Genomic DNA, 54791 nt, shown 5'->3' with positions numbered 1-54791 from the left:
GCAGATCATCCGCCTGCGCCCCGCGCCGCACAGCCGCACGCGGGTGGTGTCGCATGCGCTGAAGGTGACGCCTGCCAATCATTTCGTGAATTATCAGCAGGATCTCTACGGCAACTGGCTGGCCCGCTATGTCTTCCCCGATCCGGTTACGGAATTGAAGATCGAGGTCGATCTGACCGCCGACATGACCGTCTACAACCCGTTCGATTTCTTTGTTGATCCCAGTGCCGAGACCTGGCCCTTCGAATACCCAGCCGAGATTGCCGACGATCTGGTGATCTACCGCAAATGCGACGCCCCCGGCCCCCTGCTGCAGGCCCTCTTGGATCGTGTGCCGCGCGAACCCAAGCGCACCATTGATTTCATCGTCGGCCTGAACGCTCAGCTTGCGCAGGAAATCGGCTATGTCATCCGCATGGAACCCGGCGTGCAGACGCCCGAGGAAACTTTGGGTCTGGCCTTGGGCTCGTGCCGCGATACCTCGTGGCTGCTGGTCAACGTCCTGCGGCATCTGGGGTTTGCGGCGCGGTTTGTGTCGGGCTATCTGATCCAGTTGAAGCCCGATCTGGTGGCGGTGGATGGCCCGCAAGGCACCGACAAGGATTTCACCGACCTGCACGCTTGGTGCGAGGTCTATCTGCCCGGTGCTGGCTGGATCGGGCTTGACCCAACGTCAGGCCTGCTGACCGGCGAAAGCCATATCCCGCTGTCAGCCACGCCGCATTATTCCAACGCCGCACCGATTTCCGGCATGGCCAGCTATGCCGAGGTCAATTTCGACTTTGACATGACGGTGACGCGCACCGCCGAACATCCCCGCATCACCATGCCGTTCTCGGATACGGCTTGGAATGAACTGAACCAGCTTGGTCACAAGGTTGATGCCGCGCTGGCAGCGGGCGACGTGCGGCTGACCATGGGCGGCGAGCCGACATTTGTGTCGATCGACGATTTTGAGGCCGAGGAATGGAACACAGGCGCGGTTGGCCCCACCAAACGGGTGTTTGCCGATGCGCTGATCCGCCGCCTGCAAGCCAAATTCGCGCCCGGTGGTTTCCTGCATTACGGTCAGGGCAAGTGGTATCCGGGCGAAACCCTGCCGCGCTGGACGTTCAGCCTGTATTGGCGCCGCGATGGCAAGCCGATCTGGCACAACCCCGACCTGATCGCCTCGGAAGTGGCGGAAGGGGCGACGCCACAGCAGGCCAGCACCCTGCTGCAAAATATCGCAGAAACGCTTGGTCTGCCCGCCGAAAACGTTACCCCTGCGTTCGAAGACCCCGCCGAATGGATCGTCAAGGAAGGCAATCTGCCGGAAAACGTCACCCCCGAAAACTCGCATCTGAAAGACCCCGAGGAACGCAACCGTATCGCCCGTGTGTTCTCGCGTGGCCTCACCGAACCATCCGGCTTCGTGCTGCCCGTGCAGCGCTGGCAGAGCCGTGCCGCGCAAACCTGGGTGTCGGAAAAATGGGCGCTGCGGCGCGGCCATCTGTTCCTTGTGCCGGGCGACAGCCCGGTCGGCTACCGCCTGCCGCTGGGGTCGCTTCCTTATGTCAAACCCGCCGACTATCCGCACGTGAACCCCGGTGATCCGTTTGACACCCGCGGCCCGTTGCCCGATTTCACCCCCGAACCTATCACCGAACCGGCCCAACCCGTCGCCAGCTTCACCGCCGCCGAACCGGGGCAGGATCGGCGCGAGCAGGTGATTTCCGATCTTGCAGGTTCCGTCCGCACCGCGATTTCGGTCGAGCCGCGCGATGGTCGCCTCTGCGTGTTCATGCCCCCGGTGGAAAAGGTCGAAGACTACCTTGAACTCGTCGCCGCCGCCGAAACCGCTGCCGCCAAGCTGGGCGTGCCGGTGCATATCGAAGGCTACGGCCCGCCGAATGACCCCCGCCTGAACGTGATCCGCGTCGCCCCCGATCCCGGCGTGATCGAGGTGAATATCCACCCGTCGCACAACTGGGCCGAAACCGTGGCCACCACCGAAGCGGTGTATGAAGAGGCCCGGCAACTCCGCCTTGGTGCCGACAAATTCATGATCGACGGCAAGCATACCGGCACCGGAGGCGGCAACCATGTCGTCGTGGGCGGCGTCACCCCAGCCGACAGCCCGTTCCTGCGCCGCCCCGATCTGCTCGCCAGCCTGATCCTGCATTGGCAGCGCCATCCATCGCTGTCCTATATGTTCTCGGGCCTGTTCATCGGCCCAACCTCTCAGGCCCCCCGCATCGACGAGGCGCGGATGGACGCGCTCTATGAGTTGGAAATTGCGCTGGCCCAAATCCCCGTGCCGGGGCAGGGAGCCGCGCCGCCGCCTTGGCTGGTAGATCGTCTGCTGCGCAACCTGCTGGTGGACGTCACCGGCAACACCCACCGCGCCGAGATTTGCATCGACAAGCTCTATTCCCCAGATGGCCCCACAGGCCGCTTGGGTCTGGTGGAGTTTCGCGGGTTTGAGATGCCGCCAAACCCGCGCATGAGCCTTGCGCAACAACTGCTGATCCGCGCCCTGATCGCGCGGATGTGGGCCAACCCGATCAAAGGCAACCTCACCCGCTGGGGCACCAACCTCGCCGACCGCTTCATGCTGCCGCATTTCGTCTGGGCCGATTTTCTGGATGTGCTGGCCGACCTGCGACAGCACGGCTTTGATTTCAACCCAGACTGGTTCAAGGCCCAAGCCGAGTTCCGCTTTCCATTCTGCGGCGAAGCCACCTTTGAAGGCGTCACCTTGGAAATCCGTCAGGCGTTGGAGCCTTGGCACGTCATGGGCGAAACTGGGGCCATCGGTGGCACCGTGCGTTATACCGACAGTTCCGTGGAACGACTGCAAGCCAAACTGACCGGCGGCGATCCGGGCCGCTACACCGTCACCTGCAACCAGCGCCAGATGCCGATGCAAATCGTGGGGGCTGGGGTCTCGGTTGCCGCCGTCCGCTTCAAGGCGTGGCAGCCACCGCTTGCGCTGCACCCGGTCTTGCCCGTCAACGCGCCGCTGACCTTTGATGTCTATGACACTTGGACGGGCCGCGCTTTGGGCGGTTGCACCTATCACGTCGCCCATCCCGGCGGGCGCAATTATGATACGTTCCCGGTCAACAGCAACGAGGCCGAGGCCCGCAGGCTTGCCCGGTTTGAACCGCATGGGCATACTGGGGGCTTGTATGAACCAGTATCCGAAACCCCGCACCCCGAGTTTCCCATGACCCTCGACCTGCGCCGCGCCCCCCGTCACTGATGGCACGCAAGGCGAAAACCAAGCCGGTCGATACCCAGCTTTTCGCCCGGTATCGCCCGCTGCCCGGCGTGCCGGATGAACTCGTCGATGTGCAAGGCGCGATGCGTCCGGTCTGGGCTGGGCTTTTGGCGCATATGTCCAGCCTGTCGGATGCCGAGGTGAAAGACGCCTTCGCGCGCGGTGAACAGCATCTAGCCGACACCGGCGTGTTTTTCCGCAAGTATGGCGACAAATCGGCCGTGGGCCGGGACTGGCCATTTTCCGCCGTGCCGATCCTGCTGCCGGAATCCGAATGGCACGGCATCGCCGAAGGCCTGATCCAACGCGCCGACCTGATGGAGCAGCTCGCCGCCGACCTTTACGGCGAAAACCGTCTGGTGGCCGACGGCCATCTGCCCGCCAGCTTGATCGCCGAAAACCCCGAATGGCTGCGGCCCATGGTGGGGGTCAAACCGCGCTCGGGGCATTTTCTGCATTTCATGGCGTTCGAGATTGGTCGTGGCCCGGATGGCCGCTGGTGGGTGCTGTCGGATCGCACCGATGCACCCTCGGGGGCAGGTTTCGCGCTTGAAAACCGTGTCGCCGCCAGCCGGGTTTTCCCCGAGCTTTACCGCACCACCAACGTCCACCGCCTTGCCGGCTTCTTCCGCGCCTTTCGCGATGCGCTGGAAAAGCTGCGCAGCGATCCATCGTCGCGCATCGGTATCCTCACCCCCGGCCCCTTGACCGACACCTACTACGAACAGGCCTACATCGCCCGCTATCTCGGCATGGCCCTGCTGGAAGGCGAGGATCTGACCGTCGAAAACGGCCATCTGCACGTCCGCACCGTCGAAGGTCTCGCCCCGGTTGATGTGCTATGGCGGCGGATGGATGGCATCTGGGCCGATCCCCTGGAATTGCGCGGCGACAGCCAGTTGGGCACCCCCGGCCTGATGTCGGCGGTCCGTCAGGGCTATGTCACCATGGTCAACGCTTTGGGCGTTGGTGTGCTGGAAACCCAAGCGCTGATGGCCTTCTTGCCGAAAATCGCGCAAGTGTTGACCGGGCAAAAGCTGCAAATCCCCAATGTGGCGACGTGGTGGTGTGGCCAGCCCGCCGAACTGGCGCATGTGCGCGCCCATGCCGACCGCATGTTGATCGGCCCCGCGATGGCGACGCGCATTGCGTTTGAAACATCTGCGCCCCATGCAATAGGCGGCCAGATGCGGGGGGCCGCTGATGATGCCGACCTGCACGATTGGCTGACCGACAATGCAGGCGGGCTGGTCGGCAAGGAACTGGTGACGCTGTCCACCACACCCTTCTATGAAAACGGCGCGCTTGTCCCTCGCCCGATGTCGCTGCGGGTGTTTCTGGCCCGCACGCCGGCAGGCTGGCAGGTGATGCCCGGCGGCTTTGCCCGCATTGGCGCAGGCACCGATACGACTGCGATTTCCATGCGCAACGGCGGCTCGGTCGCCGATGTCTGGGTGGTCAGCGATACCCCGGTTGAACCCGTCACCCTGCGCGCCCCGCAATCTGCGCCGTTCGTGCGCGCGCAACCCGGCCCCTTGCCCAGCCGTGCAGCCGACAACCTGTTCTGGCTTGGCCGCTATGTTGAACGCACCGAGGGCCTGCTGCGTCTGGTGCGCGCCTATAACGGTCGGGTCAACGAATCCGGCAATGCTGCCTTGCTGACCACCATCCGCGCCCGTCTGAAAACCTACGGCGTCGATGCGACCGAGGCTTTTCCGGCAGGCGTTCTCAGCACCCTCAGCTCGGCCGTTTACAGCGCCGCCCAAATCCGCGACCGCTTCAGCGTCGATGGCTGGTCTGCCCTGCAGGATATGGAGAAATCCATGACCCGCATCGCCAAAACCACCGAAACCGGCAGCGACGCCGCACAGGTGATGAGCGTGATGCTGCGCAAGATCGCGGGCTTTTCCGGGCTTGTGCATGAAAACATGTATCGCGCAGCGGGGTGGCAGTTTCTGTCGATTGGCCGCTCGCTGGAACGCGCCGCGATGATGACCGATCTGCTGGCGGCGGTGGCAGGCCCCACCGCGCTGCCCGGTGGTCTGGATATGGCGATAGAGGTCGGCGACAGCATCATGGTCCACCGCCAGCGTTATGCCGTGTTCACCAGCCGCGAAAGTGTCATCGATCTGCTGGCGCTCGATGAATGCAACCCCCGATCAGTGCGCTTCCATCTCGACGTGATCGCCAAATGCGTGGACGAACTCTCTCGCACCGGCCCGCATGGCCAGATGACCGAGTTTGAGCGTAAGGTGCGCCTGCTGCAAACCTCTGTCATCGTACACACCGTGCAGACGCTGAATGCCGAGGCGCTGCTGACGGCGCGCGGCCAGATTTACGATCTATCCAACGCCCTTGGCGCTGCGTTCATGCACTAAGGGGCGGCGATGATCTACGACATCAAACTGCAAATTACCTATCAATATGCCAACCCGGCGGTGGGCGGGCGGCATGTGGTGTGTGTGATGCCGCTGGATATGCCGGGCCAGCGCGTGCAGGCCAGCCTGCTCGACATCACGCCGCGCCCCGAAGAGCGGCTGGATCGGATCGACTTTTTCGGCAACCGCATCACAGAGTTCAGCTTTCGCGGCCCGCACGACTCGGTCGCCTTTACCATGAAGGCGCGGATTGAGCGGCTGATCACCCCCAGCCTGCCCGGCAACGCCATCGCCTTGCCGGACCTCCCCGCAACCTTGGCAGCCGAGCGTAATCTGCGCGCGGATTCGCCGCTGCATTTCCTCTCTACCTCCGTCCGCGTTCCACGTGACCGCGCGATGACCGCCTTTGCGCTGGGCGCCTTGCACCCCGGTATGACCGTCGCCGAAGCTGTCGTGGCGGTTGGCAGCGCCCTGTATCGCCACATGAAGTTCGACCCCAAAGCCACCACCGTCGATACCCCCGCAACCGAGGCTTTCGCCAAACGCCAAGGCGTGTGTCAGGATTTCAGCCATATCATGATCGCCTGCCTGCGCGGCATCGGCATCCCGGCGGGCTATGTCAGCGGCTTTCTGCGCACACTGCCGCCGCCCGGAAAACCCCGGCTGGAAGGTGCCGATGCCATGCACGCCTGGGTGCGGGCGTGGTGTGGGCCAGAGGCCGGTTGGCTCGAGTTTGATCCGACGAATGACAAGCTGGCGGGCGAGGATCATATCGTCGTCGCCTACGGGCGCGATTACAGCGATGTGTCGCCGATCAAAGGCACCATGCGGATTTCCGGCGGCCAGAAAAGCAAACAGGCCGTCGATGTGATCCCACTCGCCGGATAGACCTCAGGCGCTTTGTGCCTGTGGGGCAGCCGTCATCTGCGCCTCGATGAACCGTGCTGTGCGCAGGTAATGCTCGGCCAACAGATCGCAGGCCAGATCGGCATCGCGCGCCAGCGTGGCCTTCGCCAGCGCCGCATGCTCGGCCTGAATATCGCGGTGATTTTCGACATTGCGCTGTTGCAGCATCGGATAGCGATAGCGTTCGGCTTCCGCATAAAGCCGCTGAAAAAACTCCAGCAGCCAGCTTGATCCGCAGCCCGCGATCAGCGCCAGATGAAAGCCGTGGTGGCGGTCTTCCAGCAGTTTCTGCTCATCCGCCCCGCCCTCTGCCGCCCGTGTCGATTGCAGCGTCAGACTGTGCAGCGCACTGACAATGCCGGTTTCCCAATCATCCCCGCCCTGTGCCATCGCCAGCCGCAACGCGCGTTGTTCGATCAGCACGCGGGTGTTGATCGTATCCCACATTTCCGCCATCGACAGTGGCGCCACCGAAAACCCGCGCAGGGCGATGGATGTCACCAACCGCTCGGCCTGCAAGCGGTTCAGCGCCTCTCGCAGCGGCGAGAATCCCATGCCGTAGCGTTCAGACAATTGCGCCATCCGCAGCGGCTTTCCCGGAGCCAGCACCCCACGCACAATATCGCGCCGCAAGGCATCATAGGCGGTTTCTGCCAAAGTCATTCGGGGGCCTCTTTCTGCTTATGCCAGTATGGCGCAGGGCAGATCGGATGGCAATTTCATTATTTTCGAAAATATTACTTGCTTGCGTAAATAATTCTGGCATCTTGCATCCAGAGACTCGGCATCAGGGGGCAGGGATATGAGCAATCAACGCGAAAATCACCGCGAGGATGTGGTGGGCCGTGCCAATGTCGAAGACACGCCCGAACTGCTGGCCTACTACGACCAGCTTGATAAATTCAAAGCGGGCGCCCTGTGGACGGTGGCCAACAAGATCGAGCCGTGGCAGCCGAAAAGCCAATCCGTCCCTGTGGTCTGGCACTACCGCGATTTGCGCGAACACGTGCTGCGCTCGGTGCAACTCGTCACGCCAGAAAAGGCGGGGCGGCGGGTGATCTACCTCAACAACCCCGGCCGCACCGATGTGGCCGCAGCGGTCGGCTGGATTTACGCGGGCCTGCAAGTGATGAACCCTGGCGAGGTCGCCTCGGCCCACCGCCATTCCGCCAGCGCCATCCGCTTCATCATGGAAGGCAGCGGCGCTTACACCGTGGTCGATGGCCACAAGATGACGCTGGGCGCGAATGATTTCGTCCTCACCCCAAACGGCACATGGCACGAACATGGTGTGGCCGCCGAAGGCAGCCCCTGCATCTGGCAAGACGGCCTCGACATCCCCTTCGTCAACGCGATGGAGGCGAACTTTTACGAGGTGCATCCCGATCTTGGCCAAGCCGTCGGTTATCCGGTGGACGATATGACCAAAACCTGGGGCAACGCCGGCCTGACCCCCGGTGGCGGCGCGTGGAACAAAGGCTACAGCCCGATGTTCAAATACGAATGGGCCCCCACCTATAACGCGCTGGTGAAATACGCCGGTGCCACCGCTGGCTCGCCCTTCGACGGTGTGCTGATGGAATATGTGAACCCGGTGACAAACGGCCCGGTGATGCAGACGCTGGGCGCTTCGATGCAACTCTTGCGCGCGGGCGAACACACACGCGCCCACCGCCACACCGGCAGCTACCTCTATCACGTCGCCAAGGGCCGCGGCCATTCGATCATCAACGGCCAACGCTATGATTGGCAGGAGCGGGACATCTTCTGCGTGCCATCCTGGGCTTGGCATGAACATGTCAACGATCAACCGGGCGAGGATGCCTGCCTGTTCTGCCTCTCGGATCTTCCGGTGATGCGGGCGCTCGGCCTCTACCGCGAGGAAGCCTTTGGCGACAACAACGGCCACCAGCCGCTTCTGTAAGGACAAGATATGAAACTGGTAACGTATCGCGCTTCGGTCGAGGCCGCAGCAAAGCTTGGCGTCATGGACGGCGATCTGGTGGTGGATGTCGCCCATCTGGGCACGATGATGGGTGAAGATCTGCCCGACAGCATGCTGGCCCTGATTGACGCAGGCCGCCCCGGTCTTGCCATGCTAAAGGCCTGCCTTGAAGGTGCTGAGGGCGATTATGCCACCGGCGTTGCCACCGATCTGGCCAATGTCACCCTGCTTGCGCCGATCCCCCGCCCGCGCAAGAACATCTTCGGCATCGGTCTGAACTATGTCGAACACGTCGCCGAAAGTGCTGCATCTCTCGATACCTCAAAAGACCTGCCGAAACAGCCGGTGATCTTCTCGAAACCCCCCACCACGGTGATCGGCCCCGGTGACGCCATCGAACACAACGCCAAGATCACGCAACAGCTTGATTGGGAGGTCGAACTCGCCGTGATCATCGGCACCACCGCCCGCCGCGTCAGCCGCGAAGCTGCGCTGAACCATGTGTTCGGCTATTCGGTGATGATCGACATTTCCGCCCGCGACAACCGCCGCGCGGGGCAATGGATTTTCTCAAAAGGCCAAGACACCTACGCCCCCTTCGGCCCCTGCATCATCACCGCCGACGACATGCCCGATCCCCAAATCCTCGACCTCTGGCTTACCGTCAATGGTGTGGAAAAACAACGTTCCAACACCCGCCACATGCTGTTCAACGTCGCCACGCTGATCGCCGACATCTCCTCGGGCATCACGCTGGAACCTGGCGACATCATCGCCTCGGGCACGCCAGAAGGCGTCGGCGCGGGTCGCACCCCGCAAGAATGGCTCTGGCCGGGTGACGTGGTTATCGCCACAGTCGAAGGCATCGGCACCATCCGCCATCCCGTTATCAACACCACGCCAGACTGACGCTTTGGTCATCCTCTGCGCTCAAATATCCCGGGGGTCCGGGGGCTGGCCCCCGGCGGCCTGCCACACAAGGAACCAGCCATGAGCTTCACCGTCGCCGTCGCCCAAATCGCCTCTCTGCCCAACGACCCCCTCGCCACCGCCAAAAAGGCCGCCGCGAGCCTGCGCGAGGCCGCTGCGAAAGGCGCGAAACTGGTGGTCTTTCCCGAGGCGCTGCTGGGCGGCTATCCGAAAGGCGCCAGCTTTGGCGCGCCCATTGGGATGCGCAAGCCCGAAGGCCGCGCCGCTTTCGCCCGCTACCACGCGGCTGCGATTGATCTGGACGGCCCCGAAGTGGCACTGCTGGCCGATGCCACCGCCGAAACCAACACCTTCGCCGTCATCGGCGCAATCGAACGCGATGGCGCAACCCTCTACTGCACAGCGCTTTACTTCGATGGCGCAAAGGGCCTTGTCGGCAAGCACCGCAAACTGATGCCCACCGCAGCCGAACGGCTGATCTGGGGCTTTGGCGATGGCTCTACCCTGCCCACGTTCAAGACCGATCTTGGCACCATCGGCGCTGTGATCTGCTGGGAAAACTACATGCCCGCGCTGCGGATGCACATGTATCATCAAGGCGTTAGCCTCTACTGCGCCCCCACCGCCGATGATCGTGACACCTGGCTGCCCACCATGCAGCACATTGCGATGGAAGGCCGCACCTTCGTGCTCACCGCCTGTCAATACATCACCCGCGCCGCCTACGGCCCCGAGCATGAAAGTGCGCTGGGCGACGCACCCGACACCGTGATGATGCGCGGCGGATCAGCAATCATCGGCCCGCTGGGCAAAGTTCTGGCGGGCCCGGATTTCAGCGGCGAGACCATCCTTTATGCCGAAATCGACCCCACCGAGGTGATGCGCGCGAAATATGATTTCGACGTCACGGGCCACTATGCCCGCCCCGATGTGTTTGAACTGACCGTCGATACCCGCGCCAAACGCGCCGTGAAGGAAATCTGATGCACTGGGATCTGGATAAGGTGGTCGAGCCCATTGCTTACAAACTGCTCGCCGCCACCGTGATGCCACGCCCGATTGCCTGGGTGGTCACGCAAAGCGCAAAGGGCGCGCTGAACGCCGCCCCCTACAGCTTTTTCAACGTCATGGGTTCCGCCCCGCCCACCATCACCCTGGGCCTGATGGCCGACCCCAAACGCGGCTTCAAGGACACGGCGGCGAACATCCTCGCCACCGGCGAATTTGTCGTCAATCTGGTGCCCGAGGCCTTGGTGCAGCAGATGAACACCACCTCGGTCGATGCCCCCACCGGGGTGAACGAGCTTGACCTTGCAGACCTTGCCACCACGCCGTCGCTGCATATCCGCCCGCCGCGCATCGCCGCCAGTCCGGTGGCGTTTGAATGTGCGATGCTGTCCTCGGTCATCACCGGCCCACATCAGACCATCGTCATCGGCCGCGTATTGGCCGTGCATATCGACGACCGCTTCATCCTGAACGCCGAACGCGCCCATATCGACACCCCGGCCTTGGGGCTTGTGGCGCGCGGCTATGGCTCGACCTACGTGCGCAGCCACGAAACCTTCGAACTTGATCGCCCGAAATGGGCGGATTGGCCCAAGCAAACCCCCCGATGAAACAACTGCCATTAAGACGCCAAATATTTTCTCTATTCCATTGTTTTATAAGGATTCCGATGTAGAGATGGTGGATTTTCTCGCCGAGTAACAAGGCAATGCAAAGCGACCTATTCTTGGCGATAAGATAAAAACTGCCCATTGGATGGCTTTTTTCAATTTGGCTCTAAAGGTTAGGCCGGTCCACAGACCGACCCGCAAAAACAGGCTGCTTTCAAATCGCCTTACACGCCCGCCTGCGCTGCACAGAGGGGCCTTCTTCTCTGAAAATCCGGTAGAGCTGCTTTTCGTTCATGATCATGCCCTTGCGCTCCAGCATGATGCCCACACGCAGATAACCGAAGCGACGGCGCTTCTCGGCGATCTTGTGCATCTCTTCACCGATTTCCGGGTTGTCGGGTGTCCGAGGGCCGAGTGCGGGCGTTCGGTGTTGTAGTCGGTCACCCAAGCCGTGATCAGATCACGGGCATGGGCGAGGTTGCGGAACAATGTCTCGTTCAGAAATTCGTCCCGCATCCTGCCGTTGAAACTTTCGACGAAACCGTTCTGCATGGGCTTGCCCTGCGCGATGTAGTGCCATTCGATCTTGTGCTCGGCGCACCATTTGAGGATCGCGTTCGAGGTCAGTTCCGTCCCGTTGTCACTGACGATCATGCCGGGTTTACCACGCCGTTCGATCAGCGCTGTCAGCTCGCGGGCCACGCGGCGTCCCGAGATCGAGGTGTCCTGGATCGCGGCAAGGCATTCTCGAGTGACGTCGTCCACCACGTTCAGCATCCTCGGCGGGCACATCGTCAGTTTCGCCCACATCATCCGCTTCTGTGACACAGCCTATATGCTCAAAGCGCAAGAGATCATTGCCCGCAGGCCTCTGACACTGAGTGACGCCCCGGTGTCAATCACCGCACCCGACACGGCGCAGGTCGGCAGCGATGTGACAATCACCTGGGTTGGGCCGGGTGCCCATCTCGACAACATCCAGTTCTATCGGCAGGCAGATAACGAACGCTTTGACTATGGCTATGTCGCAGGTCAGTCCGAGATGACATTCAGAATGCCCGATGAGCCGGGCGTTTTTGAGTTCCGCTATGTGTTTCTGGACAACGAAACGGTTCATAGTCGCCCGATTACCGTGACACTCGAAAAGGTCGACGCCGCGCCAGCCATTGGGCCAAGCTTTTTGCCAGTGGTGCTGTCGGTTCCCGCCGCCTTCTCAGGGGATCCGATCCTGTGGTCAGCCGAGCCGCTGGACCCCCAAGCCGGCGCCCCAGAGGCGCTGGCCATGCCCGACCCCATAACGGGGTCTTGGACCGCAGAGCTTTACCCCGGTCGCTGGCGTATCCACGCCGAGGTGATCGCCGGGCGAAGCTTTGGTGCAGAAATCACCGTGACAAATGCAAAGGGTCAAACATTTGAAATCCCGCTGACACCCATCGAAACCATCGGCATGGTCGAAAATGTCCCCGCCGCTTCTGGTCCGGTGCCGATCTGGATCAAGGGCCAGTATGACGGCATTTTCACCCGCTGGCAGGCCACCCCGGTCAGCGGCCAATCCTCAGAGGTGCTGGGCACGGACTATCAGCCGCACGGTTGGAAAACCGCGCTGGATCCGGGACGCTGGGTGATTGAGGGGTTTGCTGAGGGGGGCACTGGCCATCTCTATGCTGCGGCGTTGAATGTTACTCCCGATGCCTCGGTCGATGTGACCCTGCTGCGCACCGCCAGCGCAGCGCAAACTGCACTGACTTTGCCAAACGGCGAACCCGCCGCAGCACATTGTCTGGGCGATGTGCCTTGCTCTGTCACTGATAGCACCGGCGGTTTGCGCTATATTCTGTTGCCGGGTTGGGCGGCCAGTGCGGCGCTGGTTTATGAAACCGCAGGCGGAGCCACCGCCAAGGCCGCGTCGGTAGAGTTCTATTCTGGCACGCCCTTGCAGGTGATGGCCGCGCTGAACCCGCGACAATGGGATGTCGCCATAGGGCCCTGCACCGATTCCGCCCTTGGCCCGCTCTGCTCCGCCAAAGACACCGATAAAGCCGCAGTTGTGTTGCTGAAATCCTCTCTGCGCGCGGTCGCGTCTGCATCGGGCATCCCCGGCACCAAACTGAATCTGAAACCAGAGGTCGCCGGCGCTTTGCGCGCAAAATTGAACGGAGAAAAGTGATGCGAACCCACCTCATCATTGCCGGACTTCTGACGCTTGTTAGCTTGACACAGCCTGCACACGCCGAAGCGCGCATCCTCTTCGCCAATTGTGGCGATGCGGGCTGCGCCTGCAAGCTGTCCATAACAATGAGCGAGTATGAAGCGCTTGTCGGCAGCCCGGCACCGCCCGGCGCAGAGAACATGGTGCTGGTCGAGAAAGACAATGACTATATCTGGAGCAGCGCAAGCGTCGAAGAAGTCGACGCGTCCTATGGCGGCGATGGCGTTTGCCCGATTGAGGTGTTCACCATCATCCCAGAAGACGGCGCATGGCGCGGATCGGTGCGCGTACAAGAGATAAAGGGCTGCTTGCCGCAGGTTGCGGACATGGTGCCGCCGCTGGTGGATGCGATGGGCAGTGTCAAACAGATCACATGGGGCGGCAAGTTTCACCCTGGCAAATTCGCCCTCAGCACCGCGCCAGATGGCATTCGCTGGACCGAACGCAGTCCTACTCAGTTTGACGGGGTTTTCCCTGTTCCGGCCAATGGCACGCTGGATGTCAAGGTCACCGCAACCGCCACACTCACCGCCCCCGATCGCGCCGAGGCAACAATGGCACTGCGCCTTGCAGCTGCATCGAAAAAAGATGCTGCGGCGCTTGCTCTGCTTGGCATGGCTGACTGCAAGGTGGACGCGGTCTATGACTTTGAAAGAGTGGCACCTTAGAGATTTGCAATTTATGCGCTTGGCATTTCGCACTTATCGCGCGGCTTCGCGCAAAGTTCTGACCCTCATCTGAACACTTGAATGGCTGTTCAGGGCCAAGGCTGTGAAGCATTCAGATTCCTGGCTGTTGATTTCCACCCCGTAGTGACCCGGGTATGCGTCCGCCACCGCAGAAACGCATGCGTTCTCGAAATTGGGGGTCTGAGCTATTCCTAACCGGCGGTCGAACGCGGTAGTTTGCCTGTGCCGAGATGCCCGTTGCCCTCAAACAGGTCAATTTCACGCCGATGGCAATTCTTCGGCGACGGTGGCGAAGGGGTCATTTTGGGAAGTCTCTCAACGCATTGATATATATATATTAAAAAAATTCAAGATTAACCAAGCTGTGGGCGCTGATTGCCTCGTCCCTCACCACCAAGATAGCTGTTTCCAGCGGCTTTATGGCTGCCGTTTCATCCCCAGATATTCGCCACCGCGCAAGATTTTCGAAAATCTTGTTGACACAAACATGAGTCTGATAATTACTAAACCGATCAGTAAAAGATTTCGACTCAAATCCAAACGCCAAAGGAGAAACCGCGATGATGCAAGAACGGATCGAGGGCAAATGGCTCGCCGCCTTCCGTCGCGTGTTGGCGCTGAACGGCATCGGTCGCGGCACCCCCATCGCCATCCTGTGCGAAACCCAATCGCGCCCGGTGCTGGTGCATCTGTGCGAACTCGCGGCCTATGATCTGGGTGCCGAGTTTTGCATCATCACCATGCCGACCCCGCCACAGAACGCGCCGGTCCCGGTCAAATCCACCGGCACAAGCTGGGCGATCCAGCAGAACCGCGCTGTGATCGAGGCTTTGAAACTGGTCGAAGTCATCGTCGATTGCACCGTCGAAGGCCTGATCCACGCCCCCGAATGGCCCGAGATCGAGGCAGCAGGCCGCACCCGCCTGCTGGTGATCACCAACGAACACCCCGAGATTCTGGAGCGCACCGAACCCCGCGCCGAACATGGCCCCAAGGTCGCCCTTGGCACCCAGATGCTGCGCGAGGCATCCGAGATGCACGTCACCTCTGCCGCGGGCACCGATCTGATCATTGATCTGCGCGGCGCGCCCTGTGGCGGCACCGCAGGCTTCGGCACCAAGCCGGGTGACGTGGCGCATTGGCCCGGCGGCCTCTGCCTTGCTTTCCCCGGCAAGAATGCGGTGAACGGGCGCATCGTGATGGACGTGGGCGATATGAACCTCACGTTCAAAACCTACCTGACCAGCCGCATCGACTGCACCGTCGAGAATGATTTCGTCACTGCCATCAAAGGCGACGGCATCGACGCCTTGCACTTCCGCGAATACATGGCCGCCTGGGATGATCCCAACGCTTACGGCCTTAGCCACGTCGGCTGGGGGATGAACCCGCACGCCCATTGGATCAGCGCCGCGATGTATGACAAGCGCGACATGCAGGCCGTCGAATTCCGCGCTTTGCCCGGCAGTTTCCTGTGGTCCACCGGGGCCAACCAATACGCAGGCCGCTACACGCTCGGCCATTTTGATCTGCCGATGCGCAACTGCACCATCGCCCTTGACGGACGCATCGTCGTCAAAGCGGGCGTCCTTCAAGGCGAACTCGCGCTGTAAGCGCAACGGAGAAAACCCATGAGCACGATTGCCGACTACTACGACCTCACCCGCATCCGCCCCGAAGTGCAAGCGGTGCTGAACCGCCTCAATGAGATGGGCCCCACCTTCGCCGCCCGCGCCAAGGCCATAGACGTGGAAGCCAGCTTTCCGGTGGAAAACTACAAAGACCTCGCTGCTGAAGGTTTCCTGACCCTGACCGTTCCCACCGAATTTGGCGGCCACGGTTTTTCCTTGGGCGAATACGCGATGTGCGGCGCCGAGATCGGCAAATACTGCGGTGCCACCGCGCTGACCTTCAACATGCACAACTCGTCGATGATGTGGTCGCGCTTCATGTATGAACTGCCGAACCTCACCGACGAAGACCGCGCCGCCTTCGCGCCCCTGCGCGAACGCCAATTCCGCCGCGCCGTGGCCGAGCAGGGCATCTACTCGCAACCCATTTCCGAAGCAGGCCAGAACTGGACCTCCAAACCCGCCCAAACCAACTGCCGCAAGGTGGATGGCGGCTGGGTGATCAACGGCTTCAAGAAATTCGCCAGCCTTGCAGGCTATTGCGACTATTATTCCATCGTCTGCACCGAACATTTTGAAGGGCAGGAACCCCGCCACGAAGACACCATGATCTTCGTCGTCCCGAAAGAGGCCAAGGGTCTGACCGTGCAAGGCTCGTGGGATCCGCTGGGGATGCGCGGCACCAACTCCCGCGATCTGGTGCTGAAAGATGTGTTCGTCTCGGAAGACGATCTGATGATGCCGCGCGGCCTGTTCATCAAGACCCTGCCGCATTGGCCGCATATGATGGCGACCCTCAGCCCCACCTACATGGGCCTCGCCCAAGGGGCCTATGACTTCACCGTCGCCTATCTGCGTGGCGAGGTCGAAGGCCAGCCCGCCGCCGACCGCCGCATGTTCGGCACCAAACGGATCACCGTGGGCAAGATGTATGCCCGTCTGGCCAACATGCGCGCGCTGTGGTGGCAGGCGTTTATGGAGGCGCAGGGGATGCCATCGAAAGCGCAAGTGCTGCGGATGTATGCAGCACAGTATAACGTCATGGAAGGCGTGCAGGAAATCGCAGCTTTGGCCATCCGCACCTGTGGCGGCCAGTCGATGCTGAAATCCATGCCGCTAGAGCGGATGTATCGCGACAGCCGCTGCGGCGCGTTGATGCTGCCCTATACCTCGGAAATCATGGAGGATTATCTGTCTGTCCTCACGCTTTACGACATGGACGAACTCGACAAAGCCCCCGGCGATGAAGGCGGCGCACGCTCGTCGCTGTGGCGTGGCGAGTCCGGCTCGCTCAAGGGCTTGCGCTAAGATGTCCCGCGAAACCGTTCATGTGATGGGCCGGACCCCTGCCGCCCCCGACGCCGTCTGGGCAGTGGCGCGCGATTTCTGCGGCGCATGGCACCCCGGCCTTGCCACCATTGCGGCAGAGCGCAGCGCCACCGGCGCTGAAATCCGCCGCTTCACCGCCCATGGCGAGGACACAGTGTATCGCGAGCAACTGATCTACCGCTCCGACAGCGACCGCACCCTCGCCTACACCCATCTCGAAGGCATCCGGGGTGCCGACCGCTACACCGCGCGTCTCACGATTTCCCCCTCTGCCGCAGGCTCGGTGATCAACTGGAGCGCGGAAATCGTCGCCCCCCCGACCCGCGCCGCCGAAATCGCCAATGGCACCAAACCAATTTTCGAGGCAGGCATCGACGCGCTTTCCACCGCGACCACCGCCCTGACCACACCTGAACCGACCCTCCCCGATGCGCCGCTTGAAACCCGCATCCTGCCCGGCACCCCGCAACTCGCCCTGACCCACACCCCCGCGAAACCCGGCCCGCTGATCCTGTTCCTGCACGGCATCGGCGGCGCGCGCGGCAACTGGAATGCCCAACTGCGCGCCGCAGGCAACCTTGCCCAAGCCGCAGCGCTTGATTTGCGCGGCTATGGCGACAGCACCCTCGGTTTCCGGCAATCCACCATCGACGACTATTGCGAAGATATCCTGCGCGTCATGGCCGCTTTCAACGCCGAGAAACTCATCCTCTGCGGCCTCTCCTATGGCTCGTGGATCGCCACCAGCTTTGCCATGCGCCACCCCGACAAACTCGCGGGTCTGGTCCTCTCCGGCGGCTGCACCGGAATGTCCGAGGCTGGCCCCGAAGAACGCGAAGCCTTCCGCGTCAGCCGCGAAGTCCCCCTCGATGCAGGCCAGACCCCCGCCGATTTCGCCCCCGCCGTGGTCAACGTCATCGCAGGCCCCAATGCCTCCGACACCATCCGCGCCGAACTTCTGGCCTCGATGTCCGCCATCCCCGCCGCCACCTACCGCGATGCCCTGCGCTGCTTCACCAACCCGCTGGAGCGTTTCGATTTCGCGCGCCTCGCCATGCCCACCCTGCTGATGACCGGCGAACACGACCGCCTCGCGCCCCCAACCGAAATCCGCGCCGTCGCAGGCCGCATCACCGACGCCGCGCCCTTGCCCGATGTTCGGTTTGAGGTGATTGCGGACGCAGGCCATGTCTGCAACGTCGCCCAGCCCGCCGCCTACAACCGCCCCCTGCTGCAATTCCTCCGCCGGGTGCTGGCATGAGCGCGCTGCCGCAACGCGAACTCAACCGTCTCGCCAAACAGCGCCGCATCCTCGACGCGGCCCTGTCGGTCTTTGCCGCCGAAGGTTATTCCGGCACCTCGATGGATGCCATTGCCGCCAAGGCCGCCGTCTCGAAACCCACGCTTTACCAATACTTTGGCACCAAGGAACAACTGTTCACCGAGATCATGCTGGCCGAGCGTAACACCATGCTCTTGGCCTTCGATCACCCCGGCACCGACATGGTCGCCGAACTGCATCACTTCGCTTGGCACTACGCCGATACCGTCATGCGCCCCGAATTCCTCTCGCTTGCCCGCCTGATCATCGGCGAGGCGCAACGCTTCCCCGAGATTGGCCGCGCCTACCAAGCCGCCGGGCCAGACCGCGTTCTGGCCGGGATGATCACCTACCTGACCCGCCAGCGCGATGCCGGAAAGCTGACCTTCGACGATGCCGAACTCGCCGCCGAAGACCTCTGGGGCCTGATCCTGTCGGCCCCCAGAAACCAGGCCCTGCACCTGCCAGATCGGATCCCGACAAAGCCCGAACTCGCCCGCTACATCCACAACGGCCTGCGGGTGTTCCTGAAAGCCTATGCCACCGACCCGGCCAAAGATCTGGCCCAACTTCAAACCATCACGGGGACAAAATGAGCCTGCAAGCCTTCCTTGACGACGAGTCCAGCCGCTTTGCCACCGTCGCTCTGGTCGATACCAACGGCCTGCTGCGCGGTCAGATGGTGTCCCGCCGCAGCCTGAACGGCATCCTGAAATCCGGCATGGGCATGGCCCCGGCGCAGCTTGCCCTCGACCCCACCGATGAAATGCTGGTCATGCCCGGCGTCACCGACGGCACCAGCGATTTCCATGATGATCCCCTGATCGTCGACCCCACTTCGGCCCGCCGCATCCCGTGGGCGCGCCCCGGTCATGACCTGCTTTTGCTCACCCAATACTCCGGCGACACAGCAGCCCTCTGCCCGCGCTCGATCCTGAAATCCGTGCTCGACCGCGCGAGCGCCCATGGTTTCACCCCGAAATACGGCATGGAACTGGAATACACCCTGTTCGATGAGACCCCCGAATCCGCCCGCGACAAAGGCTATCGCAACCTGAAAACCGCCACCATGCACGCCAGTCACGATCTGATCCTGTATCAAACCGTGCAGCAGGAATGGTATGAGGCGGTGTCGGATATGTGCGGCCCGCTGCGCATTGACCTTGCCAAGATGCACGAAGAAATCGGCGGCGGCTTTATGGAGGCCTGCATCGGCGCGGGTGAAGGGTTAGAGCCTGCCGACCAGTTGGTGCTCTTGAAAAACTTCATCCGCGCGCTGGCGATGCGGCAAGGCCGCTGCGTCACCTTCATGCCGCGCTGGACAGAGGATGCCGACAGCCAGTCGATCCACGTCCATATCTCGCTGAAAGACGCCGCAGGTAAGCCGATCTTCTACCAAGACGGCGCAAAGAACGGCATTTCCCAAACCTTCCGCCATTTCATTGGCGGCCTACAGCGCTACATCGGCGACATGACCTTGATCTGCCAGCCCACGGTAAATTCTTACCGCCGCTTCGCCCCCGGCACCTTCGCGCCGCCGGGGCTGACCTGGGGCTATGAAAACCGCACCACCTGCTTCCGCGTGGTCGGCCATGATGCAGGCAGCCTGCGGGTCGAAAACCGCCTGCCGGGGGCCGATACCAACCCCTACCTCACCGCCGCTGCAACCATCGCCGCAGGCGTTGCAGGCATCATCGAGAAGATCGAGCCCGAACCCGAAGTCATCGGCAACGGCCATAACCTTGAAGGCGACCGCCCAGATTTCGCCCGCTCCATGCCCGAGGCGATCGACCGCCTGCGCAATTCCGCCTTCGCGCGCGATTGGCTTGGCCCCCGCTTTGTCGAGGCCTTTGCCGCCACCCGCCAAAGCCAATACGACCAATTCCGCAAGAAAGTGCCCGACGTCGAACTGCAACGCTTCTTTGATCTGGGGTAATTTATGACCGACCTGCGCCACCACTTCATCGAAGCCATGAGCCGCGCTTCCACCTTCGTCTCGGTGATCACCACCGATGGCGAGGCCGGTCGCTTCGGCGTCACGGTGTCGTCGATGACTTCGGTTTCCGCCGATGGCGCAGGCCCGTCGCTTCTGGTCTGCGTGCATCACCTCTCACCCGCCGCCACTGCGATTCTGCGCAACCGCGCCTTCTGCGCCAACCTGCTGAGTGCGGCGCAACAGGCCACCTCAGACCTGTTCTCGGGCCGCCAGCGCCCGGAAGGCGACCGCTTTGATGCGGTGAACTGGCATCCGGGGCAGGGCGGCCAGCCCGTGCTGACCGAGGCGTCCGCCAGCTTTGAATGCAGCCTGAAAACCGCGCTGCTCTGGGAAACCCATTACATCATGGTCGGTGAAGTCAGCGCCGTTGCGCTGACCGATAACCACGATGCCCTGCTCTACGGCCAACGCGCCTACAAACGCGCGGTGCATATCCCTTAATCTTAGGGCGGATCGACATTCATCCTACGCAATCTGGCGAAGGCCATCGCCTTCGCCACGCGAGGCAGGTGCCGCTGAAACCGCCGGGCCTCCAAGGCCCGGCCAGCGCCCGACCCGCCCATGGCGGGCGCTTCTCGCCCGCCGGGTCGGGCACCGGCCTCAAGTGGTTTATCGTTGATGTGATTACAGGGTGAAACCGCGCGCACGGGCGGGGAAACGCAATGCGTTTCCTGTCTCCGCCCGCACTTTCGCTGCACGCCAGCGGGTGCCTGTTAATCAGCCTTAGACGAGAAAGGCCGATCCACTGGATCGGCCTTCCCCCTTAATGCTCGGCCACCTTGCCGCGCGTCTTATACAGGCTGAACCCCACACCAGCGGCCAGGATCGCAAAGGTCACACCCAGCGACCAGCTCGGCGGGAACTTTTCCAGCCCCATCCAATCGGCCACGAACACTTTCGACCCGATGAACACCAACAGCAGCGACAGCGCGTATTTCAGGTAAGCAAAGCGGTGCAAGATCGCCGACAACGCGAAGTACAAAGCCCGCAGACCCAGAATAGCGAAGATGTTAGAGGTATAGACGATGAACGGGTTGGTGGTGATCGCGAACACCGCAGGCACCGAATCCACCGCGAACACCAGATCCGCAATCTCGATCAACACCAGCGCCAGAAACAGCGGCGTGATATAGCGCAAACCGTCACGCTTCACGAAAAACGCGTTGCCCTCCAGCCCTTCCGTCACCCGCAGATGCCGCTTCAGAAACCGCAGCACCGGGCCATCGACCGAGTGGTTGCTTTCATCCGTGAACAGCATCTTGATGCCGGTAAAGATCAGGAAAGCGGCGAACACATACAAAAGCCACGCATATTCAGCCACCAGCGTCGCACCCAGACCAATCATGATGCCGCGCAACACGATCACGCCCAGAATACCCCAAAACAGCACCCGGTGCTGATACATCCGCGGAATGGCAAAACTGCTGAAAATCAACGCGATAACAAACACGTTGTCCATCGCGAGGGTCTTTTCCACCACAAACGCCGTCAGATACTGCGCGGTGGCTTCCGATCCCATCTGCCAATAGACAAAGCCCGAAAACGCCACACCCAGCGCGATATACACCGCCGACAAGCGCAGGCTTTTCGCCACACCGATCTCTTGGTCGCCGTTGTTGACCAACCCAAGGTCAGCCGCCAGCAGCACCAACACGATGGTGATAAAGGTCAGCCACATCCAGATCGGAGTGCCCAAAAATAGTGAAGTGATAATGTCCATACTGTCCTCTGTTTTGCACAAACGCCAGAAGTCAGCCAAAGCACACGGGCATGACATCGAGCGCACTCGATGCGATCCGACATCACGATGAAACATCGTCAGAGGGGCCCGTCTCGCCCTCCACAGTTAGGGTGGCATGACCGGGGTTCAACCCCTTGCGCCGAAAAATCTCACGCCCGCGTGAAGGCTTTCGGGAAAAACGCCGCCGCCACGTCCAGCAAAGTCTCCAGCGCCTCATCGACGCTGTAAGGCTCGGCCTGCGTCACCAGATCCATCCACAAACCCTCGCTCGCCACCCGGATCGCCCGCGCCACCCGCACAGGCTTGCCCGCGGGCCCCAGCAGCGCCGCGCACAATCCCTCCAGCCGGGTGACATATTCGGCATTATTCGCGCCGCATTTCTCTTGATAGAGCGGCCGGCTCTGCGCCTCGCCCCAAAACGCACACCACGCCGCCAGCCGCTGTGGCGTGCACAACTCTGCCGTGAAATCGGCGCGGATCAGCGCATCCAGTTGCGCGGCAGGATCGGGCGGAGCCGCCGCCAGTGCCGCCTGCCAGTTCTGCACATATTCATCGGCCAGATACGTCAGCGTTTCGGCCAGCAACAACTCTTTCGACTGGAAATGAAAGTTCACCAACCCATGCGACAGCCCGGCCTGCACCGCCACATCGCTCATCGTCACCCGCGCGTAACCCTTGATCGCCAACACCTCGATGGTGGCCTCGATCAGTTGCACGCGCCGGGCCTCACGCGACAGTTTCCGCGGCGGTTTGGTCATTCAGTAGGCTTCCGTCGAAACAGGCACACCCAGCGCCACCGCCTCAAACACCACCCTCAGCCCCGCACGAGAGGGCGAGCAGCACATCACCCCGGCATCCACAGTCAGTTCCGGTGGGAAATACGCCAGCCGCAGCATCTTCCACGCATCCGCTTCCAGATACTGCACCCAGACCGCATCGCGCACCCGCGTCAGCCGCAGCCGCAATCGGCCATCAAACCGCGGCAGCGGCATCTGCGACCAATCCGACATGCCATTGGTCACGACAACCGCCAGATAGGCCACGCCGCCGACAAACTCGATCCCGCATTTCACCCAATGCGTCGCATCGGCCCTTATCATCAATCCGGCCTGATCATACTGCTGCGAGAAATCCGCCCGCAGCGTGGTCTCAACACTGAACTCCGCAGGCGCGGGCTGGTGCAGAAAGTGCCCATTGTGGTGCTGAAAGCCGTAATAGGTGCCGTGCCAGAAATCGGTCTGATCACCCGTTGTCACATGCAACGCGCCACCCTTCAGCGCCACCGCTGCCGGAGGGTTCAGCCACTGCAACCTATCCCAGTCCATCGCAAACTCCGCCAAAAGGGGTAAGACGTCACGCGCGCGCAAGGCCTAGTCCAACAGCCCGCGCAAGCCATCCTGATAGGTCGGAAAATTCAGCTTCACGCCCAGATCGCGTTTGATCTTGTCATTCCGAACCCGCTTGGATTCCGAATAGAAACTGATCTGCATCGGCGACATTTCGGCCTCCTCGAACAGCACCGTGGGCGGCTCGGGGTATCCCAGCAATGCCGCCGCATAAGACAGCACATCCTCGGGCGGGGCAGGGTTGTCATCGCAGACGTTATAGATCGCACCGGGGTCAGGGTGCCGGATCGACGCCAGCAAAGTCTCGGCAATATCCGCCACATGAATCCGGCTGAACACTTGGTTCGCCTTGATCACCCGCCGCGCCGACCCGTCGCGCACTTTCTCAAACGGGCCACGACCGGGGCCATAAATGCCCGCCAGCCGGAACACCTGCACCGGCAAGCCCGTGGCCAGCCATTGCCGCTCTGCCAGCACGCGCGCCACCGCCCGCCCCGATTGCGGTTTGACCGGGGTTTCCTCGTCCACCCAGCCGCCCTGATGATCACCATAGACGGCGGTGGTCGAAAGATAGCCCACCCATTCCGCCCGCGCCGCCATGATCAGATCACGCACTGCATGCAGGAAAGGGTCGCCCGACCCATCCGGCGCGGCCGAGGCCAGAATATGCGTCGCCTCTCCCAGCGCAGGCCCAATATCGCAGGGCCACAGCAGCGGCTCCACCCCTTGTGCGCGCAAATCCGCAATCCGGTCCGGGGTTTGCGTGGTGCCGATCACCCGCCACCCCAGCGGGATCAGCAACGCCGCCAGCGCCGCCGCCGAATAGCCATGTCCAAGGGAAAGCAAGGTTTTCATCCCGCCTTTATTCCTGCCCGCCCACCGCTTCGCAAGACCCCAGTTCGCCGCAAGCCCGTGTCATCAAGACTTCACTTGCGAAATTGCCCGCTTCGGCCTTAGATGCCCGATCAAAATGAAGAAGATGATATGATGCACGATGAACCCGCTCTGACGCCCACCACCACCAACCACGACTCCTTCACCGATGCCGCCGCCGCCGTTGACCGGCTCGAGGCGCTTTACGCCGACGCGATCGGTTTTCTGTCCCACCATTTCAGCGCCGCAGTAACCGGGTCAAAACCCGCCACCCGCCTGCGCGCCTTCTACCCCGAAATCCGCCTGACGGTCAGCAGCCACATCAAGACCGACAGCCGTTTGGCCTTTGGCCATGTCGCAAGCCCCGGCACCTATGCCACCTCTGTCACCCGCCCCGATCTGTTCCGCAACTATCTGATCCAGCAGATCGGCCTGCTTATGCACAACCACAATGTCGCCGTGCAGATCGGCTATTCCGACACGCCAATCCCGGTGCATTTCGCCGTCGCAGGCAACCCGCTGGTCTCTGTCCCGCAGGAAGGCGTGCTGGAGTTTTCCTTGCGCGATGTGTTCGACGTGCCCGATCTGGCCACCACCAACGACGATATCGTCAACGGCACCCGCACTCACAACGTCGACGGCTCGCAACCGCTTGCGCCGTTCACCGCACAGCGCGTTGATTACAGCCTTGCGCGGCTGTCGCATTACACCGCCACCGATGCGACGCATTTCCAGAACCACGTGCTGTTCACCAACTATCAGTTCTACGTGGACGAGTTCGAAGCCTACGCCCGTACCGCCCTCGCCGACGAAGACACCGGCTACACCAGCTTTGTCGCCACCGGAAATCAGGAAATCACCACGCCCGATGGCGTGATCCTGCCCTCGACCAAAACGCCGCAGATGCCGACCTATCACCTGAAGCGCGCAGATGGGAATGGCATCACCTTGGTCAATATTGGCGTCGGCCCCTCCAACGCCAAAACCGCCACCGACCACATCGCCGTGCTGCGCCCGCATGCCTGGCTGATGGTCGGCCATTGCGCGGGCCTGCGCAACAGCCAGTCCTTGGGCGATTTCTGCCTCGCCCACGCTTACCTGCGCGAGGATCACGTGCTGGATGACGATCTGCCCGTCTGGGTGCCGATCCCGGCGCTGGCCGAGATTCAGATCGCCCTGCAAGAGGCGGTGGCCGAAGTCACCCAACTGGAAGGCTACGAGCTGAAACGCATCATGCGCACCGGCACCGTCGCCACCATCGACAACCGCAATTGGGAACTGCGCGACAAATCCGGCCCTGTCCAGCGCCTGTCGCAATCCCGCGCCATCGCACTGGATATGGAATCCGCCACCATCGCCGCCAACGGCTTCCGCTTCCGGGTGCCCTACGGCACGCTGCTTTGTGTGTCCGACAAACCCCTGCACGGCGAGTTGAAGCTGCCCGGCATGGCCAGCGAGTTCTACAAGACCCAAGTCAGCCGCCATCTGCAAATCGGCATCCGCGCGATGGAGCGCCTGCGCGATATGCCAATCGAGCGGATCCACAGCCGCAAGTTGCGCAGCTTTGAAGAGACTGCGTTCCTTTGACCCAAGGAAATCCCTTATTTTAAGCCAAAAAGGGCTTGCCATCGGGCGCGAAAGCATGAGAAGCCCCTGCCATCACTCTATCAGGGCCCTGAAGAACGAGGGCCGAAAACAAGGACAAGACCATGAACAAAGCCATGACCAAAACCCAACTGGTGGCTGCCATCGCCGACGCAATGGGCGCCGACAAGAAAACCGCAACCGCTGCGCTGGATGCCGTTGCGACCGTTGTGGCGCGTGAAGTTGCGGCTGGCGGCTCGGTGATGCTGCCGGGTCTGGGCAAGATGGCTTGCCGCGAGCGTCCCGAGCGTCAGGTGCGCAACCCCGCCACCGGCGAGACGGTGACGAAAGCTGCCGACAAGCAGGTGAAATTCGCCATCGCCAAAGCCCTGAAAGACAGCGTCAACGCCTGATCCCAGACGGCACCGCCTTTGAAAAGGGTCGCCCACCGGGCGGCCCTTTTTTCGTGCGCCTCAGGCCGCCATCTGGCTTGCATCCGCCGCCAGCACCTTCAGCCGCGCCGGCCGCGCCATGCAGCGCGCCACCCAATCCTTGATCAGCGGATCATCCGGCACATTGTCGAACCACGCATAGGGCGAATGCACCAGCAGATCGGCAGCGGTGAAATGATCACCCAGCAGCCACGGCCCATGCTCCAGCGCCGCCCTGATCCGCGCCGTCACCTCATCCACACCGCGAAACGTCGCCGTCAGCGACGGATGCGCCACCTTGCCAAAATCCAGCACCAGCACCGGCTCCATCACGCCCTGATACCAGTTCATCCAAGTCAGGAACGATCCCCAGGCCGGAGTGCCGACCGCAGGTGCCATATCCGAAGGGAACAGCGTGGTCAGATGGGTCATGATCGCCCCGCGCTCGGTGATGATATGGCCGTCATGCACAAGGCAGGGCGCCTTCTTTTCCGGGTGCGGATTCGCCGCATCAGCAGCCCCCGTGCCAAATCTGGCGCGCACAATGTCAACCAGCCGGATCTCTACCTTGTCGGCGATCCCCATTTCTTCGATCAGCGTGACGATGGCGGTGGACCGCGACTGCGGCGCGTGGAACAGGGTCAGCATTTTCATCTCCGTTGCTTATTTCCATACCGTCACTATGCTCCATCCCTACTGCCAGAAACCGTCAGGATGTCATGGCCAAATCCGACCGATTGTTCCGCCTGTTGACCGCGCTGCGCCTGTTGCCGCAGCCCGTGACAGCGGCCCGCTTGGCCGAGGAAATGGCGGTATCCGAGCGCACGATCTACCGCGACATCGACAGCTTGCGCGCAGGCGGTGCCTTGATCGACGGCGAGGCGGGCGTGGGCTACACGTTGACAGAAGACCCCGCCTTGCCGCCGCAAATGTTCACCCGTATCGAAGTTGAATCGCTGGTGCTGGGTCTGGCAGAAGTGCGCCAGATGGGCGATCCTGCCTTGGCCAAAGCTGCCGAAATGGCAATGGCCAAGATCACCGCGACCCTGCCGGAACGCGTGCAGCGCCAAGCCATCCATGCGGTGTCACGCTCAATCCGGTTTCAGACGCGCACACCACCGCCCGCACATGTCGCCCTGCTGCGCGAAGCCTCTTGGGCGGAACAAGAAGTCAGCCTGACCTATCTGGATCAGAACGGCAGCCAGACGCAGCGCTGCATCTGGCCACTGTCGATTGTGTATTTTGATCAGGCGCTGATGTGTCTGGCATGGTGTTGCCTGCGGCAGGATTTCCGGCGTTTTCATCTGGGCCAGATGCAGGATGTGGCGCTGTCGGGTGCAAGTTTTCGCCCGCGCCGGGTGCCGATGCTGCGCGATTACATTGCCCAAGTGCGCGCTGTGGCGCCACGCTTGGCAGAAACCATTCGGTAAGATAACCGCAGGTTTTTTGGGGTAAACCACCATATATGGTAGAAAACCCCCAAAAAACCTAGCCTATACACAAGTCATTCCCAGCGGGGAAAGATCAAAGCGCCGCAAACCCCGCCTCAAGGCTCGACAAGATCACCTGCACATCCGCCGAGGTCAGAACCAAGGGCGGCGACATGATGATGTTGTTGCCAGACACCCGCACCATCGCGCCCGACTGATACGCCACCGCCTGCACCTTGCCGGGGATGGCCTTGTCAGCGGGCTTTTTCGACGCCCGATCCGCCACCAGTTCCAGCGCGCACATCAAGCCATGCCCGCCACGCACATCGCCAATCAGCGCGTGCTTGGCCTGCAACGCCAGCAGGCCCTGATACAGCTCTGTCCCCCGCGCGGCGGCGTTCACCTTCACGTCCAGCTTCTGCGTTTCCGCCAGACACGCCAGCGCCGCCGCCGCCCCAACCGGATGGCCGGAATAGGTATAGCCGTGGCCGATGGCGGCCTTGCCGGTCTCGTCGGCCTCAAACACCTCGGCCACCCGTTCCGAGATCATCGCAGCCCCAAACGGGAAGTAGCCATTGGTGATCGCCTTGGCGGTGCAGGCGAAATCGGGCTTCACGCCCCAAAGCCTGCTACCCGTCCAAGCCCCAGTGCGCCCGAATGCCGTGATCACCTCATCCGCGATCAGCAAGATGCCATTCTTCCGGCAGATCGCCTCAACCCCCGGCATGAAACTTTCATGCGGCGGGATTACCCCACCCGCGCCCAAAATCGGCTCCATGATAAAGGCCGCAATCGTGCTGGCCCCTTGGAAGGCAATCTCATCCTCCAGCGCCTGCAAGCACAATTGCGCCAGCTTGGCCGGATCGCTTTCGTTGAACGGGTTGCGATAGGTATAGGGGGCCGGAATGTGATGGCAGCCGGGCAACAAGGGTTCATACATGGTGCGGAAATTGGCGTTGCCGTTCACCGAAGCCCCGCCCATATGCGTGCCGTGATAGCCCTTCTTCAGCGACAGGAATTTGACGCGCCCCTGATCGCCCCGGATCTTGTGATACTGCCGCGATAGCCGCAGCGCGGTCTCAACCGAGTCCGACCCGCCCGAGGTGAAGAACGCCCGCACAAGCCCATCCGGCGCGAAGAACTTGCGCAACTCCTCGGCCAGTTCGATGACACAATCGTTCGAGGTGCCGCGGAAGGTCGAATAATACGGCAACCGCTCCATCTGCGCGGTAATCGCGTCTTTCACCGGCTGGCAGGAATAGCCAAGGTTGACATTCCACAGCCCACCCACGCCATCGACCACTTCGTGCCCGTCAATATCAGTAATGCGCACACCCTTGCCGCCGGTGATGATCGCGGGCGGGTTTTTCAGGCTGTCAGAAGGGGCGGTCATCGGATGCCACATGCTGCGGGCATTGTGGGCCTTCAGATAGTTTTCGTCTTTCATCGTCTTTCCTTCCGTCAGGCGGCCAAGCGCCACAATGTCGCGATATCAGCCGGCAAACTGCCGCCCCAAAGCGTGGTGATCTCGGTTCCGGCTTGCAGCAGCGCATGGCGGATTTTCCGCCGCTGCGCCTCACCCATGCGGCTGCCCAAAGCGGCAACGGCGAGTGCCCCGCTGCAACGCCCCAAGGCATCAAACAGCGGCACCGCCATGGAATGCACGTCAGATTCGTACCCGCCCCGGCTTTCGGCATAGCCCAATGCGCGCACATCATTGATGCAGGCGCGCAAGGCAGCCGGAACCGTCTCGGTCGAGCTGGTCAACCGCGGTAAGGGCTGCGCCAGAATCCGGTTGCGAAAGGCTTCCGGCTGAAACGCCAGCACCGCAAGACCTGAGGACGTCGCATGAAACGGCAGGGCCTCGGTATCCTCCAGCATCACTTTGGTGGCATGGGCCGCGCTGTAGGCATGGGCCAAAGGCCGCAGGATGTCGGAGATCAGCAAAGACAAATGCGCCGTCTCTCCAGTCTGCTGCGCCAACCCCTGCAACACCGGCATCGCCGCCTCCCGCGTCGGCACCTGCGCCTCCCGCAAAGCCGCCAACCGCAAAACGCTGGGCCCCAGACGATATTCACGGCCGGTCCCGATCTGCTCGACAAAGCCATTCTCACCAAGCTCAGTGAGCAGGCGAAAACAGGTGGCTTTGTTCAAATCGGCCAGACGCGCCATCTCTGACAGACCGATCAGCGGCCGGGCCTTGGTAAAGTGATCCAGCAGTTCCAGTGCTTTCGAGATCGTTCCCATACTGCGCCCAATGCCCTTTGCGGCCCCAAAGGCCACCCCGTTCATTTCAGTTGACAGAATGTCGCGGGTGCTGTCAAATAAAATCGAACCATTGGTTCAAATAACAAACCGATAGCCGCCGATGAACGGAGGCAGTCAACCGACAGGAAGGGAACGCGCATGACAAATTCCGCATATCCGGGGGTGCCGCATGGCTGAGGCTGGTATTCCATCAAATCAACTCAAGAAAAATTCGCTGGGCGTGGCGGCTGTGACGTTCATGGTGGTGTCTGCGGCAGCGCCGCTGACCGGGGCTGCGGGGGGGATTCCGCTGTCGATGCTCTTGGGCAACGGCATCGGCATTCCCGGCACCTTCCTGATTGTGACGGCGATTCTGCTGATGTTCGCGGCCGGTTACGTCGCAATGTCGCGCCATGTGAAAAACGCGGGCGCCTTCTATGCCTTTGCGGCGCAGGGTTTGGGCGGTCATATCGGCGGCGCGGCGGCGCTGATCGCGATGCTGTCCTATAACGCCATGCAGATCGGCCTGATGGGGCTGTTCGGCTACGCCGCTGCGGGTACCTTCGCGCAGTTTGGTCTGGATCTGCCGTGGTATTACTGGTCCTATGCGGCCATCGCGGTGATCGCGGTGCTGGGATATCGGCAAGTGGATCTTTCCGCCAAAGTGCTGATGGTGCTGGTGTTTTTTGAGTTCGCCATCGTTCTGTTGCTGGATGTCGTCATCCTCGGCAAGGGCGGCGCGAATGGGCTCAATCTGGCGCCCTTCATGCCGGAAAACATCTTTTCGGGCACTTGGTCGATCGGCATCCTGTATTCCTTTGCTGGTTTCATCGGCTTTGAGGCCACCACGATCTATTCCGAAGAAGCGCGCGATCCGCATGTCACCGTGCCGCGTGCCACGTTCCTTTCGGTGCTGGCCATCGGGATTTTTTACTCGATCACCTCTTGGTTGATGGTGATGGGGATTGGCAATGAGCAGTTGATGCCAACCTTGGGCGGCATGGACCCGACGATGTTCCTGTTCCAACTGGGCAGCACCTATCTGGGCGATACCATGTCGATGATCATGGGCATCTTGTTTGTCACTTCGGTGTTCGCGGCTCTGCTGGCCTTCCACAACGCCATCGCCCGCTACATCTTTGTCACCGGGCGCGAGGGCATTCTGCCCGCAGCGGTTGGCTTCACCCACGCGCAGCATCTGTCGCCGCATATCGGTTCGGTGATCCAAACAGTGTTGGCGTTGATCTTTGTGACCGTGTTCGTGGTAAACGGCCTTGATCCGGTGCTGAACTTGTTCTCGTGGCTGTCGCAGCTTGGTACCTTGGGCGTGCTGGGGCTGATGTCGCTGACGTCTTTCGCGGTGATTGCGTTTTTCGCCAAGGATGCGATGGGCGAAAATGCGCTTTCGACCAAGATCCTGCCGGTGGTGTCTGGCGTGATCATGGCGGTGCTGTTCGTCAAGATTTTCATGGATTTCGGCGCGCTGACCGGGGCCGAGGGGCATCTGTCGTGGATGTTGCCGTCCTTGGTGATCGTCGCGGGCGTGGTGGGCATCTTGCTTGCTGCCAAACTGAAAGCGTCTGATCCGGCGAAGTTTGCTGATCTGGGCAAAACCAAAGTCTGATGGAAACCACGAAAGGGCGGCCAGAATCGGTCGCCCTTTTCTATTGTTGCAGGAGCATGTGATGGCCGCCCCCACCCAAAGTGAGATTGATCTTCTGGCCGCAGCGCCTGTGCCTGCGGGTAAGCTGCTGATCAATGGCCAGTGGTTGGAGGGTGAGGCTGGTGAGACGCAAGTGCTTTCGCCGATCAACGGGCAGGTCTTGACCACGACCGCGACGGCATCACAGGCGGATGTGGCACGCGCGGTGGCAGCGGCGCGGGCTAGTTTTGAAAGCGGTCTGTGGTCGCGGATGGCTCCGGCAGGGCGCAAGGCGGTGCTGCATCGGTTGGCCGATTTGATCGAGAAGAACAGCCTTGAACTGGCGGTTCTGGGCGTGCGCGACAATGGCACCGACATCGGCATGGCCCTGAAGGCCGAGCCGGGCAGTGCCGCGGGCACGTTCCGCTATTATGCCGAGGCGATCGACAAGGTTTATGGCGAGATTGCCCCGACAGCCGATAGCATTCTGGCGCTGATCCACCGCGAACCCGTGGGGGTGGTTGCGGCGATTGTGCCGTGGAATTTCCCCCTGATGATCGGCGCGTGGAAGATCGCGCCTGCGCTGGCCGCGGGAAATTCCGTGGTGTTGAAGCCTGCGGAGACCGCCTCACTGACTCTGCTGAAGCTGGCCGAACTGGCGCTGGAGGCGGGTGTGCCGCCGGGGGTGTTCAACGTTGTGACCGGGCCGGGGCGCGTGACGGGCGAGGCGTTGGCGCTGTCGATGGACGTTGATGTGATGGTGTTCACCGGGTCGGGCCCGACCGGGCGGCGGCTGTTGGAATATGCGGCGCGCTCGAACCTGAAGCGGTGCTATCTGGAGCTTGGCGGCAAAAGCCCCAACGTGGTGTTTGCCGACGCGCCCGATCTGGCGGCTGCGGCCAAGGCTGCCGCAACCGCGATCTTCCGCAATGCCGGGCAGGTCTGCGTCGCGGGGTCTCGGTTGTTGGTAGAGGCTTCGGTGCATGATGAATTTGTGTCGCTGCTGGCCGCGAGTGCCGCAAAGATGCCGGTCGGCAATCCGCTGAGCTTGGCCACCCAGATCGGCGCGGTGAACTCTGAAACGCAGTTGCTGGGCAATCTGGGCTTTGTAGCCGATGCGGTGAAAGACGGCGGCAAGATCGTGCTGGGTGGCCGTCGCGCGCTGGTGGAAACGGGCGGCTATTATATGGAGCCGACGGTGGTAACGGGGGTGCGCCCCGAGCATCGGCTGTATCGCGAGGAAGTTTTCGGCCCGGTTCTGGCCGTGACCCCGTTTGCGGATGAGGCCGAGGCGGTAAGGCTGGCCAATGCCAGCGATTTTGGTCTGGCCGCGGGTGTCTGGACGGCCAATCTGGGCCGTGCGCATCGCATGGTTCGCGGCATCCGCGCCGGGGTGGTGCATGTGAACACCTACGGTGGGGCGGATAACTCGGTGCCGCTGGGCGGGGTCAAGCAATCGGGCAACGGCCACGACAAAAGCCTGCATGCGCTGGACAAATACACCGATCTGAAAACCGCCTGGATTCAACTGTAAAGCAAGGCTGAGGCACCTATGGGCAATCGCATCCTGATCATCGGGACCTATGACACCAAGGACGACGAGCTGACCTATCTGGCCGCGGTGATCCGCAAGCAGGGCGGCGAGGTTCTGACGATGGATGTGTCGGTCTTAGGCGATCCCAAGGCTGCGACGGATTTTTCCAAGCATGACGTGGTGGCGGCTGGGGGCACCTCGATTGCGGCGATCATCGCGGCTGAGGATGAGAATATCGCGATGCAAGCGATGGCGCAGGGGGCGGCGGCGCTGGCGGCAGGGTTGCATCGCGCTGGGCGGTTTGACGGGGTGCTGGTGCTGGGCGGGTCGATGGGGACCGATCTCGCACTGGATGTTTGTGCCGCCCTGCCGCTGGGTGTGCCGAAATATGTGGTCTCGACCATCAGCTTCAGCCCGATGATCCCGCCTGCGCGGCTGGCTGCGGATATTCAGATGATCCTGTGGGCGGGGGGGCTTTACGGGTTGAACGCTGTCTGCAAGGCCGCGCTGTCGCAGGCTGCCGGGGCGGTGTTGGGGGCGGCGAGGGCGGTGGAGGTTCCGGCGGTGAAGAAGCCGCTGATCGGGATGACCGGGTTTGGCAAGACCGTGCTGCGCTATATGGTGGCATTGAAACCGGCGCTGGAGGCGCGGGGGTTTGAGGTGGCGGTGTTTCATGCCACGGGCATGGGCGGGCGGGCGTTTGAAAGTCTGGCCGCGGATGGGGCCTTTGCGGCGGTGATGGACTTCGCGCCGCAAGAGGTGGCCAACCATATGTTCGGCTCGGCGATCTCGGCGGGGGAGGATCGGCTGACCGCGGCGGGGCGGGCGGGGGTGCCGCAGATGGTGTCGATGGGTTGCTATGATCTGATTGATTTCGTGGCTTGGCATCCGCTGCCAGAGGCGTTCAAGGACACCCCGGCGCATGCCCATAATCGGCTGCTGACCTCTGTGGTGCAGACCCCGGATCAGCGGCGTTTGGTGGCGCGAGAAATCTGTCGCAAGCTGGCGGGTTCGACCGGGCCTGTGGTGTTTTTCCTGCCCAACCGGGGCGGGCATGAATGGGATCGGCCCGGCGCGCCCTTGGAGGATGCGGCGGGGTTGGCGGCGTTTTGTGAGGAGATGCGGGCGGCCTGCCCTGAACAGGTCGAGCTGGTGGAACTGGACGCCCATATCAATGATGCGGCGTTTTCAGAGGCGGTTCTGGCGCGGTTTGATGACTGGGTGGCCGCAGGTATTGTGAAGCGCTGATGTATGGTCCCGAGTTGGGACCATAAGCCATACCCATAAAAATAAAATACTTAGGTTGATCAATTTAAGGTTCTGTTAAGGTTTGAACGCCCTGCAGGCACAGGCAAAGGTGGGCTGACGTTGGCCACCACAAAGCGAGGGCTTGGCCGATGCCTTGCTGACAACGGTCTTTTTACGCAAATTTGAAGGATTGGCGGCAGTGGGGATTGGCGCTAGGCAAGCGTGAGATTTTGCGAGGTGTGCGGATGCTGACGGCCTATCATTTTGACAACAAACGGCTGGAAATCCTGCCGGAAGGCGCGCCGCTGGAGCATGCCGAATGGATTGATCTGCTGCGCGCAACGCCCGAGGAAGTGGAGGCGGTGCGTGCTTTGGGTGTCGATGTGCCGACGCTGGCGGATATGGAAGAAATCGAAGTCTCGAACCGGCTCTATCACGAAGAAGATATGGATTATCTGACCGTGGTCTTGCCGGGGCAGGATGTAGCGGGTGAGCAGGTGATGAGCCCGGTGTGCTTTGCGGTGGCGCAGGCGCGGCTGGTGACGGTGCGGCATCATTCGCCGCGCCCGTTTGAGACCTATCCGACGCGGGCAGGCAAAAGCAGTTTGGGCTGTTCCACGCCGGACCGGATTTTTCTAGGGCTGATCGAGGAAGTGATCGGGCGGCTGGCGGACCATCTGGAAATCGCCGGGGTTGGTTTGGACAAGGTATCGCGGCAGACCTACCATCCGGGGCCGAAGGGCTATCAGCAAAGCGATCTGGAGAACGCGCTGAGCAATCTGGGCGCAGAGGGCGAGCGGCTGGGCCGGGTGCGGCTGGCGCTGTTGACGCTGGGGCGGGCACTGAACTATGTCGACCAGCTTTTGGGCCATCGTCTGAGTTCCGAGGGCTTGGGGCTGGTGCTGAAGGGCGAGTTGCGCGACATCGAGGCGCTGGAGGTTCACGCGGATTTCCTGTCGTCACGCCTTGGGCTGATGTCGGATGCGACGATGGGGCGGATCAATCTGGCGCAGAATACCACGGTGCGGATTGTGTCGGTGGTGGCGGTGCTGTTCAGCCCGCCGACGCTGATCGCCAGCATCTACGGGATGAACTTTGTGCATATGCCGGAACTGCCGTTGGTGCTGGGTTATCCACTGGCGCTGTTGGGCATGCTGGGTTCGGCGGTGCTGACCTATGCGGTGTTTCGCTGGAAGGGCTGGCTTTGAGAATGTTTCAAAGCGATGCGCCGCCCCGGACTTGATCCGGGGCCACGTGATGTGATCAGAGGCCCCGGATCAAGTCCAGGGCGGCGTAGGATATGTGTTAGCGGTCGGTGAAGTGGGCTGCGCGCTTTTCGATGAAGGCCGCCATGCCCTCTTTCTGATCATCGGTGGCGAACATCGCGTGGAACAGGCGGCGTTCGTGCAGCAGACCTTCGCGCAGGGTGGTTTCCTCGGCGCGGTTTACAGCTTCTTTCGCAGCGCAGACCGAGACGGCCGATTTCGCGGCGATTTTCCCGGCGGTTTTCAGGGTCTCGTCGATCAGATCGGCGGCGGGGATGATGCGGCTGACAAGGCCTGCGCGCTCGGCTTCGGCGGCGTCCATCATGCGTCCTGTCAGGTTCATCTCCATGGCTTTGGCTTTACCGACGGCGCGGGTCAGGCGCTGGGTGCCGCCCATGCCTGCGATGATGCCAAGGTTGATCTCGGGCTGGCCGAATTTGGCGGTATCAGCGGCAATGATGAAATCACACATCATCGCAAGCTCACACCCGCCACCCAAGGCAAAGCCCGCAACGGCGGCGATGATCGGTTTGCGGATGCGCTGGATGGCATCGGCTTCGGGGCCGAAAATGTCGCCGACGAAGGCCTCGGCAAAGGATTTTCCGGCCATTTCGCGGATGTCGGCCCCCGCGGCGAAGGCTTTTTCCGATCCGGTGATGACGATGCAGCGCACAGCGTCGTCACGGTCCATCGCTTGCAGGGTTTCGGCGAGTTCGGACATCAGTTGCTGGTTCAGCGCGTTCAGCGCCTCGGGCCGGTTCAGGCGGATCAGGGCGACAGCACCGTGGGTTTCAAGGATGAGGGTGTCGGGCATGTCGGCTCCTATCGTTGGCAGGTGGGGCAGTAGAAAGATGAGCGCCCCGATTGCACCATGCGGGCGATTGTGGACGTGCAGCCGGGGGTTTGGCAAGGCTGGCCCTCGCGGCCATAGACGGCGAAGGCCTTCTGGAAATAGCCCAACTCGCCATCGGTGCGGCGGTAGTCTTTTAGACTGGAGCCGCCTGCTTCGATGGCCTCGGCCAGCACCTCGCGGATGATCGGTACAAGGCGGCCTGCATCGGGGATCGCCCCTGCGCGGGTATCGGGTGCGATACGGGCGCGGTAGAGGGTTTCGCAGACGTAGATATTGCCAAGACCCGCGACAAGGTGCTGATCCAGCAACGCCGATTTTATCGGTGTGTTGCGGTTCTGAAGTTTCGCGGCAAGATAGGCTTCGTTGAACGCGTTGCCCAAGGGTTCGGGCCCGATCTCGGCCAGCAGGGGGTGTTGTTCGGCGGTGGCGGTGGGCAAAAGATCCATCGCGCCAAAGCGGCGGGCGTCGTTGAAGGTCACGCGCGCGCCGCCTTCAAGATGCAGCACAACATGATCGTGTTTTTCCGGCGCGGCGTGGTCGTGAAAGAAGTCGCCCAGGGTGATGCCGGACACCAGCATCCGGCCCGACATGCCCAGATGGATCAGCAGGATTTCGCCCGACGAAAGGTCGGCAAGGATGTATTTCGATCGCCGCCGCAGGGCCAGCACACGCGTGCCGGTCAACCGTTTGGCCATATTTTCTGGAAGAGGCCAGCGCAGATCGGGGCGATTGACCTCGGCACGTTCGATCAGGCGGCCTTCCATCGCGGGAAGCAGGCCACGGCGAACGGTTTCGACTTCGGGCAGTTCGGGCATATATCCTCGGATAGATCGGGCGGGTGACAGTTGGGCGCATTGAGGGTTTGGCCGCGCGCGCCTATAAGGGGCGGGCAATCAAAGGACGGCAAGTGATGAACGACTCCACCACGCATTTCGGCTATCAGACGGTGCCCGAGGCTGACAAGGCCGGAATGGTGCATGGCGTGTTCACGCGGGTGGCCAGCAAATATGACATCATGAACGATCTGATGTCGGGGGGCATGCATCGGCTGTGGAAAGACGCGATGATGGATTGGCTGGCGCCGCGGCCCGGCCAGCGGCTGCTTGATGTGGCGGGTGGCACCGGGGATGTGGCGTTTCGCTTCATGAAACGGGCTGAAGGCTCGACGGCGGTGGTCTGCGATATGACCGAGTCGATGCTGATCTCGGGTCGTGCGCGGGCCGAGGCCGATCAGATGGCGGCGCGGCTGAATTGGGTGGTGGGCGATGCGATGGCGCTGCCGTTTGCCGACAATTCGTTTGATGTTTACACGATTTCTTTCGGGATCAGGAATGTGACGCGGATTGGCGATGCTTTGAAGGAAGCGTTTCGCGTGCTGCGGCCAGGCGGGCGGCTGATGGTTCTGGAATTCTCACGGATTCCCAATGACTTGGCGCAGTGGGTTTATGACAAATATAGCTTCAACGTCATTCCGGTGATGGGGCAAGTGGTGGCGGGGGACCGCGACAGCTATCAGTATCTGGTCGAGTCGATCCGCAAATTCCCCGAGCAAGAGGCGTTTGCCACCATGATCCGCCAGGCCGGTTTTGATCAGGTGAAATATCGCAACCTGTCGATGGGCATTGCCGCACTGCACTCGGGCTGGAAACTGTGAGGGGACCGCATAACATCTGGCGGCTGATCCGCACCGGGGCCACGTTCGAGCGCACCGGGGCAATGGCGGTGGCACTAGAGGCGATGCAGGTGACGCCTCGGTTGCGGTTTGCCGCAAGGCTGTTGGGTTGGCCTTTCAAATGGCTGGGATTGCAGGGCGATCTGGCCCTGCCGCCGGTGACGCGGGCGCTGACGGCGCTTGGGCCGGCCTATATAAAGTTCGGTCAGGTGCTTTCGACGCGGCCAGATATTGTCGGCGAAGAACTGGCTATGCAGTTGAAATATCTGCAAGATCAACTGCCGCCTTTTTCCACCGATGTGGCCAAGGCGATGGTGGCCGAGGAGTTGCGGCTGCCGGTGGACGAGGTGTTCTCCAGCTTTTCCGCTCCCGTGGCGGCGGCCTCAATCGCGCAGGTGCATCGGGCGACCTTGCGCAGCAACGGTCAGGACGTGGCGGTGAAAGTGCTGCGCCCGGGAATTGAAAGGGCATTTCGCCGCGATATTGATGCGTTCTATTTCGCGGCGCGGGCGATTGAATTTGTCTCGCCCGCCTCGCGCCGCTTGCGGCCTTTGGATGTGATCTCGCATTTCGAAGGCGTGGTTCTGGGCGAGTTGGACTTGCGGCTGGAATCCTCAGCCGCCTCGGAATTTGCCGATAACACCAAGAATGACGCCGGGTTTCAGGTGCCAAAGGTGGTGTGGGATCTGTCTGGCCGCACGGTGATGACGCTGGATTGGGCAGCGGGGATCAACTTGGCCGACAATGCCGCGATTGATTCGGCGGGTCTGGATCGGCGGGCTTTGGGCGCGCGGGTGTTGCAGCTTTTCCTAAGCCACGCGCTGCGCGATGGGTTTTTCCATGGCGACATGCATCAGGGCAATCTGAAGGTGGCGGCGAATGGCGATCTGATCGCCTATGATTTCGGCATCATGGGGCGAATTGATGAATACACCCGCCGGGTCTACGCCGAGATTCTGATGGGCTTCATCGGGCGCGATTATCGCCGGGTGGCGGAAGTGCATTTCGAGGCCGGCTATGTGCCGCCCGACCGCGATATCGACGAATTCGCCCGTGCCCTGCGCGCGGTGGGCGAGCCGATTTTCGGGCTGGAGGCGACACGGGTCTCGATGGCGCGGCTTTTGTCCTATCTCTTTGAAGTAACAGAGAGATTTGGCATGGAAACCCGGACAGAGCTGATCCTTTTGCAACGCACCATGGTGGTGGTGGAGGGTGTTGCGCGCAGTCTGGACCCGAATATCAACATCTGGCAGGTCGCCAAGCCGGTGGTGGAAACCTATGTCAGCCGCAATGTTGGCCCGCTGGCATTGCTGCGCGATCTGGCGCAGACCGCGCGGGTTCTGGCGCGGTTTGGCCCCCGCTTGCCCCGTCTGGTCGAAGCCGCGCTGATCGCGCAGGCCGATGCGCCGCCAGCCGTCCGGCAGCGGCCACGTTTGTTTGTGCTGCGGCTGGTTCTGGCGGCGTTTGTGGTGTTCGCCTTGGGAATTTGGCTGGGCCATATCCTGTGATCACGGCACGCGCAGGGCGGTGACATCGGTCGCCGCCACCTCGACCCCGCCCGCAAGCACCAGCGTTGGCCCATTGGCCCCGCCGCGCGCTTCAAGGATTTTCGCGTAGGATTCAACGGCGGTGGCATCGCCCAACTGCTGTTCCCCGCTGTAGTTCTCCAAGCTGAGGCGGTAGATGCCGTTCGGCAGCGGATTGCCTGCGGCATCAGCGCCAAGCCACTGATAACTCCCACCCTCCAACGAAACATCCTCGCGCGATACCACTTGGTCTTGCGCATTTTTCACCACCAGAACCGCGCGGTCGGCTTGGGTTTTGGGCTGATAGCTGATCGTCACAGGATCATCGCCGAGGTAAACCGGTGCGGCAGAGCGCGCCTCTTGCCCAACCCAAGCCGCGAGTTGTGCCATGCCCAAGACGCCAAACTGGCTGGTCAAGCCTTCCAGCAACTGATTGGTTTTGGTCTGCTGTTCGACGCCTGAGAACGTGGCCAGTTGCACGGCGTAATCCGACGAATCAATCGGGTTGAGCGGATCCTGATTTTTCATCTGGGTCGTCATCATTTTCAGGAAAGTGTCGAAATCGGCGGAAACGGCGGCTTTGTTGGCCGCTTTGTTGGCAGGTGTCTGAACTGTCGTGACAGTCGAGGTTTCCATCAAAGGCTCCTTTCAAGGTTTTCGCAGCGGGTGTTTGGCACGGCACTAAAGCCGCAAATTCAGCCCACCCGCGGGTGCAAGATTTGGCGTGCTGTGTTGTGGACGGTGGGCAGGGAGGGGCTCATCGGGCTCGATTTCTGTCTGATCAAAGTGAGCCAACGGCGGAGCAGAGGGGCGCTGTTGCTCGCCCCATTGACCAAAGCTGAGCGAGGCTTGCGCAAACCCCGATTGACGGAATTCTTGCAAAAGCTGATCGGCGTGTCGGCGCAGCAGTTCCACCGTTTCAGGCCGTTCAGCGCTCAGCAGGATACGGAGGCTATCGCCGTGCTGCTGGATCTGAAATTTGACATGGCCAAGTTCCTCTGGCTGCAAAAGCACGTCGACGACGCCGGTTTTGGCGGCGGTGCTGTGGTGCAGAAGCTGGGTGGATATGGGCGGTGGCGTGTGTGGCGGCGCATTCTGTGCGGATTGGTGGGCGATGGCGGTGGGTGCCGCGATCTGGTTGGGGCTTGCGTGCGCGGTTTGCTCGGCTTGAGCAAGGATGTCAGGCGCGGGCTGCTGTGGGGCAAGCGGGGTATTTGCCACAACAGCATTAGGGATGGCGATGGCTTGATCTCGCAACGGCGGGCTGGCCGGGTCTTGAAACGGCACCGGTCGTTGCTCGGTCGCTCTCGGCCGATTTGGGGGTTGCAGCAGGCTGTTGAGTGGCGCGACGGGTTCTGTCGGCTGTGGAAGGGTTTCGGCGATGGCCGCGTTGGCGTGTTCCGGGGTGGCCTGTATCGGCGGTTGATCGGGCGTGCGATCCGGCGCGAGCGGGGCATCGCGATGCAGAAAGGTCTGCCAAGCGGATTCGGCGGTGGAGATGGGCAGGGGTGGGTTGGCGGGTGCCGCATGATCCTGCTCGGCAATGTTTGGGACAAGGGGCTGTGCAAAGTTTGCCGCCTCGGGCGGGGGTAGCGGCGCGAGGGTGAGCTGCAATGCTGTGGCCTTCGTCACTACGGAATTTTGGGGCGCTGGATGGGTTGCTGCCTGGTGTGAGGACGGCGAGAGGGGGGGCATAGGCCATTGTTGCACGCTGTCGGGATGTGAAGCGGCTGTCTGATCCGGAGGTGCGTTTTCAGGGATCGCAGCGGCCTGTTCGGGGGCATTAGGTGCGGCGATGTATTGGGCTGACAGGTTTGGCTTTGGTGCCTTCTCGAGCGGCATCAGGGTGGTTTCGGGGACGATTTTACCGGGCAGGCTGACTTGGGCCTGCGAGTGACTTGCCGGGCTTATGGACGCGGCGATGGGGAGTTCGGGTGGGATGCTGCTTTCTGCCAAGGGCGGCGCTGATTCTGGCGCGTGGGTGGCGAGGGCTGATTTTGCGGTAACGTTGGGTGACGCAGAGAACGGATTGTCCTGTTGCGGCATGGACGGCGCGTCGGAGGGGCTGACGGAGGCAGTTTCCGGTGGGGCCACTTCTGTCGCCGCGACCAATTGTGCCGATGGCTGCTTTACGGTGGCAGTAATGACTGAGGCGATTGGGTCGGATTGCGGCCCCTTTGACTCGGTTGTGGGTGGGGCGGTGCGTTCCGCCGAATTGACGTTAACGTGGCCTGCCTGTGCGCCAATTTGTTGAACCGTCACCATAAGCCCTGCGACAAGGCAGCCTTGGGCGTCAAGCGCCTCGGGCGCGGCGTTATCATCCTGCGCTGCGAGTTCTGCGAGGAATCCGGACGCCTCTGCCGTATCAGCCGGCGGGCTGTGCGCGGCGTTTGCGCGGGTAGGAAGGCCAAGTTGCACTAAAGGAATCATCTTTCACCGACTTCTGCCGTTCTGACCTCCTTTATTCCGAGGATTGGTTACCACCTGTTTACCGCCATCCCGGATACTGGGAAAAATCTGAATCAACAGGAGCATTTGATGGACATTTCTTCGATCCGGCCCACACGCACCCCGCCAAAACCCGCAGCCGACACGCCGATGCTGGTGCAGGCCAAGGCGCTGGAGGCCAGTTTTCTTTCAGAAATGTTGGGATATGCCGGGGTTGGCAAGACGCCCGAAAGTTTTGGTGGTGGCATAGGTGAGGATCAGTTCGGGTCATTCCTGCGCGATGAACAGGCCCGGCAGATGGTGGCAAAGGGCGGTATCGGGCTGGCCGAACAGTTGTTTCAAGCCATGACAAAAGGACAGAATCATGCAGGCTGACATGCAGATCGAAGCCTTGATGGAGGCGATGCATCAGGCACTTTTGACCGCGGATTATCCGGCGCTCAACTCACTTTCTCCGCAACTCGATGCAGCTTTGCTGAACCTGTCGCAGCCTATCGAGGAAAAGGCTTTGTTGCGATTAAAACGGCTTGCAGAGCGTAACGCCCGCAGCGCGGGGGCTGCTGCAAAAGGCGTGCGTGCGGCGATCCAGCGGATGAAGGATGTGCGGCAAATTGCAAGCGGCATGGTGACTTACGACGAAAACGGCCAACGCGCGAAACCGAGCGGCCAGCGCACGCTGTCACAACGGTTGTGAAGGTTTGCTTCAAATCCGCTGCATATGGCTGGGCGGCATTAGAACTCTGTTAGAACTTCTGGCTGTTTATTGACCCTGCATCCCACGACGGGGTGGCGCATCTGGATCAGGCTTCGGGTGCAGCGGGTAGAACGCCAAAACAGCCATCGCAAGATGGCGCACCATGCCGGGCGCAAAGCGCAGGCAGATCGCGAAGGAACAGACGATGTCGTCCATTTTGACTAATACCAGTGCCATGGTTGCGCTTCAGACCATGAAAAGCATCAACCACAACATGAACAAAACCCAGTCCGAGATTTCGACGGGCAAGTCGGTCGCGAATGCCAAGGACAATGCCGCGGTCTGGGCGATTTCCAAGGTGATGGAATCGGACGTTGAAGGCTTCAAGGGGATTTCGGACAGCCTCAATCTGGGGTCTTCGACGCTGACCGTGGCGCGTGAAGCCTCAGAAACCGTCACTGGCCTGCTGACGCAGATCAAAGGCAAGATCGTGGCGGCGCAGGGCAGCAACGTCGACCGCACCAAGATACAGACGGATATTGATGCGCTGAAAGGGCAGATCGATTCGGTTGTGGGGGCCGCGCAGTTCAACGGCCTCAACCTGATCAACGGCTCGCAAACCTCGGTGGATGTGCTGTCATCGCTTGACCGCAGCGGCACCGGGGTGACGTCCTCGTCGATCACGGTGAACGCGCAGAACCTGTCGACCGGCGCTTACGCTGCGAATGACGTGTTCGGGGCCTCGACCGGCGGCACGGTGTCGACCGATGCCGATACCTTTGTGCTGACGCTGGACAAGTCCGGCGGCACCGATGACATCACCATCCAAGACGGTGCAACGGCCTGGGCGGCGGGCGACAAAGTCAGTATGCGCATCGGGGACAAGACGGCGTCCTACACCGTCTCGGCCAATGATGTGACCAGTGGTGCCAACACCATTGCCGACCTTGTCGCAGTCGGCATGAAGAACGCCATCGATGCGCTGGGAATTTCCGGCCTGACGGTGGATTACGATTCGGGCAGCCCCGGTTTGCTCTCGTTCACCAATGACGGCACCAAAGACCTTTCGGTCAGCGGGCAGTTCAAGAATGCGGCCTCGGGCGGACTTGGTGCGCTGGCGTCGATCAACGTCACCACGGCATCCGGAGCGACAACGGCGCTGGGCAGCATTGAGGCGATGGTGCAAACCTCGATTGATGCGGCTGCGGAATTCGGCTCGTCGCAAAAGCGGATCGAAATTCAATCCGATTTTGTCGGCAAGCTGTCTGATGCGCTGAAAGCCGGTATCGGCACTTTGGTCGATGCCGATATGGAAGAAACCTCGGCGCGGCTGCAAGCGCTGCAGGTACAACAACAACTTGCGACGCAATCCCTGTCGATTGCCAACCAGCAGCCGCAGAACATCCTGGCTCTGTTCCGTTGATAAATGTGGCCGGGGGCGGCTTCGTCCCTGGCCCCATTCTCTGACCCTCAGATTTCCAGGAAGGAAACCCCGTGACAGCCCATTTTACGGCGGCACGCTCGGTCTATGCACGGCCCGAGGCTCCGCAAAAAACCCCACGTTCGCTGGAATATGACCTTCTGGCGCGGATTACCAAACGCTTGGGACAAGCGGCGGCCGCACGCCGCGAAAACTTTCCCGCGCTGATGGCCGCGCTGGATGAGAATTTGCGCCTTTGGTCCACACTCGCGTCGGATGTGGCCGACAGTGGCAATACCTTGCCGTCAAAGCTGCGCGCACAACTGTTCTACCTCTATGAATTCACCAATCTGCACAGCAAGGCCGTGCGCGCTGACAAGGGCTCGGTCGATGTGTTGATTGATATCAACACCGCTGTCATGCGCGGCCTGCGCGGCGAGGGGGGCGGGGTATGACCGGCCTTGTCCTGAAACTCGGCCCGCATGAGCGGGTGCTGATCAACGGTGCGGTGATCGAGAATGGCGAAAAACGCTCTCGTTTGGCAATCATGACGCCGAATGCCAACATCCTGCGGCTGCGCGACGCCATTCATCCCGAACAGGCCGGAACGCCGGTGCGCCGGGTGTGCTATCTGGCGCAACTGGTGCTGTCGGGCGACAGCACTGCACAAGAGGCCCGTTTGCCGCTGCTGCGCGGGATTGAACAGTTGAGTCAGGTACTGGTCGATAACGACAGTCGCCTGCTGCTGTCGCAAGCGTCAGAAGCGGTTTTGGCGGACCAGCACTATCAGGCGCTGAAAGCACTGCGGGGCCTGCTGCCGCGCGAAGACCGCCTGTTCGCGGCCCATGCCTCATGAGCTATACCCCAGCCATCCCGCTTGGCGGTTATGCTGGCTGGGCGTATCTGAAACGCACTTTGCCGGCGCAGACCAAAAGCTTCAACGCTGCACCGGAGGTGAAAAGCGATGAGGCCTATTTTCGGGCCAACATCGGCAAGGTCAAAACCGCTGCGCAGCTTGTGCAGGATCGGCGGCTGTTGAAAGTGGCCTTGGGGGCGTTCGGTCTGGACAAGGATATCGAGAACAAGTTCTTCATCCAGAAAGTGCTGCAAGACGGCACGCTGACCACCGGGTCTTTGGCGAACAGGCTGGCGGACAAGCAATATCTGAAACTGTCTCAGGCCTTCGGCTTCGGTGATTACGCGGTGCCCAGCACGCAGATTTCGACCTTTGCGGATGATATTGTCAGCGCCTATCAGGCCCGGCAGTTCGAGGCTGCAGTGGGGCAGCAGAACGATGATTTGCGGCTGGCATTGAATGCGCAACGCGAGTTGCCGAAGCTGGCCGCGAAAACCACATCGTCCAACAATACCAAATGGTTCACCATTTTAGGAAACGCGCCGCTGCGCAATGTGTTTGAAAAGGCGCTGGGATTGCCAAGCAGCATAGGTGCGCTAGACCTTGATCAGCAATTGGCTGCATTCACCACCAAGGCCAAATCTCAGTTGGGCACTGATCAGGTTGCCGATTTCACCGACCCGGCCAAGCTGGAAGGTTTGATGCGGCGCTTTCTTGTGCGGTCTGAGGCGCAGAGTTATGCGCAATCGGGCGGCGGTAATGCCGCCATGGTGTTGATGCAGCAAATCTCCAACAACGTCAGGTCGCGTTATACTTGACACCCATCGCCGCTGCCAATCGCGCAAAACTGCCTGTGATCCCTTCGACTGGGGCATTTTCGGCCAGAAACCCGTCCAGTATGGGCCAGACCTTGATGGCTGCATCCACCAGCGGATCGGAGCCTTTGGCGTAAAGCCCTGCCTGAATCATCATTTCGGCGCGATCCCACGCGCCAAGAAGTTGCCGCGCTTGCGCGATCAGAGCGTTCTCCGCCTCTGATGCCGCCTCTGGCAGGCTGCGCGATACCGATCGCAGCAGGTCGATGGCTGGGTAGCGGCCGCGTTCGGCAATCTTGCGATCCATCACCACATGGCCATCCAGCACACCGCGCAGAATGTCGGCAATCGTCTCCTCCATATCCGAACCGGCGACCAGAACCGAGAACACCGCCGTGATGTCGCCCTCGCCTTCCGGCCCAGGCCCGGCACGCTCGGCCAGAGACATGATCGCCTGCGCGACAGAAGGCGGATAGCCGCGCAGCGCTGCGGTTTCGCCCGATGCCAAGGCGACCTCGCGATGCGCCTCGGCGAACCGAGTGATCGAATCTGCCAGAAACAGCACATGCAGACCTTGCGCGCGGAAATGCTCGGCAACAGACATCGCGGCCATCGCACAGCGTCGCCGCGCCAAGGCTGATTGATCTGACGTGGCCGTGACCAGAACCGAGCGTTTCATGCCCTCTGGCCCCAGCACACGCTCGACAAACTCGCGCAATTCGCGGCCACGTTCGCCGACCAGCGCAATCACCACCACATCGGCATCGACTCCGCGCGCAAATTTCGCGAGCAGCGAGGATTTCCCCACGCCAGAGCCCGCGAACAGGCCGATGCGCTGGCCACGCACCAGCGGCAAAAGCGTGTCAAAAATCGCGACGCCGGTGGAAAGCCGCGCGCCGAGCCTGCGGCGTTGCGCGGCGCGCGGTGCTGGGGCGCGCAGCGGGCGCTCAACCGGGCCACGGAACAGCGGCCTGCCATCCATCGGCTGACCGTAGGGATCAATGATGCGGCCGATCCAACTGTCATCGGGCGCAAGACCCGTAGCACCCGTCAGTTCAACCTCGGCCCCCATGGCTAGGCCATCGGGCGGGCCTTCGGTCAGCACGATCAAGCCTTGCGGCGACAGGTTCAGCACCTCGCCGCCCAGAAAACCGCCGATCATCACGCGATCTCCCTGCTTTGCCTGCCGCTCTAACCCCACGACGCGCACGATGCCGCGTGCCACTTCGGCGACGCGACCGACAGCGCGTGCGGGTGCCACCGTGGCGATTTCTGCCCGCAAACCTGCAAAAACTTGATCCATCAGATTCTCTCTTTGTTCGTGCTTACCCTTTCTAAAGGAATCACCCTTAAGCCTTGGTGAAGCAAAGCAGGGAGAATCCCGATGTTTGAAAAACTTCAGTTGACCAGAATGGCCAATGCGATGGCAGAACGCGCCGGTGCGCGGTTGGGGGTGGTGGCGCAGAACGTCGCCAACGCCGATACGCCCGGATACAAGGCGATGGATCTGCCCAGCTTTGCCGAGACTTATCAGGAAAGCGGCACCGCAATGCGAGCCACGCGCGCGGGGCATATGACCTCGCAAGATGACGCAGCAGAGCCTGTGCTGCGGCGGACAAAAGGCGCGGGTGCGCCGAACGGCAATTCGGTTTCGCTGGAACAGGAAATGGTGAAAACCGCGACCATCCGGCAAGATCACGACATGGCGCTCGCCATCTATCGCAACACATCCGAGATCATCCGCGCCAGCCTTGGCCGGGCGCGATAGGGGGCGGGGATGAGCGATCTTTCCACCTCACTCAGTTTTGCCGCCTCTGGAATGGAGGCTCAGGCACAGCGGCTGCGGCATGTTTCCGAAAATATCGCCAATGCCGATACGCCGGGATACCACCGAAAACTGGTGGGATTTCAGGCGGCGATGGATACGGGTCTGGTTGAAACCACGCCCGTCCATCTGGATCAAAGCGCGCTTACCAGCGTCTATGATCCGGGCAATCCGCTTGCGGATGCCAGCGGTCACTATGATGGATCGAACGTCGATCTGGTGATCGAAATCGCTGACGCGCGCGAAGCGCAGCGCAGCTACGACGCAAACCTCAAACTGTTCGATCAGGCGCGGCAAATGACGCAGAGCCTGTTCGAACTTTTGCGCAGATAGGAAATCCAGAATGGATATCAGAACCTCCCTCGCCGCCCAATCCTATGCTCAGGCCCGCACGGCCGCGGCACCCGAGCCGAGCGCCGAAGGCGCCGAGGCCACGGTTGGGCGGCTGATTGGCAGCTTTGCCGAAACTTTGGCCGAGGGCGAGCAAACCGCCCGCGCCGCGATGACCGGAAATGCCGATCCGCATGCGTTGGTGCAGGCGCTGGCCAGCTCGCAACTAGCGGTCGAAACCGTGGCGACGGTGCGCGACAAGGTGGTCGAGGCCTATCAGGAAATCCTGAGGATGCCGGTATGAACGATCAGTCGATCTATGACATCTTGCGGCAGGCGCTGTGGACAGCCGTGCTGATGTCGGCGCCGCTGCTGGCGGTGGCGTTGATCGCGGGGGTGGTGATCGGGCTGTTTCAGGCGCTGACCTCTGTTCAGGAAAACACCCTGACCTTCGTGCCGAAGGTAGGGGCGATGCTGGTGGTGTTCTGGGTCTCGATGAGTTTCATGACCGCCACTCTGGTGTCGTTCTTCCAGGATCGCGTCATTCCGATGATCGTGGGGGGCTGAGATGGATGCGGCCAGCTATACCGCGCTGACCCGACAATCGGGGCTGATGCGCGAAATGCAGGTGGTGGCGAACAACATCGCCAATATCTCGACCACGGGATTTCGCCGGGAAGGAGTTGTTTTTGAAGAATATATCAAGGGGTTAGATGACGGTCCATCACTGTCGATGGCGACGGGCGATGCGCGGGTGGTCGATCTAAGCCAAGCCGGAGTGTCACAGACCGGCGGCAGTTTTGATCTGGCGATACAAGGTGATGGATTTTTCCAGGTGCAAACCCCGGATGGCCCGCGTCTGACGCGCGCGGGCAGTTTCACGCCACAAGCCACGGGTGAGCTTGTAACCAATGACGGCTATCCGCTGCTGGATGAAGGTGGCACAGCCGTGGTGATCCCGCCGGGCGCGGGGCAGATTGCCATCGCGCAGGATGGCTCTGTCTCGGCGGATGGCGCGCCTTTGGCCAAAATCGGGCTGTGGCAACCCGGTGATCCGCTCAGCCTGCAACATCAGGCGGGGACGCTGTTCTCAGCTGACTCCATGCAGCCCACGACAGGCGGTGTCATCATGCAGGGCTATCTGGAAGACAGCAACGTGCAGCCGGTGCAGGAAATTGCCCGGATGATCGAGGTTCAGCGCGCCTACGAGCTGGGCCAAAGCTTCATGGATCAGGAAGACAAACGCATGCGCGGCGTGATCGACACGCTGGGCCGATAGGAGATCACGATGAACGCCCTTCAAATCGCGGCCACTGGCATGAGCGCGCAACAAATGCGGGTCGATGTGGTGGCAAACAACCTCGCCAACATGTCTACCACGGGCTATAACCCGCGCCGGGCAGATTTTGCCGACCTGCATTATCAACAGCTTGCGCGGCCGGGGACGGTTTCAGCACAGGATGGCTCGGTGCTGCCGACGGGTGTGCAGATGGGCCTTGGGGTGCGACCAGCCTCGGTTTCAGTGGTGTTGGGGCAGGGCACTTTGACCCAGACTGGCGGCGACCTTGACGTGGCGATCGAGGGCAAGGGCTATCTGGAAGTGACTTTGCCAACAGGTGGGGCGGGCTATACCCGCGACGGCGCGCTGAAACGCACGGCGGATGGTCTGATTGTAACCAACGACGGCTTTCAGGTTTCACCCGGCATCACCATCCCCTCGGATGCCCGCGATATCGCCATCAATGCCAGCGGCGAGGTTTACGCCAGCTTTGCCAATCAGACCCAGCCGCAACTGTTGGGTCAACTGACCCTCGCAGGATTTACCAATGACAAAGGGCTCGAGGCGATCGGCTCGGATCTTTTTGTGGAAACTGCGGCCTCTGGCCCGGCCAATGTCGGCATTTCGGGGGTGGATGGTTTGGGTACGCTGCGGCAAGGCTATCTGGAGGAAAGCACGGTGGATTCGGTGCGTGAAGTCACCGAACTGATCAAGGCGCAGCGCGGATACGAGTTGAACGCCAAAGTGATCACCGCCGCAGATCAGATGCTGTCAGCCACCACGCAGGTGCGGTGATGTGGCGGTTTTTGCTGATTTTTCTGCCACTCCCGGCGCTGGCTGACAGCGTTGTCGCTACCCGCACCATCCGCGCCCATAGCCTGCTTTCCGCCGAGGATGTGACCTTGGTGGCGATGGATATTCCCGATGCCCTGACTGACACAGCGGCAGTGATCGGCCAGGAAACCCGCGTGGCGATCTATGCGGGCAAGCCTGTTCAGGCGGCGCAGATTGGCCCCTCTGCCATTGTCGAGCGCAACCAGATCGTGCCGCTGGCATATAGTGCTGGCGGTCTGAGCATCCTGACCGAAGGTCGGGCGCTGGCGCGCGGTGGCGTGGGTGAGACCATTGACGTGTTGAATTTAACCTCGCGCATCAAGGTTGCCGGCCTGATTGGCCCGGACGGCGTGTTGCGTGTTGGCCCCTCTTTCTAAAGGAAAACTCATGCGCCTTGTGCTTATGTCTCTTGCGCTGCTGACGGCTTGCGGTCGGTTGGAACAGGTGGGGCGCGCCCCCGACTTCACCCCGTTGGAGGGCAGCTACCAGCATCACGCGATGTATTCGACGCCGCTTCCCGAAAACGCACCGCGCAATGGGCCAACCGATGCATCCTCGCTGTGGACGGCGGGCAGCAGTTCGTTGTTTGGCGACCGTCGTGCCGCGCGCACTGGCGATATTCTGACTGTTGTCATCGAAATCAATGACAGCGCCGAGATCAAGAATGCCAGCGGACGCAGCCGTGCTGGATCAGACAAGATGGCGATGCCGTCGCTGTTCGGGGTGCCGGAATCGGTGAACCCGGATCTGCCCGATGGGGCGACCTTGGACGATGCGGTCAACACCTCGTCGTCGTCCAGCTACAAGGGCGACGGCTCGGTCAAGCGCAACGAAAAGCTGACGCTACGGGTGGCGGCGACGGTAGTAGAGCAACTGCCAAACGGCGTGCTGCGGATCGAGGGCCAGCAAGAAGTGCGCGTGAATTTCGAGATTCGGGTGCTGCTGGTGACGGGTTATGTGCGACCTGTGGATATCTCGCGCCAGAACGAGATCACCTATGACAAGATTGCCGGCGCGCAAATCTCGTATGGCGGGCGCGGTCAGATCACCGATGTGCAGCAGCCGCGCTATGGCCAGCAAGTGGCCGATGTTCTTTTGCCGTTCTGAGGAAAGCCATGATCCGCAAACTTATTCCTGTTCTGCTGGGCCTGATCGGGTTGGGCATTGGTATGGGCGCCGGAATTTTCCTGCGCCCTGCGGCTGTTCCTGCCGCTGATGCAGGTGGCGAACATGCTGCGCAGCCGGAAGAAGCGGCTGGGCATGAAGCCAGCGCGAAGCCTGACCATGCCGAAGAAGCGCCCAAAGAGGCCGGTGCCGAGGGCGGCCCGGAATATGTCAAACTGAGCAATCAATTCGTGATCCCGGTGGTCGAGCAGGGCAAGGTCGTGTCGATGGTCATCCTCGCCCTGACGCTGGAGGTGGGCGCGGGCACGACCGAAGCGATCTATGCGCGCGAACCGAAGCTGCGGGATGCGTTTTTGCAGGTTCTGTTTGATCACGCGAATTCTGGCGGCTTTGACGGCTCTTTTACCGATGGCGCCAATCTGGTGCTGCTGCGCAAGGCATTGCTTGAGGCGGCGCAAACCGCGATTGGGCCGAATGTCTCGGATGTGTTGATCAGCGATATTGCGCGGCAGGACAGTTAATCTTCTCTTGGCCTTACAGCAGCAAGCTTGGCGGTAATCCCGCCAAGCGCTTGTTTTTTGCCAAAAGCTTCACGCGCGGCCTCGCGTGCCTCCATCCAAGTGACGGTTTGGCGGGCGAGGTGCATGTTCAGCTCGGCGCGGCGCGCATCAGCCCAGCGTTGATAGTTTAGCTCTGCCATCGCCGATGCTATTTCGGAAACCTGTGTCGCTGCTGGCGGTGGCACAACCAAACCTGCCAGTTGGGTTTCAGTTTCCAGCTTGGCCCGTGCAGCGCTTTGCAGCACCGACAATCGGCTATCCAACAAAAGATTGGCAAGCTGCCCAAGTCTTGCGAGTTGTGGATTGCGGATCATTTCACATAGACCTTCTTGCGTTTGCGCATGGATTCAGCAAAGCGAATGGCTGCCGCGACAGCGCGATAATGTTCGGGGCGGATCTGCTGGCCAATCTCGACCGTGGCGTAGATCGCGCGTGCTGTCGGTGGGTCGGATTGCAGCGGCACCCCCGCTTCAGCCGCTTTGGCGCGGATGCGGGCGGCAACTTCATCGACTCCCTTGGCGACACAAACCGGGGCCGAGCGACCCTTGCGGCTCCACTTCAGCGCCACCGCGTAATGGGTCGGGTTCACCACCACCACATCGGCCTGCGCCACATCTTGCAGCATGCGGTTGGTGGCGATCTCTTGTGCACGTTGTCGCCGTTGCTGTTTGACATGCGGATCACCTTCCGAGTCTTTCATCTCATCTGTCAGATCCTTGCGCGACATGCGGTTGCGGCGCAGGTGCTGCATCCGCTGCCAGAAATAGTCGAGCCCGCCAAAAATCGTGATGGTGATGGCCACCAGAACCATGAAATGCAGCAGCAGTTTCAGCATCAGCGCCACGCTTTGCGCGGGCTCCAAGGCAAGGCTTGCCAGAATCTCCGCGGCATTGCCCGACAATTGTAGGCCCAGAATCAGCGCCACGATCAGCAATTTGGCAAAGCTTTTGGCAAATTCGAACAGACCTTCGCGGCCAAATTTCTGTTTTGCTGTGGCCAGTGGCGAAATCCGCGACCACTTCACAGCCAGCTTTTCTGGGGCAAAATGGATGGCACGCTGGGCGAAAAGCACCAGTATCACCGCCGCCGTTGGCATGACGAAAAGCGGTGCCGCCGCCGTCAGAAATCCTGCCGCCATACCCGCCACCGGCGCCGGTGCACGGCCAAACAACAAGGGTGCCAATCGGTCTGGCTGATCCAGCAAGATCATCCCGGCCTGGCCGAAGTGCTGCAACAGTTTGCCGCCAGCGACTAATCCCACCAGGACAAACCCGGCATAGGCCGCAGCCGTGCTGAGATCGACAGATTTGGGGATTTCACCGCGTTTTCGCGCCTCTTCCAGCCGCTTTTGTGACGGCTCGTGCGACTTGTCGTCGTCATCCTCGCTCATGGCAGGGCCTGAAACGGTGCGGCGAGAAACCCATGCAGGGTCTGCACCCAAAGCGCCAATGCCAAGGGCAGGGCCAGCATCATCAGCACCAAACCGCCCGCCGTCAGCGCCGGTGCGCCGATCATCGAGACCATCAGCGCAGGCATGGCGCGGTTGATGAACCCCAAGGCGACATTGTAAAGAAGTGCTGCGATGGTGAAAGGGGCTGCAAGGCAAAAGGCCAGTGAAAACATGTGGCTGACCTGCGACAACCCCCAATGCGCCGCATCTTCGGCACCGGGAAGCTGACCGGGTGGCAGCAGGTCATAGGACATGATCAGCAATTCGGCGGCTCGGATATGCAGGCCAGTGGCAACGGCAACGGCAAGTCCGGCCATCACCAGAAGGTTACCAATCGCAGGTTGCGGCTCTGGCCCCGCATCACCGAACATTTGTGACAGGCTGGTGGCCTGTGCCGCCATCGCCCCTGCGATTTGCAAGGCAAAGACAAACAGGCGCAGGCCGATGCCAAGCATCAGCCCGATGATGACCTCGATCAGAAGCGGCAGAATCCCGGCTTGATTCGGGTCTGGCATCGTGTGCAAAGCCGGTGCGACAACAGCGGTAAAAGCCAGCGCCAGCACCAAACGTACACGCTGCGGCACCGCCTGATCGCCGAAGGCTGGCAGCACCGACATGGCAGACCCCACCCGCATGAAAACCAGCAAGCATTGCCAGAGCATTGCGGCGCCAAGGCCGGTCAGCGCGTTCAACTGCGTGATCAGATCTGTCATGGTGGCACGATTCCAACCATCGCGGGGCGGGCCTCCATGCCGATTTCTTCATAGGATAGCACGGGGGCGGAAAGGCCCTTAGCGCCCAGAACCGTGCGCAGAAAGCGGCGGCGCAAGGTGGACGTGACCAGCGCAGGGTAGGCTCCGGTCTCGGCGGCGCGGTTCAGCCGCTCGGCGATGGCATTGGCGAGGCGGCTAAACTGATCGGGCGGCAAAGCCACGTCGCGCTGACCGCGATCACCGTCAATCTGATAGGCCGTAAAGGTTTTTTCCCATTCCGGCGCGAGTTGGATCAGCGGAATGGTGCCGTCTTCGCGTTTCAACTCGGCCACAAGTTGGAAGCCCAAACGCTGGCGCACATGCTCGCAAATCGCTTCGGGGTTGCCCAAGCTGCGGGCCTCGGCAATCGCCTCGAGGATCAGGGGCAAGTTGCGGATCGACACGCGTTCCTCGAGCAGCAGGCGCAGAATGGTCAGCAGCAGATCGACGGGCACCTTATCGGGCACCAATTCATCCAGCAGCCGACGATTGGCTTCGCTGCGTGCAGTGTCGGACAGCGTAGCGAATTCGTCCAGCAGTCGGCGCAGCCCACGCAAAGATAGCAGGCGCGCCAGATTGCCCCGGATCACCTCGAGCAGATGCGTGGCCAGAACTTCGGCGGGCGAGACAACGGTCAGCCCGGCCAAGGCGGCCTCTTCCTGATGTTCCGGTTTGACCCAGCGCGCTGGCGCGCCATAGACTGGTTCGCGCACGTCTTGGCCGGAAGGGGCATCGACGCCATCTGTCAGCAGGACCAAGACCTTATCCGGCATCAGACGATCATGCACACGCT

At 61.5% G+C, this 54791-nt stretch carries 57 protein-coding genes and 2 pseudogenes (2 of these 59 cut by a window edge); 39 read left to right on the top strand and 20 right to left on the bottom strand.

Annotated elements, in window-relative coordinates; genetic code table 11:
• The 3 genes in view from ACFOGH_RS12885 to ACFOGH_RS12875 are tightly spaced (at most 9 nt apart) and all read left to right on the top strand, a layout consistent with a single transcriptional unit that may run on beyond the window.
• Positions 1-3247, top strand: the 3' portion of a protein-coding gene (locus tag ACFOGH_RS12885; protein WP_380073473.1) for a transglutaminase family protein. The gene continues 68 nt to the left of window position 1, outside the view; only the last 3247 of its 3315 coding nucleotides appear in the window; its start codon lies off the left edge, out of view; it ends in the stop codon at positions 3245-3247.
• Positions 3247-5643 carry a circularly permuted type 2 ATP-grasp protein gene (locus ACFOGH_RS12880; RefSeq protein WP_380073472.1) on the top strand — a complete coding sequence of 799 codons (2397 nt, stop codon included), beginning with the start codon at positions 3247-3249 and terminating at the stop codon, positions 5641-5643. The genes ACFOGH_RS12885 and ACFOGH_RS12880 overlap by 1 nt, the downstream gene beginning before the upstream one ends.
• A 9-nt stretch (positions 5644-5652) precedes the next feature.
• Positions 5653-6531 (top strand): transglutaminase family protein, encoded by an 879-nt coding sequence (locus tag ACFOGH_RS12875; protein WP_380073471.1) that lies wholly within the window; start codon positions 5653-5655, stop codon positions 6529-6531.
• Positions 6532-6534: 3 nt separating this feature from the next.
• Here ACFOGH_RS12875 and ACFOGH_RS12870 read toward each other — a convergent pair whose 3' ends face one another.
• The gene (locus ACFOGH_RS12870) at positions 6535-7212 is read right to left on the bottom strand and encodes an FCD domain-containing protein (protein WP_380073470.1); all 678 of its coding nucleotides are present in this window, start codon (positions 7210-7212) and stop codon (positions 6535-6537) included.
• A gap of 139 nt (positions 7213-7351) precedes the next feature.
• Here ACFOGH_RS12870 and ACFOGH_RS12865 point away from each other — a divergent pair, with 139 nt between their 5' ends.
• The 4 genes from ACFOGH_RS12865 to ACFOGH_RS12850 all read left to right on the top strand — a co-directional run bounded on the left by ACFOGH_RS12865 (position 7352) and on the right by ACFOGH_RS12850 (position 11043).
• The gene (locus ACFOGH_RS12865; RefSeq protein WP_380073469.1) at positions 7352-8473 is read left to right on the top strand and encodes a cupin domain-containing protein; all 1122 of its coding nucleotides are present in this window, start codon (positions 7352-7354) and stop codon (positions 8471-8473) included.
• Positions 8474-8482: 9 nt separating this feature from the next.
• On the top strand, positions 8483-9403 hold the full coding sequence (locus ACFOGH_RS12860; protein ID WP_380073468.1) for a fumarylacetoacetate hydrolase family protein: 921 nt from the start codon (positions 8483-8485) through the stop codon (positions 9401-9403).
• Between the two features lie 81 nt (positions 9404-9484).
• Positions 9485-10408 carry a carbon-nitrogen hydrolase family protein gene (locus ACFOGH_RS12855; protein WP_380073467.1) on the top strand — a complete coding sequence of 308 codons (924 nt, stop codon included), beginning with the start codon at positions 9485-9487 and terminating at the stop codon, positions 10406-10408.
• Positions 10408-11043 (top strand): flavin reductase family protein, encoded by a 636-nt coding sequence (locus ACFOGH_RS12850; RefSeq protein ID WP_380073466.1) that lies wholly within the window; start codon positions 10408-10410, stop codon positions 11041-11043. Before ACFOGH_RS12855 ends, ACFOGH_RS12850 begins: the two co-directional genes overlap by 1 nt.
• Before the next feature lie 223 nt (positions 11044-11266).
• On the opposite strand, the pseudogene ACFOGH_RS12845 reads toward ACFOGH_RS12850, so the two are convergent.
• Together ACFOGH_RS12845 and ACFOGH_RS12840 are read right to left on the bottom strand one after the other, a co-directional pair.
• Positions 11267-11449, bottom strand: a pseudogene (locus tag ACFOGH_RS12845) (IS3 family transposase); the annotation flags it as partial.
• Positions 11437-11823, bottom strand: a pseudogene (locus tag ACFOGH_RS12840) (integrase core domain-containing protein); the annotation flags it as partial. The pseudogenes ACFOGH_RS12840 and ACFOGH_RS12845, both read right to left, overlap by 13 nt.
• Here ACFOGH_RS12840 and ACFOGH_RS12835 point away from each other — a divergent pair.
• From ACFOGH_RS12835 to ACFOGH_RS12800, 8 genes are all read left to right on the top strand, one after another.
• The gene (locus ACFOGH_RS12835) at positions 11795-13210 is read left to right on the top strand and encodes a hypothetical protein (protein WP_380074022.1); all 1416 of its coding nucleotides are present in this window, start codon (positions 11795-11797) and stop codon (positions 13208-13210) included. The pseudogene ACFOGH_RS12840 and the gene ACFOGH_RS12835 sit on opposite strands and share 29 nt — an antisense overlap.
• Entirely contained in the window at positions 13210-13920 is a 711-nt protein-coding gene (locus ACFOGH_RS12830) for a hypothetical protein (protein ID WP_380073465.1), read from the top strand. Before ACFOGH_RS12835 ends, ACFOGH_RS12830 begins: the two co-directional genes overlap by 1 nt.
• A 581-nt stretch (positions 13921-14501) precedes the next feature.
• Complete coding sequence (locus tag ACFOGH_RS12825; RefSeq protein ID WP_380073464.1) at positions 14502-15554, top strand: peptidase M29; 1053 nt, start codon at positions 14502-14504, stop codon at positions 15552-15554.
• An 18-nt stretch (positions 15555-15572) separates the two neighbouring features.
• Positions 15573-16880, top strand: coding sequence for an acyl-CoA dehydrogenase family protein (locus tag ACFOGH_RS12820; RefSeq protein WP_380073463.1), 1308 nt, complete (start codon positions 15573-15575; stop codon positions 16878-16880).
• A gap of 1 nt (position 16881) precedes the next feature.
• A complete protein-coding gene (locus ACFOGH_RS12815; protein ID WP_380073462.1) occupies positions 16882-18162 on the top strand; it encodes an alpha/beta fold hydrolase in 1281 nt (426 codons plus the stop codon).
• Complete coding sequence (locus tag ACFOGH_RS12810; protein ID WP_380073461.1) at positions 18159-18818, top strand: TetR/AcrR family transcriptional regulator; 660 nt, start codon at positions 18159-18161, stop codon at positions 18816-18818. Before ACFOGH_RS12815 ends, ACFOGH_RS12810 begins: the two co-directional genes overlap by 4 nt.
• The gene (locus tag ACFOGH_RS12805) at positions 18815-20158 is read left to right on the top strand and encodes a glutamine synthetase family protein (protein WP_380073460.1); all 1344 of its coding nucleotides are present in this window, start codon (positions 18815-18817) and stop codon (positions 20156-20158) included. The genes ACFOGH_RS12810 and ACFOGH_RS12805 overlap by 4 nt, the downstream gene beginning before the upstream one ends.
• 3 nt (positions 20159-20161) lie before the next feature.
• Positions 20162-20659 (top strand): flavin reductase family protein, encoded by a 498-nt coding sequence (locus ACFOGH_RS12800; RefSeq protein WP_380073459.1) that lies wholly within the window; start codon positions 20162-20164, stop codon positions 20657-20659.
• Between the two features lie 322 nt (positions 20660-20981).
• On the opposite strand, the gene ACFOGH_RS12795 is transcribed toward ACFOGH_RS12800, so the two are convergent.
• The 4 genes from ACFOGH_RS12795 to ACFOGH_RS12780 all read right to left on the bottom strand — a co-directional run bounded on the left by ACFOGH_RS12795 (position 20982) and on the right by ACFOGH_RS12780 (position 24160).
• Positions 20982-21938, bottom strand: a complete 957-nt coding sequence (locus ACFOGH_RS12795; RefSeq protein ID WP_380073458.1) for a TerC family protein — start codon at positions 21936-21938, stop codon at positions 20982-20984.
• 170 nt (positions 21939-22108) lie between these two features.
• The gene (locus ACFOGH_RS12790) at positions 22109-22717 is read right to left on the bottom strand and encodes a TetR/AcrR family transcriptional regulator (protein WP_380073457.1); all 609 of its coding nucleotides are present in this window, start codon (positions 22715-22717) and stop codon (positions 22109-22111) included.
• Complete coding sequence (locus tag ACFOGH_RS12785; protein ID WP_380073456.1) at positions 22718-23284, bottom strand: DUF1349 domain-containing protein; 567 nt, start codon at positions 23282-23284, stop codon at positions 22718-22720. It abuts the gene before it with no gap.
• Positions 23285-23329: 45 nt separating this feature from the next.
• Positions 23330-24160 carry an SDR family oxidoreductase gene (locus ACFOGH_RS12780; RefSeq protein ID WP_380073455.1) on the bottom strand — a complete coding sequence of 277 codons (831 nt, stop codon included), beginning with the start codon at positions 24158-24160 and terminating at the stop codon, positions 23330-23332.
• A 129-nt stretch (positions 24161-24289) separates the two neighbouring features.
• Here ACFOGH_RS12780 and ACFOGH_RS12775 point away from each other — a divergent pair, with 129 nt between their 5' ends.
• Both ACFOGH_RS12775 and ACFOGH_RS12770 read left to right on the top strand, forming a co-directional pair.
• Positions 24290-25765, top strand: a complete 1476-nt coding sequence (locus ACFOGH_RS12775; RefSeq protein ID WP_380074005.1) for an AMP nucleosidase — start codon at positions 24290-24292, stop codon at positions 25763-25765.
• Between the two features lie 122 nt (positions 25766-25887).
• Complete coding sequence (locus ACFOGH_RS12770; protein ID WP_380073454.1) at positions 25888-26175, top strand: HU family DNA-binding protein; 288 nt, start codon at positions 25888-25890, stop codon at positions 26173-26175.
• Between the two features lie 60 nt (positions 26176-26235).
• Here the strand turns inward: ACFOGH_RS12770 and ACFOGH_RS12765 are convergent, their stop codons facing one another.
• Positions 26236-26847 carry a glutathione S-transferase family protein gene (locus tag ACFOGH_RS12765; protein ID WP_380073453.1) on the bottom strand — a complete coding sequence of 204 codons (612 nt, stop codon included), beginning with the start codon at positions 26845-26847 and terminating at the stop codon, positions 26236-26238.
• A gap of 65 nt (positions 26848-26912) precedes the next feature.
• On the opposite strand from ACFOGH_RS12765, the gene ACFOGH_RS12760 reads away from it, so the two are divergent.
• Positions 26913-27623, top strand: coding sequence for a helix-turn-helix transcriptional regulator (locus ACFOGH_RS12760; RefSeq protein ID WP_380073452.1), 711 nt, complete (start codon positions 26913-26915; stop codon positions 27621-27623).
• 94 nt (positions 27624-27717) lie between these two features.
• Here the strand turns inward: ACFOGH_RS12760 and ACFOGH_RS12755 are convergent, their stop codons facing one another.
• Both ACFOGH_RS12755 and ACFOGH_RS12750 read right to left on the bottom strand, forming a co-directional pair.
• Positions 27718-29070: an aminotransferase class III-fold pyridoxal phosphate-dependent enzyme gene (locus ACFOGH_RS12755; protein ID WP_380073451.1), complete on the bottom strand. Its 1353-nt coding sequence runs from the start codon at positions 29068-29070 to the stop codon at positions 27718-27720.
• Between the two features lie 14 nt (positions 29071-29084).
• Positions 29085-29915, bottom strand: coding sequence for an IclR family transcriptional regulator (locus ACFOGH_RS12750; protein ID WP_380073450.1), 831 nt, complete (start codon positions 29913-29915; stop codon positions 29085-29087).
• A gap of 145 nt (positions 29916-30060) precedes the next feature.
• Between ACFOGH_RS12750 and ACFOGH_RS12745 the strand changes: the two genes are divergently transcribed.
• The 4 genes from ACFOGH_RS12745 to ACFOGH_RS12730 all read left to right on the top strand — a co-directional run bounded on the left by ACFOGH_RS12745 (position 30061) and on the right by ACFOGH_RS12730 (position 35502).
• The gene (locus tag ACFOGH_RS12745) at positions 30061-31494 is read left to right on the top strand and encodes an APC family permease (RefSeq protein WP_380073449.1); all 1434 of its coding nucleotides are present in this window, start codon (positions 30061-30063) and stop codon (positions 31492-31494) included.
• A gap of 61 nt (positions 31495-31555) precedes the next feature.
• A complete protein-coding gene (locus ACFOGH_RS12740; RefSeq protein ID WP_380073448.1) occupies positions 31556-33046 on the top strand; it encodes an aldehyde dehydrogenase family protein in 1491 nt (496 codons plus the stop codon).
• Positions 33047-33064: 18 nt separating this feature from the next.
• Positions 33065-34294, top strand: a complete 1230-nt coding sequence (locus ACFOGH_RS12735) for a Tm-1-like ATP-binding domain-containing protein (RefSeq protein ID WP_380073447.1) — start codon at positions 33065-33067, stop codon at positions 34292-34294.
• A 245-nt stretch (positions 34295-34539) separates the two neighbouring features.
• On the top strand, positions 34540-35502 hold the full coding sequence (locus tag ACFOGH_RS12730; protein ID WP_380073446.1) for a magnesium transporter CorA family protein: 963 nt from the start codon (positions 34540-34542) through the stop codon (positions 35500-35502).
• 97 nt (positions 35503-35599) lie between these two features.
• Here the strand turns inward: ACFOGH_RS12730 and ACFOGH_RS12725 are convergent, their stop codons facing one another.
• Together ACFOGH_RS12725 and mutM are read right to left on the bottom strand one after the other, a co-directional pair.
• Positions 35600-36373: an enoyl-CoA hydratase gene (locus tag ACFOGH_RS12725; protein WP_380073445.1), complete on the bottom strand. Its 774-nt coding sequence runs from the start codon at positions 36371-36373 to the stop codon at positions 35600-35602.
• A gap of 8 nt (positions 36374-36381) precedes the next feature.
• On the bottom strand, positions 36382-37227 hold the full coding sequence (gene mutM, locus ACFOGH_RS12720; RefSeq protein ID WP_380073444.1) for a bifunctional DNA-formamidopyrimidine glycosylase/DNA-(apurinic or apyrimidinic site) lyase: 846 nt from the start codon (positions 37225-37227) through the stop codon (positions 36382-36384).
• Between the two features lie 95 nt (positions 37228-37322).
• On the opposite strand from mutM, the gene ubiE reads away from it, so the two are divergent.
• Both ubiE and ubiB read left to right on the top strand, forming a co-directional pair.
• Entirely contained in the window at positions 37323-38066 is a 744-nt protein-coding gene (gene ubiE / locus ACFOGH_RS12715) for a bifunctional demethylmenaquinone methyltransferase/2-methoxy-6-polyprenyl-1,4-benzoquinol methylase UbiE (RefSeq protein WP_380073443.1), read from the top strand.
• The gene (ubiB, locus tag ACFOGH_RS12710; protein ID WP_380073442.1) at positions 38063-39592 is read left to right on the top strand and encodes a 2-polyprenylphenol 6-hydroxylase; all 1530 of its coding nucleotides are present in this window, start codon (positions 38063-38065) and stop codon (positions 39590-39592) included. The genes ubiE and ubiB overlap by 4 nt, the downstream gene beginning before the upstream one ends.
• Here the strand turns inward: ubiB and ACFOGH_RS12705 are convergent, their stop codons facing one another.
• Together ACFOGH_RS12705 and ACFOGH_RS12700 are read right to left on the bottom strand one after the other, a co-directional pair.
• Entirely contained in the window at positions 39593-40246 is a 654-nt protein-coding gene (locus tag ACFOGH_RS12705; protein ID WP_380073441.1) for a flagellar hook capping FlgD N-terminal domain-containing protein, read from the bottom strand.
• Positions 40247-40291: 45 nt separating this feature from the next.
• Positions 40292-42040 carry a flagellar hook-length control protein FliK gene (locus tag ACFOGH_RS12700; RefSeq protein WP_380073440.1) on the bottom strand — a complete coding sequence of 583 codons (1749 nt, stop codon included), beginning with the start codon at positions 42038-42040 and terminating at the stop codon, positions 40292-40294.
• Between the two features lie 108 nt (positions 42041-42148).
• Between ACFOGH_RS12700 and ACFOGH_RS12695 the strand changes: the two genes are divergently transcribed.
• Together ACFOGH_RS12695 and ACFOGH_RS12690 are read left to right on the top strand one after the other, a co-directional pair.
• Complete coding sequence (locus ACFOGH_RS12695) at positions 42149-42433, top strand: rod-binding protein (RefSeq protein ID WP_380073439.1); 285 nt, start codon at positions 42149-42151, stop codon at positions 42431-42433.
• Positions 42423-42752 (top strand): hypothetical protein, encoded by a 330-nt coding sequence (locus ACFOGH_RS12690; protein WP_380073438.1) that lies wholly within the window; start codon positions 42423-42425, stop codon positions 42750-42752. Before ACFOGH_RS12695 ends, ACFOGH_RS12690 begins: the two co-directional genes overlap by 11 nt.
• Positions 42753-42818: 66 nt before the next feature.
• Here the strand turns inward: ACFOGH_RS12690 and ACFOGH_RS12685 are convergent, their stop codons facing one another.
• On the bottom strand, positions 42819-42989 hold the full coding sequence (locus ACFOGH_RS12685; RefSeq protein ID WP_380074020.1) for a hypothetical protein: 171 nt from the start codon (positions 42987-42989) through the stop codon (positions 42819-42821).
• A gap of 16 nt (positions 42990-43005) precedes the next feature.
• On the opposite strand from ACFOGH_RS12685, the gene ACFOGH_RS12680 reads away from it, so the two are divergent.
• From ACFOGH_RS12680 to ACFOGH_RS12665, 4 genes are all read left to right on the top strand, one after another.
• Positions 43006-44175, top strand: coding sequence for a flagellin N-terminal helical domain-containing protein (locus ACFOGH_RS12680; protein ID WP_417323664.1), 1170 nt, complete (start codon positions 43006-43008; stop codon positions 44173-44175).
• Between the two features lie 71 nt (positions 44176-44246).
• On the top strand, positions 44247-44627 hold the full coding sequence (gene flaF / locus ACFOGH_RS12675; RefSeq protein ID WP_380073436.1) for a flagellar biosynthesis regulator FlaF: 381 nt from the start codon (positions 44247-44249) through the stop codon (positions 44625-44627).
• Positions 44624-45028: a flagellar biosynthesis repressor FlbT gene (gene flbT, locus ACFOGH_RS12670; protein WP_380073434.1), complete on the top strand. Its 405-nt coding sequence runs from the start codon at positions 44624-44626 to the stop codon at positions 45026-45028. The genes flaF and flbT overlap by 4 nt, the downstream gene beginning before the upstream one ends.
• Positions 45025-45846, top strand: a complete 822-nt coding sequence (locus ACFOGH_RS12665; RefSeq protein ID WP_380073433.1) for a DUF1217 domain-containing protein — start codon at positions 45025-45027, stop codon at positions 45844-45846. Before flbT ends, ACFOGH_RS12665 begins: the two co-directional genes overlap by 4 nt.
• Here ACFOGH_RS12665 and ACFOGH_RS12660 read toward each other — a convergent pair.
• Positions 45827-47146: a FliI/YscN family ATPase gene (locus ACFOGH_RS12660; protein WP_380073432.1), complete on the bottom strand. Its 1320-nt coding sequence runs from the start codon at positions 47144-47146 to the stop codon at positions 45827-45829. The two genes, ACFOGH_RS12665 and ACFOGH_RS12660, sit on opposite strands and share 20 nt — an antisense overlap.
• A gap of 81 nt (positions 47147-47227) precedes the next feature.
• On the opposite strand from ACFOGH_RS12660, the gene ACFOGH_RS12655 reads away from it, so the two are divergent.
• The 9 genes from ACFOGH_RS12655 to ACFOGH_RS12615 are packed head-to-tail and all read left to right on the top strand — an operon-like array spanning position 47228 to position 51757.
• A complete protein-coding gene (locus ACFOGH_RS12655) occupies positions 47228-47611 on the top strand; it encodes a FlgB family protein (protein WP_380073431.1) in 384 nt (127 codons plus the stop codon).
• A gap of 9 nt (positions 47612-47620) precedes the next feature.
• Positions 47621-48001 carry a flagellar basal body rod protein FlgC gene (flgC, locus tag ACFOGH_RS12650; protein ID WP_380073430.1) on the top strand — a complete coding sequence of 127 codons (381 nt, stop codon included), beginning with the start codon at positions 47621-47623 and terminating at the stop codon, positions 47999-48001.
• Between the two features lie 10 nt (positions 48002-48011).
• Positions 48012-48302, top strand: a complete 291-nt coding sequence (gene fliE / locus ACFOGH_RS12645; protein WP_380073429.1) for a flagellar hook-basal body complex protein FliE — start codon at positions 48012-48014, stop codon at positions 48300-48302.
• On the top strand, positions 48299-48565 hold the full coding sequence (locus ACFOGH_RS12640; RefSeq protein ID WP_380073428.1) for a flagellar biosynthetic protein FliQ: 267 nt from the start codon (positions 48299-48301) through the stop codon (positions 48563-48565). Before fliE ends, ACFOGH_RS12640 begins: the two co-directional genes overlap by 4 nt.
• 1 nt (position 48566) lies before the next feature.
• Positions 48567-49277: a flagellar hook-basal body complex protein gene (locus tag ACFOGH_RS12635; protein ID WP_380073427.1), complete on the top strand. Its 711-nt coding sequence runs from the start codon at positions 48567-48569 to the stop codon at positions 49275-49277.
• A gap of 9 nt (positions 49278-49286) precedes the next feature.
• Positions 49287-50072 (top strand): flagellar basal-body rod protein FlgG, encoded by a 786-nt coding sequence (flgG, locus tag ACFOGH_RS12630; protein ID WP_380073426.1) that lies wholly within the window; start codon positions 49287-49289, stop codon positions 50070-50072.
• Positions 50072-50488: a flagellar basal body P-ring formation chaperone FlgA gene (gene flgA / locus ACFOGH_RS12625; RefSeq protein WP_380073425.1), complete on the top strand. Its 417-nt coding sequence runs from the start codon at positions 50072-50074 to the stop codon at positions 50486-50488. Before flgG ends, flgA begins: the two co-directional genes overlap by 1 nt.
• Positions 50489-50498: 10 nt before the next feature.
• A complete protein-coding gene (gene flgH / locus ACFOGH_RS12620) occupies positions 50499-51218 on the top strand; it encodes a flagellar basal body L-ring protein FlgH (RefSeq protein WP_380073424.1) in 720 nt (239 codons plus the stop codon).
• An 8-nt stretch (positions 51219-51226) separates the two neighbouring features.
• Positions 51227-51757, top strand: a complete 531-nt coding sequence (locus ACFOGH_RS12615; RefSeq protein ID WP_380073423.1) for a flagellar basal body-associated FliL family protein — start codon at positions 51227-51229, stop codon at positions 51755-51757.
• Here the strand turns inward: ACFOGH_RS12615 and ACFOGH_RS12610 are convergent.
• The 4 genes in view from ACFOGH_RS12610 to flhA are tightly spaced (each overlapping or abutting the next) and all read right to left on the bottom strand, a layout consistent with a single transcriptional unit that may run on beyond the window.
• Positions 51754-52110, bottom strand: a complete 357-nt coding sequence (locus tag ACFOGH_RS12610; RefSeq protein ID WP_380073422.1) for a hypothetical protein — start codon at positions 52108-52110, stop codon at positions 51754-51756. The genes ACFOGH_RS12615 and ACFOGH_RS12610 overlap by 4 nt on opposite strands.
• Entirely contained in the window at positions 52107-53186 is a 1080-nt protein-coding gene (locus ACFOGH_RS12605; RefSeq protein WP_380073421.1) for an EscU/YscU/HrcU family type III secretion system export apparatus switch protein, read from the bottom strand. Before ACFOGH_RS12605 ends, ACFOGH_RS12610 begins: the two co-directional genes overlap by 4 nt.
• Positions 53183-53959, bottom strand: coding sequence for a flagellar biosynthetic protein FliR (locus ACFOGH_RS12600; RefSeq protein WP_380073420.1), 777 nt, complete (start codon positions 53957-53959; stop codon positions 53183-53185). Before ACFOGH_RS12600 ends, ACFOGH_RS12605 begins: the two co-directional genes overlap by 4 nt.
• Positions 53956-54791, bottom strand: the 3' end of a protein-coding gene (flhA, locus tag ACFOGH_RS12595; protein WP_380073419.1) for a flagellar biosynthesis protein FlhA. It continues 1243 nt past the right edge of the window; only the last 836 of its 2079 coding nucleotides appear in the window; its start codon lies beyond the right edge, outside the window; it ends in the stop codon at positions 53956-53958. Before flhA ends, ACFOGH_RS12600 begins: the two co-directional genes overlap by 4 nt.

This window comes from Cypionkella sinensis, assembly GCF_042646385.1.
In the GTDB taxonomy this organism is placed as follows: domain Bacteria; phylum Pseudomonadota; class Alphaproteobacteria; order Rhodobacterales; family Rhodobacteraceae; genus Cypionkella; species Cypionkella sinensis.
Note: the sequence above shows the minus strand (reverse complement) of the source record. Positions and strands in the feature narration are given on the sequence as shown.

What these genes read in the sequence shown, in the direction of transcription:
- ACFOGH_RS12735 (WP_380073447.1), top strand. Translation starts at nt 33,065, where the DNA reads ATGGGCAATCGCATCCTGATCATCGGGACCTATGACACCAAGGACGAC.
- mutM (WP_380073444.1), bottom strand. Translation starts at nt 37,227, where the DNA reads ATGCCCGAACTGCCCGAAGTCGAAACCGTTCGCCGTGGCCTGCTTCCC.
- flgH (WP_380073424.1), top strand. Translation starts at nt 50,499, where the DNA reads ATGCGCCTTGTGCTTATGTCTCTTGCGCTGCTGACGGCTTGCGGTCGG.
- fliE (WP_380073429.1), top strand. Translation starts at nt 48,012, where the DNA reads ATGGATATCAGAACCTCCCTCGCCGCCCAATCCTATGCTCAGGCCCGC.
- ACFOGH_RS12685 (WP_380074020.1), bottom strand. Translation starts at nt 42,989, where the DNA reads ATGGCACTGGTATTAGTCAAAATGGACGACATCGTCTGTTCCTTCGCG.
- ACFOGH_RS12800 (WP_380073459.1), top strand. Translation starts at nt 20,162, where the DNA reads ATGACCGACCTGCGCCACCACTTCATCGAAGCCATGAGCCGCGCTTCC.
- ACFOGH_RS12660 (WP_380073432.1), bottom strand. Translation starts at nt 47,146, where the DNA reads ATGGATCAAGTTTTTGCAGGTTTGCGGGCAGAAATCGCCACGGTGGCA.
- ACFOGH_RS12860 (WP_380073468.1), top strand. Translation starts at nt 8,483, where the DNA reads ATGAAACTGGTAACGTATCGCGCTTCGGTCGAGGCCGCAGCAAAGCTT.
- ACFOGH_RS12665 (WP_380073433.1), top strand. Translation starts at nt 45,025, where the DNA reads ATGAGCTATACCCCAGCCATCCCGCTTGGCGGTTATGCTGGCTGGGCG.
- ACFOGH_RS12815 (WP_380073462.1), top strand. Translation starts at nt 16,882, where the DNA reads ATGTCCCGCGAAACCGTTCATGTGATGGGCCGGACCCCTGCCGCCCCC.
- flgA (WP_380073425.1), top strand. Translation starts at nt 50,072, where the DNA reads ATGTGGCGGTTTTTGCTGATTTTTCTGCCACTCCCGGCGCTGGCTGAC.
- flgG (WP_380073426.1), top strand. Translation starts at nt 49,287, where the DNA reads ATGAACGCCCTTCAAATCGCGGCCACTGGCATGAGCGCGCAACAAATG.
- ACFOGH_RS12780 (WP_380073455.1), bottom strand. Translation starts at nt 24,160, where the DNA reads ATGAAAACCTTGCTTTCCCTTGGACATGGCTATTCGGCGGCGGCGCTG.
- ACFOGH_RS12635 (WP_380073427.1), top strand. Translation starts at nt 48,567, where the DNA reads ATGGATGCGGCCAGCTATACCGCGCTGACCCGACAATCGGGGCTGATG.
- ACFOGH_RS12750 (WP_380073450.1), bottom strand. Translation starts at nt 29,915, where the DNA reads ATGAACGGGGTGGCCTTTGGGGCCGCAAAGGGCATTGGGCGCAGTATG.
- ACFOGH_RS12695 (WP_380073439.1), top strand. Translation starts at nt 42,149, where the DNA reads ATGGACATTTCTTCGATCCGGCCCACACGCACCCCGCCAAAACCCGCA.
- ACFOGH_RS12830 (WP_380073465.1), top strand. Translation starts at nt 13,210, where the DNA reads ATGCGAACCCACCTCATCATTGCCGGACTTCTGACGCTTGTTAGCTTG.
- flbT (WP_380073434.1), top strand. Translation starts at nt 44,624, where the DNA reads ATGACCGGCCTTGTCCTGAAACTCGGCCCGCATGAGCGGGTGCTGATC.
- ACFOGH_RS12700 (WP_380073440.1), bottom strand. Translation starts at nt 42,040, where the DNA reads ATGATTCCTTTAGTGCAACTTGGCCTTCCTACCCGCGCAAACGCCGCG.
- flgC (WP_380073430.1), top strand. Translation starts at nt 47,621, where the DNA reads ATGAGCGATCTTTCCACCTCACTCAGTTTTGCCGCCTCTGGAATGGAG.
- ACFOGH_RS12805 (WP_380073460.1), top strand. Translation starts at nt 18,815, where the DNA reads ATGAGCCTGCAAGCCTTCCTTGACGACGAGTCCAGCCGCTTTGCCACC.
- ACFOGH_RS12880 (WP_380073472.1), top strand. Translation starts at nt 3,247, where the DNA reads ATGGCACGCAAGGCGAAAACCAAGCCGGTCGATACCCAGCTTTTCGCC.
- ACFOGH_RS12615 (WP_380073423.1), top strand. Translation starts at nt 51,227, where the DNA reads ATGATCCGCAAACTTATTCCTGTTCTGCTGGGCCTGATCGGGTTGGGC.
- ACFOGH_RS12775 (WP_380074005.1), top strand. Translation starts at nt 24,290, where the DNA reads ATGATGCACGATGAACCCGCTCTGACGCCCACCACCACCAACCACGAC.
- ACFOGH_RS12705 (WP_380073441.1), bottom strand. Translation starts at nt 40,246, where the DNA reads ATGGAAACCTCGACTGTCACGACAGTTCAGACACCTGCCAACAAAGCG.
- ACFOGH_RS12875 (WP_380073471.1), top strand. Translation starts at nt 5,653, where the DNA reads ATGATCTACGACATCAAACTGCAAATTACCTATCAATATGCCAACCCG.
- ACFOGH_RS12755 (WP_380073451.1), bottom strand. Translation starts at nt 29,070, where the DNA reads ATGAAAGACGAAAACTATCTGAAGGCCCACAATGCCCGCAGCATGTGG.
- ACFOGH_RS12745 (WP_380073449.1), top strand. Translation starts at nt 30,061, where the DNA reads ATGGCTGAGGCTGGTATTCCATCAAATCAACTCAAGAAAAATTCGCTG.
- ACFOGH_RS12810 (WP_380073461.1), top strand. Translation starts at nt 18,159, where the DNA reads ATGAGCGCGCTGCCGCAACGCGAACTCAACCGTCTCGCCAAACAGCGC.
- ACFOGH_RS12725 (WP_380073445.1), bottom strand. Translation starts at nt 36,373, where the DNA reads ATGCCCGACACCCTCATCCTTGAAACCCACGGTGCTGTCGCCCTGATC.
- ACFOGH_RS12795 (WP_380073458.1), bottom strand. Translation starts at nt 21,938, where the DNA reads ATGGACATTATCACTTCACTATTTTTGGGCACTCCGATCTGGATGTGG.
- ACFOGH_RS12825 (WP_380073464.1), top strand. Translation starts at nt 14,502, where the DNA reads ATGATGCAAGAACGGATCGAGGGCAAATGGCTCGCCGCCTTCCGTCGC.
- ACFOGH_RS12855 (WP_380073467.1), top strand. Translation starts at nt 9,485, where the DNA reads ATGAGCTTCACCGTCGCCGTCGCCCAAATCGCCTCTCTGCCCAACGAC.
- ACFOGH_RS12870 (WP_380073470.1), bottom strand. Translation starts at nt 7,212, where the DNA reads ATGACTTTGGCAGAAACCGCCTATGATGCCTTGCGGCGCGATATTGTG.
- ACFOGH_RS12605 (WP_380073421.1), bottom strand. Translation starts at nt 53,186, where the DNA reads ATGAGCGAGGATGACGACGACAAGTCGCACGAGCCGTCACAAAAGCGG.
- ACFOGH_RS12765 (WP_380073453.1), bottom strand. Translation starts at nt 26,847, where the DNA reads ATGAAAATGCTGACCCTGTTCCACGCGCCGCAGTCGCGGTCCACCGCC.
- ACFOGH_RS12600 (WP_380073420.1), bottom strand. Translation starts at nt 53,959, where the DNA reads ATGACAGATCTGATCACGCAGTTGAACGCGCTGACCGGCCTTGGCGCC.
- ACFOGH_RS12740 (WP_380073448.1), top strand. Translation starts at nt 31,556, where the DNA reads ATGGCCGCCCCCACCCAAAGTGAGATTGATCTTCTGGCCGCAGCGCCT.
- ACFOGH_RS12640 (WP_380073428.1), top strand. Translation starts at nt 48,299, where the DNA reads ATGAACGATCAGTCGATCTATGACATCTTGCGGCAGGCGCTGTGGACA.
- ACFOGH_RS12730 (WP_380073446.1), top strand. Translation starts at nt 34,540, where the DNA reads ATGCTGACGGCCTATCATTTTGACAACAAACGGCTGGAAATCCTGCCG.
- ubiE (WP_380073443.1), top strand. Translation starts at nt 37,323, where the DNA reads ATGAACGACTCCACCACGCATTTCGGCTATCAGACGGTGCCCGAGGCT.
- ACFOGH_RS12850 (WP_380073466.1), top strand. Translation starts at nt 10,408, where the DNA reads ATGCACTGGGATCTGGATAAGGTGGTCGAGCCCATTGCTTACAAACTG.
- ACFOGH_RS12690 (WP_380073438.1), top strand. Translation starts at nt 42,423, where the DNA reads ATGCAGGCTGACATGCAGATCGAAGCCTTGATGGAGGCGATGCATCAG.
- ACFOGH_RS12655 (WP_380073431.1), top strand. Translation starts at nt 47,228, where the DNA reads ATGTTTGAAAAACTTCAGTTGACCAGAATGGCCAATGCGATGGCAGAA.
- ACFOGH_RS12790 (WP_380073457.1), bottom strand. Translation starts at nt 22,717, where the DNA reads ATGACCAAACCGCCGCGGAAACTGTCGCGTGAGGCCCGGCGCGTGCAA.
- ACFOGH_RS12610 (WP_380073422.1), bottom strand. Translation starts at nt 52,110, where the DNA reads ATGATCCGCAATCCACAACTCGCAAGACTTGGGCAGCTTGCCAATCTT.
- ACFOGH_RS12760 (WP_380073452.1), top strand. Translation starts at nt 26,913, where the DNA reads ATGGCCAAATCCGACCGATTGTTCCGCCTGTTGACCGCGCTGCGCCTG.
- ACFOGH_RS12865 (WP_380073469.1), top strand. Translation starts at nt 7,352, where the DNA reads ATGAGCAATCAACGCGAAAATCACCGCGAGGATGTGGTGGGCCGTGCC.
- ACFOGH_RS12770 (WP_380073454.1), top strand. Translation starts at nt 25,888, where the DNA reads ATGAACAAAGCCATGACCAAAACCCAACTGGTGGCTGCCATCGCCGAC.
- ACFOGH_RS12785 (WP_380073456.1), bottom strand. Translation starts at nt 23,284, where the DNA reads ATGGACTGGGATAGGTTGCAGTGGCTGAACCCTCCGGCAGCGGTGGCG.
- ACFOGH_RS12820 (WP_380073463.1), top strand. Translation starts at nt 15,573, where the DNA reads ATGAGCACGATTGCCGACTACTACGACCTCACCCGCATCCGCCCCGAA.
- ACFOGH_RS12680 (WP_417323664.1), top strand. Translation starts at nt 43,006, where the DNA reads ATGAAAAGCATCAACCACAACATGAACAAAACCCAGTCCGAGATTTCG.